The 57,671-nt window shown below is 63.1% G+C and carries 51 protein-coding genes (2 of these 51 cut by a window edge); 26 read left to right on the forward strand and 25 right to left on the reverse strand.

What is annotated here, in order from left to right:
• From JJ896_11985 to JJ896_12000, 4 genes are all read right to left on the reverse strand, one after another.
• Positions 1-714 carry the 5' portion of a TonB-dependent receptor gene (locus JJ896_11985; GenBank protein ID MBO6780363.1) on the reverse strand. Its footprint begins 1,755 nt before the window's first position, so 714 of the gene's 2,469 nt are visible here — the first part of the coding sequence; it begins with the start codon at positions 712-714; its stop codon lies beyond the left edge, outside the window.
• 72 nt (positions 715-786) lie between these two features.
• Positions 787-1,401 carry a hypothetical protein gene (locus tag JJ896_11990; GenBank protein ID MBO6780364.1) on the reverse strand — a complete coding sequence of 205 codons (615 nt, stop codon included), beginning with the start codon at positions 1,399-1,401 and terminating at the stop codon, positions 787-789.
• Between the two features lie 46 nt (positions 1,402-1,447).
• A complete protein-coding gene (locus JJ896_11995; protein ID MBO6780365.1) occupies positions 1,448-2,917 on the reverse strand; it encodes a proline--tRNA ligase in 1,470 nt (489 codons plus the stop codon).
• A 757-nt stretch (positions 2,918-3,674) separates the two neighbouring features.
• The gene (locus JJ896_12000) at positions 3,675-4,586 is read right to left on the reverse strand and encodes a hypothetical protein (GenBank protein MBO6780366.1); all 912 of its coding nucleotides are present in this window, start codon (positions 4,584-4,586) and stop codon (positions 3,675-3,677) included.
• On the opposite strand from JJ896_12000, the gene JJ896_12005 reads away from it, so the two are divergent.
• From JJ896_12005 to JJ896_12015, 3 genes are all read left to right on the forward strand, one after another.
• Positions 4,585-6,099, forward strand: a complete 1,515-nt coding sequence (locus JJ896_12005; protein ID MBO6780367.1) for an outer membrane protein transport protein — start codon at positions 4,585-4,587, stop codon at positions 6,097-6,099. The two genes, JJ896_12000 and JJ896_12005, sit on opposite strands and share 2 nt — an antisense overlap.
• 70 nt (positions 6,100-6,169) lie before the next feature.
• Positions 6,170-6,805: a hypothetical protein gene (locus JJ896_12010; protein MBO6780368.1), complete on the forward strand. Its 636-nt coding sequence runs from the start codon at positions 6,170-6,172 to the stop codon at positions 6,803-6,805.
• A 57-nt stretch (positions 6,806-6,862) separates the two neighbouring features.
• A complete protein-coding gene (locus tag JJ896_12015; protein MBO6780369.1) occupies positions 6,863-7,093 on the forward strand; it encodes a hypothetical protein in 231 nt (76 codons plus the stop codon).
• Positions 7,094-7,173: 80 nt separating this feature from the next.
• Here JJ896_12015 and JJ896_12020 read toward each other — a convergent pair whose 3' ends face one another.
• Genes JJ896_12020 through tsaD form a run of 5 tightly spaced genes read right to left on the reverse strand, consistent with a single transcriptional unit; the run spans position 7,174 to position 12,362 of the window.
• Positions 7,174-7,506, reverse strand: coding sequence for a YegP family protein (locus JJ896_12020; GenBank protein ID MBO6780370.1), 333 nt, complete (start codon positions 7,504-7,506; stop codon positions 7,174-7,176).
• 48 nt (positions 7,507-7,554) lie between these two features.
• A complete protein-coding gene (locus JJ896_12025; protein ID MBO6780371.1) occupies positions 7,555-9,873 on the reverse strand; it encodes a choice-of-anchor B family protein in 2,319 nt (772 codons plus the stop codon).
• A 56-nt stretch (positions 9,874-9,929) separates the two neighbouring features.
• Positions 9,930-10,994, reverse strand: a complete 1,065-nt coding sequence (gene mltG / locus JJ896_12030; protein ID MBO6780372.1) for an endolytic transglycosylase MltG — start codon at positions 10,992-10,994, stop codon at positions 9,930-9,932.
• A 10-nt stretch (positions 10,995-11,004) separates the two neighbouring features.
• Positions 11,005-11,361: a chorismate mutase gene (locus tag JJ896_12035; protein MBO6780373.1), complete on the reverse strand. Its 357-nt coding sequence runs from the start codon at positions 11,359-11,361 to the stop codon at positions 11,005-11,007.
• Positions 11,358-12,362, reverse strand: coding sequence for a tRNA (adenosine(37)-N6)-threonylcarbamoyltransferase complex transferase subunit TsaD (gene tsaD / locus JJ896_12040; GenBank protein MBO6780374.1), 1,005 nt, complete (start codon positions 12,360-12,362; stop codon positions 11,358-11,360). Before tsaD ends, JJ896_12035 begins: the two co-directional genes overlap by 4 nt.
• 137 nt (positions 12,363-12,499) lie before the next feature.
• Here tsaD and JJ896_12045 point away from each other — a divergent pair, with 137 nt between their 5' ends.
• The 5 genes from JJ896_12045 (at position 12,500) to JJ896_12065 (ending at position 15,367) form a co-directional block, all read left to right on the forward strand.
• Positions 12,500-13,051, forward strand: a complete 552-nt coding sequence (locus JJ896_12045) for a hypothetical protein (protein ID MBO6780375.1) — start codon at positions 12,500-12,502, stop codon at positions 13,049-13,051.
• A gap of 72 nt (positions 13,052-13,123) precedes the next feature.
• Entirely contained in the window at positions 13,124-13,603 is a 480-nt protein-coding gene (locus JJ896_12050; protein ID MBO6780376.1) for a LytR C-terminal domain-containing protein, read from the forward strand.
• A complete protein-coding gene (gene rsfS, locus JJ896_12055; protein ID MBO6780377.1) occupies positions 13,600-14,043 on the forward strand; it encodes a ribosome silencing factor in 444 nt (147 codons plus the stop codon). Before JJ896_12050 ends, rsfS begins: the two co-directional genes overlap by 4 nt.
• On the forward strand, positions 14,040-14,528 hold the full coding sequence (locus JJ896_12060; protein MBO6780378.1) for a hypothetical protein: 489 nt from the start codon (positions 14,040-14,042) through the stop codon (positions 14,526-14,528). Before rsfS ends, JJ896_12060 begins: the two co-directional genes overlap by 4 nt.
• Entirely contained in the window at positions 14,525-15,367 is an 843-nt protein-coding gene (locus tag JJ896_12065; protein MBO6780379.1) for a T9SS type A sorting domain-containing protein, read from the forward strand. Before JJ896_12060 ends, JJ896_12065 begins: the two co-directional genes overlap by 4 nt.
• A gap of 533 nt (positions 15,368-15,900) precedes the next feature.
• Here JJ896_12065 and JJ896_12070 read toward each other — a convergent pair.
• The 3 genes from JJ896_12070 to JJ896_12080 all read right to left on the reverse strand — a co-directional run bounded on the left by JJ896_12070 (position 15,901) and on the right by JJ896_12080 (position 20,982).
• The gene (locus JJ896_12070; GenBank protein ID MBO6780380.1) at positions 15,901-18,777 is read right to left on the reverse strand and encodes a DUF2723 domain-containing protein; all 2,877 of its coding nucleotides are present in this window, start codon (positions 18,775-18,777) and stop codon (positions 15,901-15,903) included.
• Between the two features lie 79 nt (positions 18,778-18,856).
• Positions 18,857-19,540, reverse strand: a complete 684-nt coding sequence (gene rsmI, locus JJ896_12075) for a 16S rRNA (cytidine(1402)-2'-O)-methyltransferase (GenBank protein MBO6780381.1) — start codon at positions 19,538-19,540, stop codon at positions 18,857-18,859.
• Positions 19,540-20,982 carry an LptF/LptG family permease gene (locus JJ896_12080; GenBank protein MBO6780382.1) on the reverse strand — a complete coding sequence of 481 codons (1,443 nt, stop codon included), beginning with the start codon at positions 20,980-20,982 and terminating at the stop codon, positions 19,540-19,542. The genes rsmI and JJ896_12080 overlap by 1 nt, the downstream gene beginning before the upstream one ends.
• 121 nt (positions 20,983-21,103) lie before the next feature.
• Between JJ896_12080 and JJ896_12085 the strand changes: the two genes are divergently transcribed.
• A complete protein-coding gene (locus JJ896_12085; GenBank protein MBO6780383.1) occupies positions 21,104-21,751 on the forward strand; it encodes an MBL fold metallo-hydrolase in 648 nt (215 codons plus the stop codon).
• Between the two features lie 65 nt (positions 21,752-21,816).
• Here JJ896_12085 and JJ896_12090 read toward each other — a convergent pair whose 3' ends face one another.
• Together JJ896_12090 and bshA are read right to left on the reverse strand one after the other, a co-directional pair.
• Positions 21,817-22,869 (reverse strand): hypothetical protein, encoded by a 1,053-nt coding sequence (locus JJ896_12090; protein ID MBO6780384.1) that lies wholly within the window; start codon positions 22,867-22,869, stop codon positions 21,817-21,819.
• A gap of 1 nt (position 22,870) precedes the next feature.
• Positions 22,871-24,154: an N-acetyl-alpha-D-glucosaminyl L-malate synthase BshA gene (bshA, locus tag JJ896_12095; GenBank protein ID MBO6780385.1), complete on the reverse strand. Its 1,284-nt coding sequence runs from the start codon at positions 24,152-24,154 to the stop codon at positions 22,871-22,873.
• Between bshA and JJ896_12100 the strand changes: the two genes are divergently transcribed.
• On the forward strand, positions 24,153-24,767 hold the full coding sequence (locus JJ896_12100) for a PorT family protein (protein ID MBO6780386.1): 615 nt from the start codon (positions 24,153-24,155) through the stop codon (positions 24,765-24,767). The two genes, bshA and JJ896_12100, sit on opposite strands and share 2 nt — an antisense overlap.
• A 193-nt stretch (positions 24,768-24,960) precedes the next feature.
• Here the strand turns inward: JJ896_12100 and JJ896_12105 are convergent, their stop codons facing one another.
• A complete protein-coding gene (locus JJ896_12105) occupies positions 24,961-25,608 on the reverse strand; it encodes a cell wall hydrolase (protein MBO6780387.1) in 648 nt (215 codons plus the stop codon).
• A 330-nt stretch (positions 25,609-25,938) separates the two neighbouring features.
• Between JJ896_12105 and JJ896_12110 the strand changes: the two genes are divergently transcribed.
• Positions 25,939-27,045 (forward strand): 4-phosphoerythronate dehydrogenase, encoded by a 1,107-nt coding sequence (locus JJ896_12110; GenBank protein ID MBO6780388.1) that lies wholly within the window; start codon positions 25,939-25,941, stop codon positions 27,043-27,045.
• A gap of 11 nt (positions 27,046-27,056) precedes the next feature.
• Here JJ896_12110 and era read toward each other — a convergent pair whose 3' ends face one another.
• Together era and JJ896_12120 are read right to left on the reverse strand one after the other, a co-directional pair.
• Positions 27,057-27,938, reverse strand: a complete 882-nt coding sequence (gene era, locus JJ896_12115; GenBank protein MBO6780389.1) for a GTPase Era — start codon at positions 27,936-27,938, stop codon at positions 27,057-27,059.
• Positions 27,935-28,657 (reverse strand): pyridoxine 5'-phosphate synthase, encoded by a 723-nt coding sequence (locus JJ896_12120; GenBank protein ID MBO6780390.1) that lies wholly within the window; start codon positions 28,655-28,657, stop codon positions 27,935-27,937. Before JJ896_12120 ends, era begins: the two co-directional genes overlap by 4 nt.
• A gap of 220 nt (positions 28,658-28,877) precedes the next feature.
• On the opposite strand from JJ896_12120, the gene JJ896_12125 reads away from it, so the two are divergent.
• The 10 genes from JJ896_12125 to JJ896_12170 all read left to right on the forward strand — a co-directional run bounded on the left by JJ896_12125 (position 28,878) and on the right by JJ896_12170 (position 38,161).
• On the forward strand, positions 28,878-29,339 hold the full coding sequence (locus JJ896_12125; GenBank protein MBO6780391.1) for a hypothetical protein: 462 nt from the start codon (positions 28,878-28,880) through the stop codon (positions 29,337-29,339).
• Positions 29,340-29,367: 28 nt separating this feature from the next.
• A complete protein-coding gene (locus tag JJ896_12130) occupies positions 29,368-30,246 on the forward strand; it encodes a hypothetical protein (GenBank protein ID MBO6780392.1) in 879 nt (292 codons plus the stop codon).
• 2 nt (positions 30,247-30,248) lie between these two features.
• On the forward strand, positions 30,249-30,794 hold the full coding sequence (gene rsmD, locus JJ896_12135) for a 16S rRNA (guanine(966)-N(2))-methyltransferase RsmD (protein MBO6780393.1): 546 nt from the start codon (positions 30,249-30,251) through the stop codon (positions 30,792-30,794).
• Between the two features lie 7 nt (positions 30,795-30,801).
• On the forward strand, positions 30,802-31,302 hold the full coding sequence (gene coaD / locus JJ896_12140; GenBank protein ID MBO6780394.1) for a pantetheine-phosphate adenylyltransferase: 501 nt from the start codon (positions 30,802-30,804) through the stop codon (positions 31,300-31,302).
• Positions 31,302-32,504, forward strand: a complete 1,203-nt coding sequence (locus JJ896_12145; protein MBO6780395.1) for a pyridoxal phosphate-dependent aminotransferase — start codon at positions 31,302-31,304, stop codon at positions 32,502-32,504. The genes coaD and JJ896_12145 overlap by 1 nt, the downstream gene beginning before the upstream one ends.
• Positions 32,505-33,752 (forward strand): site-2 protease family protein, encoded by a 1,248-nt coding sequence (locus JJ896_12150; protein ID MBO6780396.1) that lies wholly within the window; start codon positions 32,505-32,507, stop codon positions 33,750-33,752.
• A gap of 153 nt (positions 33,753-33,905) precedes the next feature.
• Positions 33,906-34,715 (forward strand): hypothetical protein, encoded by an 810-nt coding sequence (locus JJ896_12155; protein MBO6780397.1) that lies wholly within the window; start codon positions 33,906-33,908, stop codon positions 34,713-34,715.
• Positions 34,708-36,234, forward strand: a complete 1,527-nt coding sequence (locus JJ896_12160; GenBank protein MBO6780398.1) for a hypothetical protein — start codon at positions 34,708-34,710, stop codon at positions 36,232-36,234. Before JJ896_12155 ends, JJ896_12160 begins: the two co-directional genes overlap by 8 nt.
• Positions 36,231-37,241, forward strand: a complete 1,011-nt coding sequence (locus JJ896_12165; protein ID MBO6780399.1) for a hypothetical protein — start codon at positions 36,231-36,233, stop codon at positions 37,239-37,241. Before JJ896_12160 ends, JJ896_12165 begins: the two co-directional genes overlap by 4 nt.
• A gap of 2 nt (positions 37,242-37,243) precedes the next feature.
• Complete coding sequence (locus JJ896_12170) at positions 37,244-38,161, forward strand: PorV/PorQ family protein (protein ID MBO6780400.1); 918 nt, start codon at positions 37,244-37,246, stop codon at positions 38,159-38,161.
• A gap of 37 nt (positions 38,162-38,198) precedes the next feature.
• Here JJ896_12170 and JJ896_12175 read toward each other — a convergent pair whose 3' ends face one another.
• Together JJ896_12175 and lipA are read right to left on the reverse strand one after the other, a co-directional pair.
• Positions 38,199-38,972, reverse strand: a complete 774-nt coding sequence (locus JJ896_12175; protein MBO6780401.1) for a CPBP family intramembrane metalloprotease — start codon at positions 38,970-38,972, stop codon at positions 38,199-38,201.
• A 6-nt stretch (positions 38,973-38,978) separates the two neighbouring features.
• Entirely contained in the window at positions 38,979-39,875 is an 897-nt protein-coding gene (gene lipA, locus JJ896_12180; protein ID MBO6780402.1) for a lipoyl synthase, read from the reverse strand.
• A 329-nt stretch (positions 39,876-40,204) separates the two neighbouring features.
• On the opposite strand from lipA, the gene JJ896_12185 reads away from it, so the two are divergent.
• Complete coding sequence (locus tag JJ896_12185; GenBank protein ID MBO6780403.1) at positions 40,205-41,605, forward strand: L-lysine 6-transaminase; 1,401 nt, start codon at positions 40,205-40,207, stop codon at positions 41,603-41,605.
• 90 nt (positions 41,606-41,695) lie between these two features.
• Here JJ896_12185 and JJ896_12190 read toward each other — a convergent pair whose 3' ends face one another.
• The 6 genes from JJ896_12190 to gyrA form a co-directional block, all read right to left on the reverse strand.
• Positions 41,696-42,169, reverse strand: a complete 474-nt coding sequence (locus JJ896_12190; protein ID MBO6780404.1) for a fasciclin domain-containing protein — start codon at positions 42,167-42,169, stop codon at positions 41,696-41,698.
• Positions 42,170-42,306: 137 nt separating this feature from the next.
• Entirely contained in the window at positions 42,307-43,107 is an 801-nt protein-coding gene (locus JJ896_12195; GenBank protein MBO6780405.1) for a response regulator transcription factor, read from the reverse strand.
• The gene (locus JJ896_12200; GenBank protein MBO6780406.1) at positions 43,104-44,246 is read right to left on the reverse strand and encodes a sensor histidine kinase; all 1,143 of its coding nucleotides are present in this window, start codon (positions 44,244-44,246) and stop codon (positions 43,104-43,106) included. The genes JJ896_12195 and JJ896_12200 overlap by 4 nt, the downstream gene beginning before the upstream one ends.
• A 74-nt stretch (positions 44,247-44,320) precedes the next feature.
• Positions 44,321-45,118 carry a fasciclin domain-containing protein gene (locus tag JJ896_12205; GenBank protein MBO6780407.1) on the reverse strand — a complete coding sequence of 266 codons (798 nt, stop codon included), beginning with the start codon at positions 45,116-45,118 and terminating at the stop codon, positions 44,321-44,323.
• Between the two features lie 174 nt (positions 45,119-45,292).
• The gene (locus tag JJ896_12210; protein ID MBO6780408.1) at positions 45,293-46,033 is read right to left on the reverse strand and encodes a hypothetical protein; all 741 of its coding nucleotides are present in this window, start codon (positions 46,031-46,033) and stop codon (positions 45,293-45,295) included.
• A 207-nt stretch (positions 46,034-46,240) separates the two neighbouring features.
• A complete protein-coding gene (gene gyrA, locus JJ896_12215; GenBank protein ID MBO6780409.1) occupies positions 46,241-48,946 on the reverse strand; it encodes a DNA gyrase subunit A in 2,706 nt (901 codons plus the stop codon).
• A gap of 237 nt (positions 48,947-49,183) precedes the next feature.
• Between gyrA and JJ896_12220 the strand changes: the two genes are divergently transcribed.
• The 4 genes from JJ896_12220 to JJ896_12235 all read left to right on the forward strand — a co-directional run.
• On the forward strand, positions 49,184-50,101 hold the full coding sequence (locus JJ896_12220; protein ID MBO6780410.1) for a hypothetical protein: 918 nt from the start codon (positions 49,184-49,186) through the stop codon (positions 50,099-50,101).
• A 145-nt stretch (positions 50,102-50,246) separates the two neighbouring features.
• Complete coding sequence (locus tag JJ896_12225) at positions 50,247-52,493, forward strand: TonB-dependent receptor (GenBank protein ID MBO6780411.1); 2,247 nt, start codon at positions 50,247-50,249, stop codon at positions 52,491-52,493.
• Positions 52,493-53,431 (forward strand): DUF4249 family protein, encoded by a 939-nt coding sequence (locus JJ896_12230; protein MBO6780412.1) that lies wholly within the window; start codon positions 52,493-52,495, stop codon positions 53,429-53,431. Before JJ896_12225 ends, JJ896_12230 begins: the two co-directional genes overlap by 1 nt.
• Before the next feature lie 125 nt (positions 53,432-53,556).
• Positions 53,557-57,671: the 5' portion of a carboxypeptidase regulatory-like domain-containing protein gene (locus JJ896_12235; GenBank protein ID MBO6780413.1), read on the forward strand. 2,944 nt of this gene lie beyond the right edge of the window; 4,115 of the gene's 7,059 nt are visible here — the first part of the coding sequence; it begins with the start codon at positions 53,557-53,559; its stop codon lies off the right edge, out of view.

Below are 57,671 nucleotides of genomic sequence, written 5' to 3' on the forward strand. Positions count from 1 at the left end.
GGGCTGGGTGCTTTCGGATTCGGTGTTGCGGTAGCTCACCTCGACGGCGCTGGCCAGTTTGCCACCGTAGCGGGCCGGGAAGCCGCCGGAGTAGAAGGTGATGCCGTCCGCGAGCTCGGCATTCATCAGGCTGAGTCCTTCCTGTTCGCCCTGCCGGGGTCGGAACGGAAGGAAAATTTCAAAGCCGTTGATGAAGTAGAGATTCTCGTTGAACCCGCCACCACGCACCGAGACCTGGTTCGACATCTCATTATTGGTGGCCACTCCGGGCAGCACCTTGAGCACGCGAGCCACGTCACGAACCGGGGTGGGAATGTCCCTGGCGGCCTCCGGGGTGACCGTGAACACACCGGCCTCGACCGTCTGTCGGTCTTCCTCAACTACCACACCTTCCAGGTCCACCGTGGCTGCCCGCAGGGTCACATTCAGTTCCGAGATGCGCCCGGTCCGGATGAAGATGGAGTCCGTGCGGGCCTCGAAGCCCACTGCCGAAAACCTGAGCGCGTAGCGGCCGGCCGGCATGCGGAGCGACCACGTGCCGGCGCTTGTCGAGGCGGTGCCGAAGTTGGTGCCCGTGACCACGACCGTCACGCCGGGAAGCGGCTCACGGGTGTCGGCTTCGCGAATGGTGCCCACTGCCTCGCCCCATTGCTGGGCGCTGGCCAGGGGCACAATGCCCATCGCACAGAAGAAAAACGCAGCCAGTCGGCGCATAAAACCGGAGTCAGTCAGAAGTACTGTATCGGTCGTGCCGGGGCGTGGTGTAGTTCGTGCGTGAGGCAGGGGTCAGGAGAGAACCAGCCATCCAACACGTGTGAACAGCCAGAGTTCGAGCGCCGGGACGATAAAGCCAAATGCGGCGCCGAGCATCACCTGATTCCGCGAATGGGCGTCATCCCGGACCCGGGCCCACATAAGGACAGGGGTGAACAGGGCTGCGGCTACGGGATAGGCAGCCGGGAGGTCAGCGCCGAAGACCATCCAGAGGCCCATGGCGGCGGTCGCGGCCACCGATGCCACATGCACGGAGATCTTGGTGCGGAGGTTGATCAGGAGCAGGAGCGTGGAGTTGATCGGGAAGACGGCAAACAGCGCTGGTAGCAGGTTGGTGGTGGGCCATTCCCCGGCAGACGCAGCCCAGACGGCTCCTATTCCGAAGAGCACCGACACCGCGAAAGCGGGCAGGCGTTTCTTGCGATCGCGCACTTCGAGCGTGCGCGCCTCACCACTCACCACCAGCCAGAGCACCAGCGTCAGAGGGGCCACCCCGAGAAACAGTACCGCGATGCCGACGGCTTTCCAGGCGTCCTCAACCGGCCAGGAGAGGGCCCAGGTCAGCCAGCCGAAAAACGCGGCCGGCAGCACCATGGGGTTCACCACATAGCCGACCACCCAGGCCATCCGCGTGAGCGGATCGCGGCGGGGGCGATCCGGCGTGAGCGACATCTCAGTAGGCGCGGGCGTAGATCACGCGGCCTTTGGACGGCCGGCCGCTGACCGGGTCGGTACCCGGATTCTCGTAGCCTTCCTGAGGAATGCAGCGGATGGTAGCCTTGGTCTCTTCCTTGATCTTGGCTTCGGTTTCTCCTGTGCCGTCCCAGTGCATGCGGATGAACCCGCCCTTCTCGTCCAGCACTTCCTTGAACTCGCCGTAGGAGTCGACCGTCGTCGTGTTTTCCTCCCGGAACGAGAGCGCACGATCAAACAGGCCCTGCTGAACCTCATCCAGCGTGGTTTTGACGGTCTGGACCAGGGTATCGACAGGCACGGAGGCCTTTTCGCGGTTGTCACGACGCGCCATTTCGACAACGCCGTTCGCTACATCGCGCGGGCCGATGGCGATGCGCACCGGCACGCCCTGCACCTCGTACTCGTTGAATTTCCAGCCGGGGCGCTGGCCCTCGCGGTCATCCAGATACACACGAACGCCGGCGTCTCGCAGCTTCGCTTCCACATCGCGTGCGGAGGCCAGCACGTTCAGCTTGTCCTCCTCCTTGCGATAGATGGGCACGATCACCGCTTGGCGTGGCGCGAGCTTCGGAGGCAGAATCAGGCCCTGGTCATCCGAGTGGGTCATGATCAGCGCGCCGATGAGCCGGGTGGAGACGCCCCAGGAGGTGCCCCACACGTATTCCAGTTCGTTGTCGCGATTCTGGAACTGGCAGTTGAATGCCTTGCCGAAGTTCTGCCCCAGGAAATGCGACGTGCCGGCCTGTAGCGCCTTGCCGTCCTGCATGAGCGCCTCGATACAGAAGGTCTCGTCGGCACCGGCAAAGCGCTCGGCCTCCGTCTTGACGCCCTTGATGACCGGCACGGCCATGTAATCCTCGGCGAACGTGGCGTACACATCGAGGATCTTCAGCGTTTCCTCCATGGCCTCCTCGCGCGTGGCGTGGGCGGTGTGCCCTTCCTGCCACAGGAATTCCATGGTGCGCAGGAACAGCCGGGTGCGCATCTCCCAGCGCACCACGTTGGCCCACTGGTTGATGAGGATCGGCAGGTCCCGCCAGGACTGCACCCACTTGGAATAGGTATCCCAAATGATCGTCTCGCTGGTCGGGCGCACGATCAGGTTCTCCTCAAGCTTGGACGCCGGGTCGGCAATCAGGTCATCGCCCTCCACCTTGAGGCGCGAGTGCGTCACGACCGCACATTCCTTGGCAAAGCCCTCTACGTGGGCGGCTTCCCGCGCCAGGAACGACTGCGGAATGAAGATGGGGAAGTAGGCGTTCTGGTGCCCCGTGGCCTTGAACATGCCGTCCAGTCCGGCCTGCATGTTCTCCCAGAGTGCGTACCCGTTCGGACGCACGATCATGCAGCCGCGAACCGGCGAATAATCCGCCAGCTTGGCATGCCGGACCACATCCAGATACCACTGGGAGTAGTCCTTTTCGCGGGGGGTAATTGCGTCAGCCATTGTATACAGTGGTGAACGGTAAAGAGTACAGCCTCGGGCGGAGCGGGGCTATATACGCGCCTCCTGAGGCCTTCCCCGCGAATGGCCGGGTCTTTGCCGTATTTTCAATGCGATGCTGAAATGCCCCACACACCGGTTTTCAGGCTCTTTTTCGGGCGATGGATGCTGCGGTGCCTCAGGCACCGGCAATTACCCCATCGTCCGGGGGAATCCGGTAACATTTTGGTATGTGCACGAGTAGCAAACTCCTACCCTGACGCACCCCGGCCATGCTGACCAAGCGCTTCTCTCCGATTGCACTGCCACTCCTGGCGGTCTTCCTGCTTACCGGCTGCTACACGCAGTTCGCCACCATCGAGGAGGGCTTTGTCGATGAGCCCGATGTCGAGATCATTGAGGAGTACGACGAGGACGGCAACCGAGTCCGCAGCGAAGTCTACTACGACGATGACGACTATTGGTACCGTCGGCCGGGGTACTACACCCGGTATTTCGGGCGGTACTACGATCCCATGTATCGGGATTGCTGGGACTACATGTGGTGTGACTACCCGACCTCCTACGTCTCGATCGGGTTCGGCTTTGGGTATGGCGGCCGGTACAGCCCGTGGGGTTGGGGAAGGGGCTACGGCTCGTACGGATTCGGTAGCTACTGGCCGTACTACACGTACAATCCCTATTCCTACTACGGCTACGGGTACGGCTATGGTGGGTACCGTGGCTACGGGTTTGGCGGGTACGGATACCCGTATGGCGGCTACACCGTCGGCGGCGTGACGCTCGCCGGAACACGCGGCACGTATCGTCCTCGGGGGGCGACCATGGGGCGCGGCGGACTGACATCCAATCCGCGCGGCACCCGTGGCATGACGCGTGGCGGCCGGGACGAGTCTGGTTTCACCGGAACACGGTCCATCGTGCGGTCCGACGGTGCCTCGAGCGGCAAGCGCAGCACTACGCGCTCAACCCGCGGCACGGTGCGCAGCGACGATGCGCGTACCAGGGGCACGTCGCGTTCGACATTCGGCTCGCGGTCCAACGGCTCGACGCGGTCGGGCTCAGCGGTGACGCGCGGCTCGACGCGCTCGGGTAGCAGCAGCCGCGGAGTGACGCGGAGCACCACCCGGTCTTCGAGCAGCCGCGGGGTTACGCGGAGTACGTCCCGCTCGTCCAGCAGTCGCGGAGTGAGCCGGAGCAGTTCTCGTTCGTCCAGCAGCCGCGGGGTGAGCCGGAGCAGCTCGCGCTCCTCGAGCAGCCGTGGGGTGAGCCGCAGTTCCAGTCGGTCATCCAGCCGCGGAACGAGCACGCGCTCATCGTCCAGCCGGTCATCCAGTCGGGGTACCAGCACCCGCTCGTCGAGCAGCCGCTCGTCCAGTCGGGGGACCGTCAGCCGCAGCAGTGGCTCGAGTTCACGTTCCAGCGGAAGCAGCGCCCGCCGCAGCAGCGGATCGAGTTCCCGGTCCAGCGGAAGCGTGAGCCGCAGCAGTGGGTCCAGCTCCCGGTCCAGCGGAAGCGTCAGCCGGAGTTCAGGCTCCAGCTCCCGCTCCAGCGGCTCTTCCAGCCGTCGGGGCTCCCGCGGCGGAACGCAGTAAAGAGACCCCAAAGTTTTGATTTCAAACCCTACCATGGGTGAGGTGCGTCCAGACACCATGCCTTTTGACAAGATCATGAAGCAACTCGTTTTCGCGATCGCGCTTGTTTTTTCCGCCGCGCCCGCCCTTGCGCAGACCGGCGACGACGCGTTTCGCTTTGCCCAGCGCACGCCGCTTTCCTCCCCCGAACTGATCGGTAGTGCCGGAGTCGGCGCCGCGGGGCGCGGCGATCTCGGCGACCTTTTTGGCAACCCGGCCGGGCTGGGTTGGATGAAGCGCGGCGCCTTCTCGATCAGCCTGAACTCATCCAGCGCCGAGAGCGAAGCGGTGTATTCGCTGCCTGGACTGTCCAGCGCGCGCACATCAGACCTGGCCGATTCCCAGCTCGGTGGACTGGCCTATCTCTACAAGGCACCGACCACGCAGGGCTCGCTCGTTTTTGGCGCCGGCGTCAGCCAGGTTGCCAGCTTCAACCGGGTGCTTTCCTTTGAGGGCGAGAACGGGCTGAACTCATTCACCGACTTCCTGATGCCGTTGTCCAACGAGTTCGAGCTCGTGGACGACAACGGCGACGTCTTTCCCGAATTCAGTCGGACCCTGTCGTTCATTGGATATGAGACATTTGCCATCGACCTGAATCAGGCGGCCGCACAGGCAGGCGATCCGGTGCCGTTTGACCCTGCCGTTTCTTTCGGCACGGTGCTGCAAACGGGCCGTGTTGAGGAAACAGGCCAGCAGTCCGAGTTCACGATCGGAGGTGGCTGGGAAGCCTCCGAAGATGTGATGGTCGGCCTGAGCCTCAACGTGCCGTTCGGCAAGTACGAGTTCAACCGCGTCCTTGACGAGGATGACATCTTTGACGAGAACAACGGTGCCGACGGCACGACCGACTTCAGCTACCTGACCTTCACCGAAGGCTTCGAGTCGCGCATGGTGGGACTGAACCTGAGGGCCGGTCTCTCGGCCAAGGTGAGCTCGAACCTCCGTGTCGGCGCGGTTCTGGAAACGCCGACGTGGTACACCGTTCAGGAAGACTACGACACCGCGCTCTTCACGGCCTTCGACAATGGAGATCAGTTTGAGTACGGCGACGATTTCGATGAGGATGCCGGTCGTGGTTCGTTCGACTACAATGTGCGCACGCCCTGGAAGCTCGGCGTCGGGTTGACCTACACGGCAGGCAAGCTGGATCTGTCCGGCGACCTTGAACTGGTGGACTGGTCGCAGCTCGAGCTGGATTCGGGCTCGTTCTCTTTCGCGGATCAGAATCAGGCGATCCGGGAGAACTTCGAGTCGGTGGCCAACATCCGGCTGGGCGCTCAGTATCGCATGGACAAGGTGCACCTGCGCGCCGGCCTGGCGGGCATCACCGATCCGCGCACCAACAATGATTCGGTGGACAGGGACCGGGGATTGGTATCACTCGGGGTTAGCTACCTGATCAATGACCAGTTCGCGCTCGATCTGGCGTTCATGGGTGAGGCCTTCGGGGATCGCTACGCTCCGTACACGGAGGTGGCGGATGCGCCGATCGTGAATGAGGACGTCACGCGTGGTTTTGTAACGCTCGGCGTGCGCGTGGGCCTCTGAAAGTTCACACCGGTTGAACAGGAACAACGGCCGTCGATAGTGTTCGACGGCCGTTTTTCTTTTTCACCCCATGAGACACACTCTTCTCCTCGTCGCGGCCTTGCTGCTTGCGACTCCGGCCGCTGGACAGTTCAGCCTTCGGGCAGAACGCGACCTCGCAGGCACATACACATCGTCCGGACAGGTACCCGCCACCGGATCGGCGCGATCGATTGACGAGTCCACTTCGATCGAAGGTGGATTCTCAGTGCGCGCAGAGGTGCTTGCCGGAGACCCCTGGACGGCGGGGCTCGGCCTGGAATTGGCATCTGGACGTTCACTGCAGGGACACGAGGGCAGTTTTTCAACGCGCGCGGCGTATGCCCGTCTTGGCTATCGAAGCGCTCTGCCCTGGAATCCCTCTTTCACGTTGCGCGGCGGCCCCTCACTGCTGGGTGGCGACGAGACGTATGAGGACCGCTCCTACTCTGGCGTCGGCTACAACGGCCTCCGGCAGAACGTGCCCGTGCAGTTTCCTGCGGGTTATCACGTGGGCATTGACGTCGGGGCAGAGTGGAAGCAGGCGCGATTCGGCATCTTCTGGGTGCAGCATCACCACATCCGGCGCTACCGTGAAAATGCAGAGACCGCATCGCAGGTAAACCGTCTCATTGACCTCGATACCGTGATCACCCGGTTCGGGGTGTCGGTGGGCGTAGGACTCTAGGCACCGGGTGTCGCACCCGGGAGGGGTTTCCCGTTTCTCCGGGTGAGGACCCCTCTTATGCGCATCTACCAAATGGACGGTGTCATTTGCTTTGACACCGACGATCTAAACGAAGCCCGCCTGCTTGACGATTACGCTGCGCTGTGCGCGGAAATCGGTGAGGCCCGCGCTGCAGCGCGCATCGCTCAGTGGCTTTCCCCACGTGACGACGCCTATGGCACGGCCACGCTGGTGGATGTCTGTGACCTCTCCCGCCGCATCGAGGCCGGAGAGTGGCGGTCGGTCTGAGAAGACTCAAACTCAACCATAAAAAAGAAGCCCTCACCGGACGCTCGGCGAGGGCTCTTTCAGAGGGGGCGTGGTGACAATCAGCCGGAGTAGCCGTTGCGCTCGGCGTTGGCCTTGGCGTTGGCTTTGCTGCTGTAACCTTCGGACGAGGAGCCGACAATGTTGCCGTTGGTAGCCGTGCGGCGCCAGCGATGCTCACCAGACTTGTCGGTATAGAATTCCCAGTTGTCGCTGCCACCCAGGCCGTTCGGGTTTCCGTTGTAGCCGTGCCGCTCCGCGTTCTTCACGGCATCGGACTTGGACTTGTACCCTTCGGTAGCGGCACCCACAATGTTCTTGTTGGTTGCCCGGCGACGCCAGCGATGCTCGCCGGCCTTGTCGACGTAGAATTCCCAGCTGTCTGAGTTGCTCATGGAGAGTGCTGTTTGATTTGGCCAGATGCGCAGGGAGTATAGCGAATATCAGGTGTCGATGGTCTTTCGCTTGAGGAAGAACACGCCTTCGCGCCCCGACGTCACGACGATGACACCACTCTTGAAATAGGGATAGTTCGACCACGCGCCGAGCACCGGGGCGGAGTCATTGGGGCCATAGGGCACGGTGTCGAAATAGCCGACTTCCACAGGACGCTCGCGGTCGGAGATATCGACGATGCGCAGACCAGCCTGATAGTTGGTCTGATACATGATGTCCCCCTTCACGTAGAGGTTGTGGTCGATGGAGCTGGTCTCGGCCAGATACTCTCCGGCCAGCACGGGGTCCTCGAGGTCGGTGAGGTCGAAGATCAGCGTGCGGGTAAAGTCGACGAGTCCGGATACTTCGTCACCCTCGTCATTCAGGTAGAAGTAGCGGTGCTCATCGTCGAACCATCCCTGGTGGGTGTACGCCACGTTGGGGTAGTCAGCCATCGAGATCGCCGTCGGATTCGACTTGTCGGTTACATCGGCGATGGACAAGGCGGTCCCATTGGAGGACAGACAGATCTCGCGCCCCTGGTAGTCGACATCAGGCCCACGATAGTTCACGCACTGCGCGTCATGGGTCGCTCCCGAGCCGCCACGGCCGGTGCGGCGATCGGCAAAGCAGCCCGCGAATTCCGGGTTGGCCGGATCACTCAGGTCGATCATGTGGAGGGCACCGCCGCAGGATTCGCCGCCTGAGTCGCTGCCGACGGCGTAGGCGAACCCTGATTCCTCATTGATGACGATGTTGTGCGAGCTGAAGACCCCCTTGTAAATGTTCGTCTCCGTAAAGGTGACGGGCACCTGCGAGCGGTCGAGATCGCGGAGTTGCGTGAGGTCCAGAATCTGCATGTGGTGTGCACCGGCACCATCCGCAACGACGTAGGCGTGGTCCCGGTACACCTTGATGTCACGCCACAGGCTCTGATTGGCCGTGGACGTAAGCGGCAGATCGCCGAGGTAGACCGGGTTGTACGGGTCGGTCAGGTCGACGATGCTGGTCCCGTCCGTGCGGCCGATCAGCGCGTATTCACTGCCTGTTTCCGGGTCCTCCCAGCCCCAGACATCACTCATCTGGATTCCGCGCCTGGCGCCGACATCCTCCCGTGTGAGGAAGCTCAGCATGTCCACCTCGGAGCACGCGAATCCCCCTGCCGTGTCGTCCTCACATTCGTTGGCCTCGCCCGTGACGGTTGCAAACTTCCCGGAGTCGTACCAGACCATCTGCGGCTGGGACCAGGCGGCACCTGAGACGGAGTAGATGAATGCGGCTCCCTCGAAGTTGTCCTGGCCGTTGGCTCCGACGGCGAGGACCGACTCGTTGCCGGCAAGGGCGGCTCCGAAGCCGGATCGGAATTGAAGGGCATCCGGCTGCAGCAGTTTGGCCCCCGCGGCCGTGAAGCGATGCACGGCACCTTCGCGGGCGCCTGTGCCCGGCGCTCCAGCGACGAAATGATCGCCTGCCATGGCAATAGAGGTGCCGAAGCCCGGGCTGCCGTCCGATACGAAAGGCCGCATTGTGCTCTCCAGAACCCACTCGGAGCCGTCGCGGCTCCACGAAGTGACTTCACCCGAGCGCACGCTCCGCCCCGGGGCACCGATCCCGATTCGGCCATCAGCAATCATCAGAGAAGCACCAAAGCTGTCTCCGCTGCCGCCTGCAGGGTGCCGAATGGCCATCGGCTCGCTCCAGCTTCCGGATTCCCGGCGCGCGCTGAACACGGCACCGGCCCGCTCGTCGATTCCTGGCGCGCCGATGGCGAGCAAATCGCCCGAAATGGCGAGCGCACCACCAAACCGATCATTCGGGGCAGGCTCGGGAGCTTGCCAGCGACCGGTCTCAGTCCAGGTGACCCCGTCCCCAGAATGGAAGGCGAATGCCTGGCCGGACTCGCCGCGCTCACCGGGAGCCCCGACGAGGAGGTGGCCGTCCGAATATGCCACGGCAGCACCGAATCCCGGCACGTCTGACTCAATGGTTCCGATGTGCTCCCAGAGGGGTCCCATCCCGCGGCGATGCACGTAGACCCGCATGGCCTGCGGCGCGCCGACCACCAGGGTTTCGTCATCGGCCGCCAACGCTCGACCGTACCCATCGGCCGTCTCGGTGTTGGCGGAGATCCGAGCCGAGAGTTCGTAGGTGCCGTCCGCTGCCGGACTGAACACGTACGCCGTGCCCGGCAGAAGCAGATTACGTCCTTCGCCGACGATGACGTCATCGCCCGAAACCGCTACGGAAGCGCCAAACTGCAGCGCGTATTGCGCGGACGCGGCCGGAGCGATGAGGACCGCGAGAAAGAGGAGGGAGAGTCGTTTCATGACCGTGGTGGGTTGGCAACCCCCAACGGTACGCGGCCCCGCTCAGGCCGTCAAGGTCAGTTCGAGCCTTCTGCCTCTTCGGCAGCTGCAGCCGCAGCGCGGCGCTCCCTCATGAGGCGGAAGAAGGCCTGCGCATTGCGGCGGTGCTCTCCGAGTGTGCGACTGAATATGTGCCCGCCGTCTCCGCGCGCGACAAAGAAGTAGTAGCCGTGCGACTCGGGCCGCAGCACGCCTTCAATGGAGGACCGGGAGGGATTGGTTACAGGCCCAGGGGGAAGGCCCCGGTACTGGTAGGTGTTGTAGGGATGGTCGATGCGGTAGTCCCGGTTGAACAGACGCCGCTTGCTTCCTTCCAGCTCAATCAGGGCATACTGGATGGTCGGGTCGGCCTGCAGCGGCCACCGGTCACGCAGTCGATTCATGTAGACCCCGGCGATGGTGGCCTTCTCTTCGACGAGCCCCGACTCCCACTCGACAATGGCGGCCATGCTCATGACCTCTTCCTTGTCCAGCGTCAGGCCCGGCAACCCCGGCGCGCCGTCGGCGGCCTGATCATAGAACCGGTCGAACGTCTCCTTGATTTCCCTGATGACGGTCTGAGGCGACGACTCCCAATAGAAGAAGTACGTGTCGGGTAGCATGTAGCTGAAGAGGTGCAGCGTGTCCGTACCCAGGCTTTCGGCGAACTCCTGATCGGAGAGCGCTGTCAGGAATTCGTGCTCGGTGAAGGCCATGCTCCGGGCTACGCGGCGGGCCATGAAGTCTCGCCGTGTGCCTTCGATGATGGTTACCCGCACGGGTGTTTCCAGCCCGGCCCGAAGCGTGGAAAGCAGATCGATGTTGGACTGCCCCTGCTGGAATTCGTAGTGCCCCGACTTGATCTGATCTCCCCAGCCCGACGCCCTCGCGATGAAGTCGAAGGTCCACCTGCGGTCGAGAATGCCGGCCGCAACAAGCGAATCCTGCACGGTTTCGAGCGAGGAGCCGGCCGGAAGCTTTACCGAACGGGCGTCGTCGTAGGCAGGTGTGTTGGGAGCAAAAGCCATCCAGGACACCACGCCGACGGCAGTCGCGCCCAGAACCAGGAATCCGATGAAAACCTTCAGGAGTGTGCTGCGCATGGAAAGCCGTCTAGTCGCCGGGCGAACGCCCTTGGTCCGCGTCCGGTTCGTCCTGATAATGACGACGTTCCAGGGACCGGATTTCGTCTATGATGCGCTCAAAGAGGTGCTGCACGGCGCGGTCCGGCAGCGGGCCTTCATTGGAGGCGAGCACGTTGTCGATGACCTGTTGCTCCCGGCTGGGCACATACACAGGGAGGCCCGACGCCTTCTTGATCCGACCAATTTCGTTGGCGCTGATGGCTCGGTCATTCAGCAGTGCCAGGATGAGTCGGTCCACAAGGTCGATGCGCTCGCGCCAGGTGCCCAGCGTGCGCTCCTCCGGCGGCTCCGGAAGGATGGACTTCAGCGTTTCTCGGCTGCTCACAGGCGCAAGGCGGGCTCGGCGGTCAGGGAAAGGGGGTCGGTACGTCCGGCGCTCAGCTTGGCATGCCCGGCCATGGCGATCATGGCCGCGTTGTCCATGCAGTACCGCAGCTCGGGCACGTGCACGCTCAGGCGCTCACGTTCGGCGAGACGGTCCAACTGCGCACGCAGTCCGGAGTTTGCTGAAACACCACCCGCCAGCGCAATTCGGCGGATTCCGGTCTGTTTGATCGCACGCGCGACGCCTCGCACCAGCATCTCGACCACGGCGGCCTGAAAACTGGCGCAGAGGTCGTTGAGGTGCTGAGCCAGGTGCGCCCGTCGGGCCTCTTCGTCAAACCCGTTCAGGTAGTAGAGAACGGCTGTTTTGATCCCACTGAATGAGAAGTCCACCCCCTTGAGGTGCGTGCGGGGAAAGCGCACGAACTCAGGATTGCCGAGTGCCGCCCGCCTGTCCACCTCCGGACCGCCGGGATAGGGCAGGCCAAGCAGTTTGCCGACCTTGTCAAACGCTTCTCCCGCGGCGTCGTCCCGGGTGCGCCCGAGCGTCGTGTAGCTGAAGTCGTCGTCCACACGAACCACCTGCGTGTGCCCTCCGGACACAATCAGGCAAAGAAAGGGCGTTTGAGGCGCATCCGGTCCCAGAAACAGGGAGAAGAGGTGACCTTCCAGATGATTGACTCCGATCAGAGGCTGGTCCAACGCCCAGGCGAGTCCCTTGGCAAAGCTCAATCCGACGAGCAGGGAGCCTGCCAGTCCGGGGCCGTGGGTCACGGCGATGCCGTCCAGGTCGGCATAGGTCGCATCGCCCGTCTCCAGCGCCTCCCGGACTACCGGCACGATCAGGCGCTGGTGATCGCGTGAAGCGAGCTCCGGAACCACGCCCCCGTAGCGCCGGTGCACCGGCTGCGAGGAAACGATGCTCGATGCCAGCTGCCCGTCACGCACCACGGCGGCAGCCGTGTCGTCACACGAAGTCTCGATGCCCAGAATGACCGCCACGGTTCCCGCGAAATGCCCTGCCGACCTGCCGGCACAGACGAACTAATTGCCACCTTTCCACGTTATTGACAGGCGGCCCAAACGCCGTCTATTATACGATCTGGCCGGATTTGGCCCACCATTTAGCTGAAACCTCCATGCGAAGCGCACTTTTCGTCGCAGCCATACTTCTGCTGGTTTTCTCGGCCAGTCCTGCTTCGGCCCAGTTGAAGACTGAAGCCACCCAGATTGATGCGCCGGTTCGGCTTTATGATGCCGGCGGGACAGGGATTTCGTTGAACCGGTATTTCAGCCCGCAGCACTTCCGGATGGGCCACAGTTTTGAGCTTTCGTCCGGTTATGGCGGCAGCATGGGGATGTACACGAACTCCATGATGTGGCAGTTCTCCAGCAAGCTGGCGGCGCGGGTTGACGTGGCCATGGCCTATATGCCGGACGGAGGGTCCTCCACCGGGATGCTGTCCAACCAGTCACTGGGCGGGCAGAACGGGAGACTGTTTCTGAGGAACGCGGAGATCGCGTATCGCCCGCGGGAGAACATGGAATTCCACTTCCAGGTGCGCCAGAGCCCGTATGGCCGCTACATGTCGCCGTACGGATATGACCGCTATGGATCGGGTTTCCAGGGGCGGTTTGGCTACAACGACTACGCGCAGGGCCGCCTGTTCTGGAACAGCGACTCGAATTAGGTGAGGTCCCCGCGGGGATCACGCCCTCCAGCGGCGCGTCGAACAGGCGTTCGATGACCAACTGCCTACTGGATGGGATTGCTGACTGAGCGCATGCGCAATATGGGCCTGAATGCAGGCCTGGTTGTGGCTGGTGTGGCCGCGCTCGCCCTCCTGTATGCGTTGGTGGTTCGGTGGACGGGTCCTGATCCGGCACCGCTGGGGCGCGCCGTAGGAGACATCGGGGACATCATCCAGGTCGATGTGCGCAACGGTTGCGGCGTCAGCGGTCTGGCTGATCGCATGACCGACTATCTGCGGGACCACGGATTCGATGTCGTCGAGGCGGGCAACCATTCGTCGTACGATGAGTCGTCGACGTACGTGCTGGACCGCATCGGCAATCCACGCGCCGCCGAAGCGCTGGCGAGGGCCGTCGGTCTGCCGGCAGACCGGGTGCGTGAGGATATTCAGCCCGACTACTTCCTGGATGCAACCATTGTAATCGGTGCCGATTACGCAGCCATCCACCCTTTTTCTGAAACCGATGGGGCAACGGCCCCGTGCCAATGACTTCGCTACCCAAACAACTTCAGCGCTCGGAAGAACCACCTGCCCGCCAGAGTCCGACGCCTGTACGGGTTCTGGCCGGCACTGCGGTGGACGCGGTGCTGGACAAGAAGGGGTTGGACGTGGTGGTCATGGACATGACCGGCATCTCCGGTGTGGCGGACGTGTTCGTATTGGCTACGGGCGAGTCGGATCTGCAGATCAAGGCCATGGCCGATGCGGTAGTCGCCTCCATTCGCGAGGAGCACGGAGAGCGACCCTGGCACAAGGAGGGCTATGAGCATCGTCAGTGGATCCTGCTGGACTACGTGGATCTTGTCGTGCACGTGTTCAATGGGGAGCGCCGCGAGTTTTATGCCCTTGAGCGCCTCTGGGGAGATGCCCCGCGCGAGGAGGTGAACCCGGACGGGACTGCCTCGGACGTGAAACTGCTTCAGGCATGACCAGACGAGTACTGCCGATTGTATTGTCCTGCTTTCTGGCCGGGTGCGTGAGTACCGCCGGCAATGAGCCCATGGATCCCGACAAACAATTCGGACACCGAGAAACGGACACGAACGATGGGCGCGTAACCACGGTCATCGGTCCGGAGGACGGTAGTCAAACGTATCGGTATGCGCGGGCTCAGGTTGAGGAGGTGCACGTGCGACCCGGTCCCAGGTCCGGCGATCCGGTACCGGTCGAGATCCTCGTGAAGGGCGCGTTCCCGGACTCCTGCACCGAGCTGCATGAGGCGGAGCAGGTGCGCAGCGGTAACATTGTAGAGGTCACGCTGACTACCAGGCGGCCACAGGGTGCATTGTGTGCGGCGGTCATCCGCCCGTACCGGTTCTATCTGCTGCTGAGTGGGCAGTATGCCGCCGGTCCGTATACGATCAAGGTCAACGAAGCTGCATTTCCATTTGAAATAAGGTCCTCCCAGTCATGAAACATGCTCTACTGCTTGCCTCCGCGCTCCTTCTGGTAATCGCCCTTCCGTGGGAGGCCAGAACCAATAGTTCGGGGGCGCCGGCAGGGAGGAGCGGAGGACCACCAGAGAACGGAAACACCTGCAACAGCTCCGGATGTCATTTCGGAAGTGCGGTAAACTCTGGCGGCGGGTCGATCACAGTGACCGGGCCCAAGACGTACTCGCCAGGTCAGGCCGTTGCGCTTCAGATCACAGTGGCCCAGGAAGGTGCGCAGCGCATCGGTTTTGAAGTCAGCGCCGTGGAGGACGCCGGTGGCACGCATGCCGGATCCTGGAATCTGGTGGATTCCGGGACCCGCTTTGCCAGCAACAACCCCGCCTACGTGACGCACGCCGGAGCGCCTCCCGGCATGTCCTCCCGGACCTTCAACGTGGAGTGGGTTCCTCCGTCTTCATCCGTCGGTACCGTGCTCCTTTACATCGCCGGGAATGCAGCCAACGGAAACGGCGGCGCCACTGGCGACAATATCTACACCGCCACCTACCCGCTGGCGGAGTCGGGCACGAGCATCGACCAGGATCCGGTCCCAAGCCACTTTGCGTTGACAGGCCTGTTTCCCAATCCGGCCCGCCAGCAGACCTCTGTGAGCGTGCACCTGCCTGAGGCAGCCGCCGTGCGTGTGCGTGTGCTGGACATGCTGGGGCGCGAGGTGAAGGCGCTCGCAACGGGATCGCTTTCCGCGGGGGCGCATGACATCGCGCTCGCCGTGGGTGCGCTGCCGGCCGGTACGTACCTCGTCAGCGCCGAGACGGCGCGTGGAAAGTTGGCGACGCGCACGTTGCTGGTGGCGCGGTAGGCGCGGGGCACCGGGGTCAGTCCCCGGCCGGCACTACCGTCCCGGGGCACCGGGCGCTGGCTCAGGGCGTTGGGCGCGGGGGCGCGGGGGCGCGGGGGCGCGCGGGGCGCTGGCAGCGCGGGGCCGCGCGGCTATGCGGCGTGCGGCTTGGCGCGACGTGGACTACGGAGGCCCGATTCCATAGCTGAGCGCTCAGATTTTGGCGCAAAGGTGGATTTCGGGGCCGTATTACACCTCGGCCTGCCGAAATCGGGGTCGGAGGCGGAATAGCGGGGCCCTATTCCACATCGGCGGCAAATCGGCGTCGGCCTCGGGGCGATTCCGCGGCGGTCGCGCACCTCGAGCGGGCGCCATCCCCGGCCGCCGCAGCGGCTACGCCCCCGGTGACGGCAGCTGCCAATCGAGACGGCGAGAGCCCCCCCGCCCGGCGGCAGCGCTCCTACCGGCAACTAAGACCTCCGCGGCGGTCGCGCCCCCAGCGGCCAAGTCCGGCGCCCCCCAAGCGGCCAAGACCGCCGTCGCCCCGCCCGTCTCTACTGACCGGCGTCAGCGGAGTCGGCTTCGAAGGCTTCCATCGTGTCCCGATACAACGCTTCGAATTCCTCGGCCGTCTGGGCGTAGGTGGGGTCGCCGATCAGGTCTGCGATTCTGGTGGAGAAGTCCGCAGCGGCCTGGAAGTCCTGACCGTCCAAATACGCAAGGCGGATCAGCTCGATGAAACGGGCGGCAAGCTGGATGTCGCGATCGCCAGCGGCGTATTCGAGCCGGTGAAGAACGATGGGCTCCGCGCGCTTCATGAGGGCGAGCGAGGTCCCGAGGTCGCCGATGGCGCGGTACGCCTCCGACATGAACAGGTAAGAGCGCTCGTCACCTGGTATGGTTTCGAAGGGCACCTTCTCACTGAAGTCGTCGAGGATCTCCGCAGCCTGCTGGATCTGCCCCTGACGAGCCATCGTGGCGATGGTATGGGAGAAGATGTTGCGGTAGTTGTCGACCATCTTGCGGATGTTCTCGTCGAAATAGACATCCGGGTCGTTGAGCCCGCGGAAGCGGAATTGCTGCAGGCGTTCAGGAGTAATGCCCGGCACCACGCGGCCCAGCTGCTCGTTGTGCGGAATGGGCACTACGCGATACGCCTGGCCCTCCAACTGGAAGTAGTCCTGCAAGCCCAGCTGCCCGTCCGGGCTGACCGTCACGGCGAAGTAGATGGGTCGCTGCCAGTCCTGCTGAGCGTTGGTCATGATCATGTTGAGCACGACCTGGTCCACCCCGTACAGCAGGTTGATGTTGGGGTCGAGGGGGTAGGGTCTACCATCCAGTTGCCAGCGCATGGGCGACTGCACCAGGCTCGAGTCGTAGTCGGCAAGGGCGGCCGTCTCGCCGCCAAAGAGCCGCTCCTTGGGCACCGGCAGGGAGAGTTCCTGGGGCTGCCAGGGGGCTATGCCGAGATCGCGGATCTGATCGTCCGGCAACGAGATGGGCAGCGGCTCCGAATCCCGCGAGTACTGGTTCTTGAGCTGCCGCACGTACCACGGGGTGTTCATCAGCGACAGGTTGGCCACGCGCACGTCCTGGCGCACGCCCTCCACCTCCTGCGCATACCAAAGCGGGAAGGTGTCGTTGTCCCCGTTGGTCATGAGCACGGCATTCTCCTCGACGCTCATGAGCATGTTGTAGGCGTAGTCGCCGGCCACGTAACGGCCCGACCGGTCATGGTCGTCGTAGTTGATCAGCATCATGAGCAGCGGCACGGCGGCAAACAGCACCGCCGCGGTGCCTATCGCCACGGTCCGGCCCGCCTTGTCGCTTTGAACACGGGGGCGGAGCGCATCGCCAATCAATTGGATCACTCCTGACGCCCCGATGCCTACCCACAGGCTGAATGCGAAGAAGCTGGCCACATAGGAGTAGTCCCGCTCCCGCGGTTGCATGGGCGTCTGGTTCAGGTACAGGATGATGCCTATTCCCGTCACCGCGAACAGCACCCCGACCGCCATGCCGCGGCGCCAATCTCGCATGAAGTGGAACGCGGCGCCTATCAATCCCAGAAGCAGTGGAAGGCCGTAGTACGCGTTTCGGGACGCCTCCTCGCTCGGGGTCTGGTACAGGTACCGCTCCGTCTCCACCTCCGAGAAGCCGGTTATGGCCGGGGCGTCCTGCACATCGCTGGCTCGCCCGACAAAATTCCACAGGAAGTACCGCAGGTACATGTGCCCCACCTGGTACTGCCAGAAGTACTCACCGTCGGAATCATACTGGGCGTAGACCCGCATGTGGTTCGGGTCGGGCGAATGCCGACGGGGGAACCAGACCTCGCGGCGGTCATCCAATTGAGACAGCCTGTTGTCGAACGTATTGCCCTTGAGAATGGGCGTTTCGCCGTACTGCTCCCGCTTCAGGTAGGAGACGATCGCCTCCACGGTCTCCGGATCGTTTTCGTCGATGGGCGGGTTGGCCGCACTGCGGATGAAGATCAGGGCGTACGTGGAGTAGCCGATCAGGACCATCGCAATGCAGAGGGCGATGAGGTTTGCTGCCTGCATGCGGCGGGAATGCGTGTACGCCACCGCAAACACCACGGCGCCCAGGAACAGCGCCGTCACAAAAAGCGGACTTCCGGAGTCTCCGACAAAACCGGGCAGCCATTGAATGATGCCCGGATACACCACCAGGAAGGCTGCCGACGACACCGCGCCGGTTGCCACCAGACCGGTCAGGCGCTCCCGCGTGCCCCATTCCGCCTTGTCGAACTCCGTGTAGAAGAAGATCAGGGCGATGAAGAAGATGGCCAGCAGGTTCAGCAGGTGCACACCGATGGCCAGGCCGAACAGATAGGCAATCAGCACGAGGTAGCGGTTGGCCTGCAGGCCGAACGGGTGCGCGCCGGACCCGCGCAGAGCGGCTTCCTCGATCACGGCCAGCTCGCGCCATTTCAGGATCAACCAAACCACGGCGGCCGTGAAGAACATGGACAGGGCGTAGACCTCTGCCTCCACGGCATTGAACCAGAAGGAGTCGGTAACGGCAAACGTGCACGCCCCGATCACACCGCCGGCCAGGGCCGTGATGCGATCAACACTGCTCCATCCGGACGGGTCACCCTGCCATTCCCGCACAAGGCGCACAATGATCAGGTGGGTCAGCAGAATGGTCAGCGCGCTGGCGAACACCGAAACCAGGTTCACAGCGAGGGCCACGTACGCCGTGGGCACAAACATGCTGAACAGCCGGCCGACCAGCATGTAGAACGGAGCACCCGGCGGGTGGGACACCTGCAGCCGGTTGGCGATGGCGATAAACTCCCCCGAATCCCAGAATGAGGTGGCCGGAGCCACGGTGAGGATGTAGAGGACCAGGGCGTAGAAAAAGACCGCTCCAGCGGTGATACGCTCGGCCAGGCGCCAATTCATGTCTGAGAAGCTTGGAATTCCGATGGGAGGGGGGGCGATCGATGGGCCCGGCGGTGAACGCGGCCTGTGGCGGTTGGATTCAGCCGTCTGACCCGCCTACCACCACAACGAGTTCGCCCTTCACTTTCGTGCGCTCAGACAGCAGTGAATGCAACTCCGAGAGCGTGCCGCGCAGATACTCCTCGAACTGCTTCGAGATCTCCCTGGCCACACAGGCCGGCCGGTCGGCACCAAAATGGGTGGCAAGGTCGCGCATTGTGCGCACGATGCGGTGTGGTGATTCGTAGAGCACGACCGTGCGAGGGTCTGCGGCCAATTCCTCAAGCCGAGTCTTGCGGCCCTTCTTTGGTGGAAGGAAGCCCTCGAAGACAAAGCGATCGCAGGGCAACCCGCTCGCCGCGAGCGCCGGCACAAATGCCGTCGGACCGGGCAGGCACTCCACGCGAATCCCGGCAGCGGCGGCGGCACGCACCAGCAGGAATCCCGGGTCGGAGATGCCCGGGGTGCCGGCATCGGTGACGAGGGCCAGCCGGAGCCCATCGTTCATCTGCTCCACCAGACGGGGCGTCTTGGCGTGTTCGTTGTGTATGTGGAAGCTGGTCCGGGGTGTGTCGATGCCGTAATGGGACGTAAGCACCCCGGTGGTGCGGGTGTCCTCACAGGCGATAAGGTCGGCGGCACGCAGAGCCTCCACGGCGCGGAAGGTCATGTCGCCCAGGTTGCCGACGGGGGTGGGCACCAGCACCAGCTGTCCTTCTGCCATCAGGCTTGTCCGGCCGGCCGCCGGTTGAGGAATGGAATCGAAAAGCCCGAGCCGCGGTCCAGCGTGACCACATAGGCCAGCCAGCCCCCGAGGAGGCCCATCACGATGTTGGCGGCCCACATCCCCAGCCACGGCACGATATATCCGCGGTCGGCGAATTTCTCGCCGTTGACCAAGGTCACCCAATAGAACATGAAAATGCCCAGCGCCAGCAGGGCAGCCGTGGCCAACCCGCCGCGGCGGATGCGCAGTCCCAGCGGGATGCCCACCAGCATGAATATCAGGCAGGCCAGGGCAATCGAATACTTCTTGTGGATCTCGACGCGGTACCGGTCCGCGCTGTCCGCAGTCGTTGAAATGATACGCCGTGAGCGCTCCAGCCGGGTATGCGTGGTGCGCGCGTCCTGCAGCGCGAACTGGACGACACTTTCCATGGTCTCGGCGTCCAGACCCCGCAACGCGCGATAGGGCGAGGCTCGCGAAGGTGAGACATCGTCCGCGTCGGTGGCCAGCATCTGGACCGGTGCCCGCACAGGATCATTCGGGTCCGGGGGCCGGCTGCCGAGGTTGGTGATCAGGGTTTCGATGGCCTGGCGGGCCTCCTCACCGTCCACAACCAGCGAATCCACAAGCGCCTGCATGTCCGCGGTGCGCATGGTCCTGTCGGTGCGCCGTCCCTCGGTGGGGTCGGATCGCTCGAAGGACAGGTCATCGAGGGACATCAGCATGCGGTGCTGGCGGAACGCCAGGCGCTCGTAGCGATCGTCGTTCCCGCTTCCAGGCGGCCGAAGTCGGTGGATTTCGCCCTCGTTCAGCAGGATTTCGAGCATCTGACCGCCGGCAACCGTCTGCAACCGGCCGCGCTGGGCCTTGATGTCCACCCGGTATCGCGGACCCTCCGTGTAGTCGAAAATCGTCACGTCAATCAGCTCGTTCGGGGACTCCGGCGGGATATCACGCACCAGGATCCGGTAGTCGTCCAGCCCATCGTAAAAGACGCCCGGTTTCAACTGGAACCCGGGCCGCGCCATGCGAATGTCCTGCCACAGGTTGCGCGCCCGGAAGTTTGCCTCCGGAAGCACGACGTTGTTGAAATAGCCCATGAACCCGGTGAGCAAGACGCCCACCAGCAGGACGGGCCAGACCAGCTGCAGGAACGACACACCTGCTCCCTTGATCACGGCGTAGCTGCCGGATTCGGCGAGGCGTCCGAAGCTCATCAGGCAGGCTATCAACACCGACATGGGCACCGCCAGCACCAGCATGTAGGCCAGGTTGTAGACGATGAGCTCCGTCACGGCGAGCACCGGCAGTCCCTTGCCTACCAGGTCCGGCAGGTACTTGATGAGAAACTGCATCACCAGCATGAACATGAGCATGCCGAGCCAGGCCACGATGGGCCCGGGCAGCATCTTCAGCACCATGCGGTGAAACTGGTTCACAGAGGGACGTTGCGCGGCAGGAGCGCCGGATGTACGTGGCAGCCCATCGGCGGTTCGGAAGTTCGTGTGAGCCGGGAGCCTGGCGCCACGGTTCGGGTTGGCGGCTTCAAAGCGCCTGCCCATGACCCTGAAGACGTTCACCTTCAACCCGTTCTCTACCAACTGCTTCGTCTGCCACGACGGGGAGGAGGTGGTTATTGTGGATCCGTCCTGCGAGAGCGAGCGGGAGATTCGACAGCTCCTCGCATACGTCGAATCGCTCGGACACCCGGTTCGGGAGATTCTGCTCACGCACGCCCACCTGGACCACATCTTCGGTTGCGCGGCGCTGGTGCGCGAACTCGGCTGCGGGTTGCGACTTCACCGGGATGAGATGCCCCTCTATAACGCGGCCTCTCTGCAGGCGCAGATGTTCGGGGTCGAACTGGAAGAGCCTCCGGAGCCGACAGGCTTCATCACCGACGGCGAGGTCATCGAGATTGGTGAGGTGCGCTGGCAGGCCCTTCTGACCCCGGGCCACTCACCGGCCAGCCTCTCGTTCTACGACAGCGAGGGCGGTTATGTGATTTCGGGCGATGTACTCTTTGCCGGATCCATCGGCCGCACCGATCTCATGGGCGCGTCCCTTCCGGAGCTGATGCGCTCCATCTACCAGGTACTGCTGCCGCTTGGGGACCGGGTGCGGGTGCTGCCGGGGCACGGGCCGGAGACGACCATCGGGAAGGAGCGCATGAACAATCCGTTCCTGCACGAGATTTCCCGGATCTGACCCCAGGGGCGGACCGCCTCGGGGGCGCTCCGGCCGGGGCCGCAGAGCCGGCCCGGCCCGGCTTGTCAGCGGCGAGACGGCATCGCCCGAACCGGCTGCGCCAACAGGTTGATGGAGTGCCAGACCAGATCACCCATGGTCTGGCAATTCAGGAATGACTCGGTGTGGTAGTGGGCGGCGAGTCCGGCAGCGAGGCGCTGCACATGGTCGTCCGGAGCGACGAGGTCTTCCCGCATGACCTCCATCAGCGCGTCATATCGACCGTGTGAGACCCGAACCCGGGAGGCGATCAGGGCGCGTTCCTCGGTCTGGTACTGAATGACGTTCTCGGGTGCCAGGTGCTGCATGGTCACCTTGACGAACGGCGCGTTCTGGGGGAAATACTGCGGCAAATAGACTTCCTTCCGCCAGTGATGGCTCTGCTGGTCGAAGTCGATGGGATGCATGCGGAAATGCCACTTTTCGAAGTCCCGCGTCAGTTCGATCACAAAGTTGCCGGAGTGCATGTCGCCCAGAAGACACACAAAACAGCGCTCGTTGAACTTGACGAACTCCTTGGCCAGCCGCACCCGGTCGAAGTCGGTGAGCGGCATCCCTTCGCGAACAAATGCGTCGGCCGGCACGCCGATGACATGCTCCTCAATGATGGTATCGCCGTAGAGGAAGTAGTTCAGCCGGTTGGGAGACAGGATGTGCTCCAACTCCAGGCCATACACCCGGCTGGCGTCCACGCGCTTGACGTAGAAGTAGTCAAAGTTCTCGTTGATGCGGTTGATCACCCGCACGCGGAACGGCAGGGTATTGCCGTAGACACACAGATCCACCCGGTCGATGGACAGGTTGCGCGTGATCGACATGTCGCCCTGCGCCTTGAGAATGGCGTAGGCTGTGAGCAGGAGCTCCTGGATCTCAGCCGTCTCTCCGTGCGGGTAGAGCACGGTGGACCAGAGTGTGTCGTCGCCGTCCTCGTCGTAGACCGGCACGGCGTTGGTGTACCGCAGCAGGTCTGAATACTTGATGCCCGATGGGCTCAGGCGACCGTAGCGTTCCAGGTAGGACTGGAAGTAGTCGCTGATCGTGTAGACCGGCTTCTTGTGGCTGATCAGGTGGCCGGCCACCTCAGACAGGCATGGCCATGCGTTCGATGACCTCCCGGTAGTAGTCCTCGTAGATCGGGATCACCCGGTCCGCGTCAAAATGGTCGACCGCGCGCGCCCGCGCGGCGGCGGCCATGCGCTGATGCAGGGCGTCATCGGTCAGAATGGCCCGCACCCGATCCGTCATCGCCTCCACATCGCCCAGATCACACAGGAAACCGGATTCGCCTTCCTCCACGAGCTCCGGCAGGCCCCCGATGTTGGTCGCTACCACCGGCACGTCGCACGCCATGGCTTCCAGCGCTGCCAGGCCGAACGTCTCCGATCCGGATGGCATCAGGAAGCAGTCCGCGATGGAGAGAATCTCTTCCACAGGTTCTTGCTTGCCGAGGAAGCGAATGTCGTCGATGACGCCCAGCTCGCGGGCCAGATGCTCCGCCGGCATGCGGTCGGGGCCGTCGCCCACGAGAAGCAGTTTGACCGGCAGGTTGTCGTCCCTGAGGCGTTTGAAGACCTCCACGACTTCGGTGGCGCGCTTGACCGGCCGGAAGTTGGAGACGTGCACGAGCACTTTCTCGCCATTCGGGCACAGCGCTGCCTTGAAGTAGTCCTTCATCTGACGGCGGAAGCGCGTCGTGTCGATGAAGTTGGGAATCACCCGAATGTCCTTGCAGACCTGGCAGGTGTTCTCGGTTTCGCGCTTCAGGAAGTCGGAAACTGCCGTTACGCCGTCAGACTGGTTGATGGAGTAGGCCACCACGGGCGCAAACGATGGATCCTGGCCAACGATGGTGACGTCCGTGCCGTGCAGGGTGGTCACCACCGGCACGTGGATGCCGTCCTGCGCTAGGATCTGGCGCGCGAGAACCGCACTTGTAGCGTGCGGAATGGCGTAGTGCATGTGGAGCACATCCAGCTTTTCGTACCGCACCACGTCTACAATCTTGCTGGTCAGGTTCAGCGTGTAGGGCGGGTATTCAAAGAGGGGGTACGCGTTGACGTTGACCTCATGAAAGGACACGTTCTCCCGGATGGTACCCAGTCGGAACGGCATCGAGTACGCGATGAAATGGATCTCGTGACCCCGTGAGGCAAGTGCCTTGCCGAGTTCAGTGGCCACAACACCACTGCCGCCATAGACGGGATAGCACGTAATCCCTATGCGCATAAGCCGATTCTGGTTGGATGCGGCTGTCGTACCCGTGATGCCACGGGTGGTTGCAGGGGTATGATCGTGCCTCGGCGAAACCACGGACCCGCGAATCGGGTTGCTGGCGAACCCAATCACCATTTGAGATCTCTCCATGCGTGGATCGATTGCTGCGATTGCAGCCGCAACCCTGATGATTCTGGCTGTGCCGACGGCGCAGGCGCAGCTTGGCGTCGCGGCCGGCCTGAACTTTGAGTCCGTCTCGGACCTGCGCAGCCAGAGTCTGGAATCCACATACGGGAATGCCACCGGCTACCACGCGGGTGTCTTCCTGGACGTGGGGGCCGGGGCAGTGGCACTGCGCCTGGGCGCGTTTTATCGCGAACTCGGCGAGTTCGACGTGACGGTGCAGAATGTCCGCTCAACGGTGGATGTATCAGCGCTGGATTTTCCTGTAGACCTGAGGTTTCAGGTCCTGCCGACGCCGGTCGTCAGTCCGTATATCCTGGGCGGACCGGTCTTCAGCATTCCGCGCTCCACGGATGAGGACTACGACGAGTCGCTGGAGAGCATCTCCGTGTCCGGCAACGTCGGCTTTGGGCTCGAGGTCAGCGCCGGAGGACTGACGTTGCTACCAGAGTTCCGGTATGCGATTGGGGTTTCGCCCTTCATCAAGGACCAGTTCACGGTCGGCGGACGCACCTTCGTGGCCGAGAAGAATGACCAGCGCTCCAATAGCGTGATGTTGCGGCTCGGGCTGAAGTTCTAGGATCCGGCGGCTTGCCGCTCGCGAGCCGGGACCCCGAGCCGCCCCGGCCTTGTGCCCGGAGCCGGCTGGCTCGCCGCCCGCGAGCCGGGACCCAAGCCGCCCAGGCCTCGTGCCCGGAGCCGCGACCTGGGCAAAAAGAAAACGGGGCGCCCTCGCTGGAGGACGCCCCGTTTTTATGTATTGGCAGGTTGGATCAGGTGATACCGGCAAAGAACCGGAATCGACGCTCGTCCACCTTGAATGGTCTGTTGTGCTTCACCGGGCTTCGGCCGTCCGCCCATCTGGGCGCACGTCCGTTCACCATGGAGCGCTCACTGTAGAAGTGGCGGGTCTCCAGGGAGAAGGGCCTCTCGACGGCTTCGCTCTTGCGGACATGGTCCGCAATGTTCAAAGCCGTCTTCCAGCCCGGCACCGCTGAATGCGGCGTCAGGCTCCCGTAGAAGCTTCGGGTTTTCTTTCCGGGCAGAAACGCGCTGAACTGGTACGGATCAAGAACTACACCCTGGTAGCTGGCCCGTCCCCGGTAGCGAGTCTCCACCCGATTTCGAATCACCCAGGCTACCAGCAGCTGCTCTTCGGGACGCTTGGTCTCGGAAAAGATGGCGCGGGCAAGCCAGAGCGTTTCGGAATCGATCTTCTCAGGCGGAAGAGGAGTCATGCGCCGGGGGCGCAGAAGAGCCTCTTCATATGGGTTCATGCGATCAATCTCCGTGCGGTTCTCCATCAACTCCGTAAAGTCAATGGGAGCCGGCGTGTGCTGATCGCGCTCACCCGAAAGCGCGAAGACGCCTGTAAAGCTCAGAAAGCAAGCAGCGTATAGTGCTACTGGCTTCTGGATCATGGCTTCTTGCGGTTGGTTTGACATACTAAGCGCCGATCTACCGCGACAGGGGCCACGGGGGATCGGGTCCGAAGGACGGAGTCCGTCAATCGGACGCCCCTCAACCCAAGGGTCAGGGACAGGTTTCGGCTGCCTACGGGGCGCAATAACATGTGTTACATGGAGTTACGGGCGGTCTCGTCGTATTCATCCGGCGTTCTCGCATCGTTCACTCCTGGTTCATTGCATGTTGGTCATTCCTCCCTACAAGGTTCGTGCCCGCTATACAAAGCGCTTCCGATAAATGAAGCAGAACCAGCAGTTTGTGCCGTCTCGCCAACGGGGTGATTCATGCTGAAAAGTGCTGTTATTGCAGCTGATTCCGGGATTCCAGGTGCTGAAGCCGCGTTTTCAGATTTTGGCGAGGTTCGGCTCCTTCATGCGTCGGAAATGCACGCTGACAGCCTGTCAGACACCGACATTCTGGTGGTCCGATCTGTCCGTGAAGTCGGAAAAGCGTTGCTGCAGGGCACCGGAATCAGGCTCGTTTGCAGCGCCACAGCGGGCCTGGACCACGTCGATCGCACCTGGCTGGACGAACACGGCATCGAATTCCGCCACGCCCCGGGGGCGAATGCCGATAGCGTAGCGGACTACGTCATGGCCGTGCTGCTGCGGTTCGCAGAGATGGACGGGATGCCGACCTCGATGGGTGTCGTAGGCTGTGGGCAGGTGGGCACGCGGGTGGCGCGCCGCGCCGAGGCACTGGGCCTGCTGGTCCTCAAGAACGATCCGCCGCGGGCTCGGCACGAAGGCGGTGATGGGTTCCATGCACTGGAGGAGCTCCTGGCGACGTGCGATGTGGTGACCCTGCACACCCCGCTGATCCGCAGCGGACCTGATACGACGCTCCGGTTGATCGATGCGCATCGTCTGGCCAGCTTTCGCGGTTGGCTCTTCAACACGTCCCGAGGTCCGGTGGTGGATGGCGGGGCGCTCTCCAAAGCGCTGCAGCGAGGAACTGGTCCTTCCCGGGTGGCGCTCGACGTCTGGGAGGCAGAGCCAGACCCCGACCCGACACTGATCGATCGCGTCGACGTGGCCACGCCCCACATCGCCGGTTACGCCGCCGAATCCAAGTGGAACGCGACCCGCATGGTGACTGTGGCCATCGCGGAATTCCTGGGGGCCCCGGTTCCGGAGCCGCACCCTGGACTCGTGCAGCCAGACGCGGTCAGCGGGAATGGAGAAACCCCCGCGAACATCGCCGAGCGCATCGTTCGCCTGAATCGGGACGACCGATTCCTCCGAGGGATGTCGTCGGGGGGCAGCACCTTTGAAGACTACCGTGCGAACTACCCGGGCAAGCGGTTGGGCTCATCCTGTGCCGTTTCAGGCGTGGATGCAGCGGTGGCAAGCACGTTGACTGCGGCGCTTGGATGCAGGGTTCAGTCCTGAGGCCCGGCGGCTCAGTCCCGATAGCCGTAGGATTTCAGGAAGGTGTCGGAGTTGCGCCAGTCGCCGCGCACCTTCACAAACAGTCTCAGGAACACGGGTCGCTCCAGGAAAGCTTCGATGTCCGCGCGAGCGGCGGTTCCGACAGCTTTCAGGGCCTGTCCGCCTTTGCCGATCAGGATGCCTTTCTGCGTATCGCGTTCAACCACGATCTCGGCGTCGATGACGTCTTTCTGGCCTTCTTCCTCCCGGTAGTCCACGATGTTTACCTGGGTGGCGTAGGGCACCTCCTGACGATATCGCTCAAAGATCTTCTCGCGAATGATCTCGGCCACGAAGAAGCGTTCCGGCTGCTCGCTGAGCATGTCCTCCGGGTACAGTGGCGGGCCGGGGGGCAGGTGTTCCAGGATCACCGACATGAGCGTGTCGACGTTGTCGCCCTTGAGCGCGGAGACCGGCACTACGTCGGCAAACTCACGGAGGGCGCCGTACGCTTCCACCAGGGGAAGGGCCTCTTCTTTGGCGATGCGGTCCATCTTGTTGAGGACCAGAATCACCGGTTTGCCTCCGGTGTACTCCAGGGAGAGGGTATCCGGGGTGTCGTAGGTGACGTCGGCAAGGAAGAGCACAACGTCCGCATCCCGAACGGCGCCCTCTACGGCCCGCATCATAGATGACTGCAGGCCATAGCTGGGTTTGATGACGCCCGGCGTGTCCAGCAGAATGAGCTGGTGTCCCGGCTCGGACACGATTCCCAGCACTCGCGTGCGCGTGGTCTGGGGCTTGCGCGTCACGATGGAAATTTTCTGGCCCACCAGACGGTTGACCAGCGTGCTCTTGCCGACGTTGGGCCGCCCGAGCAGTGCCGCGTAGCCGGTGCGATGCAGTTCCGTCATGCTTTCACCAGGCTTGCCATGTCCCGTACGGCCTGCTCCAGGCCGACGAACACGGAGCGGGCGACAATCGCAAAACCGATGGACACTTCGTCAAGGTGGGGCATCTCCATCCTGAAATCGCTGTAGTTCTCGTAATCGAGGCCGTGCCCGGCGTGCAGGGCCAGTCCCAGTTCGTGAGCCAGCTCGCCTGCCTCGGCGAGTCTCAGTAGCACATCCTGGCGGTCTGCCCCCCGCGAGGTGGCGTATTCCCCGGTGTGAAGTTCGACAGCGTTGGCGCCCACATCGGCGGCCGCACGAATCTGGTCCAGGTCAGGATCCACAAACAGCGCCACTTCAGGGATGCCGGCGTCAAGCAAACGGGGGATGACTTCTTCGAGACGCGTTCGGGTCCCCAGGACGTCCAGGCCGCCTTCGGTGGTAACCTCCTCTCTCCGTTCCGGTACCAGCGTCGCCAGGTCAGGCGCCGTGTCGCAGCAGATCGCAACGATTTCCTCGGCCGTCGAGAGCTCGAAATCCAGCTTGCTTCGCACGGTTTCCTTGAGCAGCCGAACGTCGCGGTCGGTGATGTGACGACGGTCTTCCCGGAGATGAAAAACGATCCCGTCGGCTCCACCCATCGCGCACAACACCGCCGCCTGGACGGGGTCCGGAAATCGCTCCCTGCGCGCGTTACGCAGTGTGGCGATGTGGTCAATGTTGATCAGCAGCCTGGTGGACATAAGCAACTACGGCAGGGGGAGCGTGTCTTTGAAGCGAGTGATACCCCCGCGAGTGAGCGGAGTTTTGAAGCGATTTTGAGTTTACGTGGCACACCTTTGTATTTAGAGGGGTGCCCGTATATTCTGATTTGATGCGGTAGGCAGTGATTCCTGCGGCCGCATTCGAGCTTCCCCTCGAGATCCCCTCTCTCTGGCCCACCACCTCACCCAACGACGCATAATGGCCGCCAGCAGCCAGGCCCTGAACAAGGCCATCCAGTTCATCCTCGCGATTGTCATCGTGGGTCTTGGATACTTCCTGTACGTCTCCATCACGGAGCCCTATGAGGCCGTCGAGCGTCAGCAGGAAATCACGCAGGACACACGCGGCCGAATGATCCAGGTCCGTACGGCCCTGACCAACTACCGGTCCGAGAACGGCCGCTACCCCTATTCGCTGGACTCCCTCCAGATGTACATCCGCCAGGACTCGATTTTGTCGGTCAAGGGGGACTCCGTCTTTGGTCCCGGCTTTGATGTGGACTCGTTGATCTTCTCGCCACGCACCGGAAATGCGTTCGAGTATGCCATCAACGACACCTCTCAGGTCCTCATCTACCTGCTCAAGGATCCCGATACCAACGACCAGATTGGCTCGCTCATTCCGGACGTGACGCTGCTGAACGCGGCAAACTGGGAGTAAGCACCCCGTTCCGGGGCACGCCCCGCTTATGGCCGCACCTACAAGCGCCGGCATAGCGTTTTACGACCGATCGCTTCGATACGCGGAGGTTCAGGAGACGGAGCGCGGCTTCAGGTTGCTCAGACTCGGGCAGTGCGATTTCGACTTCGATCTGAATCGCACGCTGTCTGATCACGGCGCCGATCAGGAGCGGGACATCATTTCTGAGGCCCTGGTGGAGGCATTGGGCACTTCCGAGTCGCGCAGGCTGCGCGCCGCCCTCCATCCGCCGCTCTGCCGATCCTTTTTCTCAGCCCATGACGGGGCGGATCCGGTATCTGCGGTGAGCTTCGAGGCCGGCCTGTTGGGCTTTGCGGCCGACAATTCCGGCGGCGGAATAGGTGCAGATGCGGCAGCGAGAGGTGAAGACAGCGAGTTGCTTCATGTGACGGCCATTCGTCCTGTCGTGCTGGAGCACCTCGGGGCCACGGTGGCCAACCTGAAGGCGGAGGACGCGCAGGCCGTCTCGGCACTCAGAGCATCCGCGGAAGTGGTACGGTTGGGCGGCGTCAACCTCGCCGGTGGCGTTTGTGTCGTCGCGCTCGGCTACTTCGACAATCTCTTCGAACTCGCCATTCTGGACGAATCCGGGTGGCGTTTTGCCACGCACGCGCGTGGATTGCCGACACCCGAAGACTCCATACACCACATCAGAGAGGCCCTCTCGCTCATGGGCTGGTCTGCCGATCACGTGGCTCGGGCTCTGGTCTTTGGCACCTTGCGCGTGCCGCCGGCCGTGGAGGCCCTGTTCCAGGGGCGGGTTCAGATCATGAATCCGCTGGCCCTGCTTGAGTTGGATCCGGACAGCCTCGACCCGGAATACTCGTCGGCCGAATTCGTGCCTTCCGTCGGGGCGGCGCTGCTCTGAGCATGCGCATTATCGCCGGCTCGTTGCGGCGCAGAACCATTCGGGTGCCTCAGGGCGCCGAGGTTCGACCGACCACCGATCGTGTGCGTGAGGCCATGTTCAACTGGTTGGCGGCTCGGCTGGATTTTGAGGGTGCGCAGGTCTTGGACCTGTTTGCCGGAAGCGGGGCGATCGGTCTGGAAGCCGTCAGTCGCGGAGCGGCGTCCTGTACGTTTGTAGAACAGAACCGCAAGGTGGCCGAGACCATCCGGGAGAACGCGACGGCGCTCGGCGTTGTGGACAGATGCCGGATTCACACTGCGGACGCCCTGGCGTGGTGTCGACGATCGAACGACTCGTTCGACCTGATCGCGGCCGATCCGCCGTATGTGTACGACGACCAGCAGGAGCTGCTTGAAACCGCAGCAGAGCTGCTATCACCGGGCGGGATTCTGATGCTGGAGCACGGGAGGCGCTCCCCGGAGGTGCCGGCTGATCAACTGCTTGACCGGCGCACCTACGGAAGCACGGTTGTCACGTACCTTGCAGCCCCATCGCCCGCATCCTGAGGACGCAATGAGCAGCACTGAGGGCCGCCTGGGGTTGTACCCCGGATCCTTTGATCCCTTTACCTACGGCCACCTGGACATCGTTGACCGGGCAAGCCGGCTGTTCGACCGAATCGAGGTGACGGTGGCCATCAATTCCAGCAAGAAGCCGCTGCTCAGTGTGGATCAGCGATGCCGGCTGATCGAGGAATGCGTGACCGGCTACGCCAACGTCACCGTGGCACCCTTCGAGGGGCTGCTGGTGGATTATGCCCGGCAGCGCGATGCGGCGGCGCTGATCCGAGGGCTTCGTCAGGTCAGCGACTTCGACTTCGAGTTTCGCATGGCATTTGCGAACAGGCGCCTGCACGAAGGGTTGGAGACCGTCTTCCTGATGACCTCCGAGGAGCACGCACTGATAGCGGCCTCGGTGGTCCGGGAGATTCATCACTGGGGCGGAGACATTTCCAGTTTCGTTCCGGACCCGGTGTTGCGTGCACTCACCAACCCACCCGCTTCCCGAGCCTGATGCCCGTGGCGTCCTTTAACGATCGTGTTTCGGCCATGCAGCCGTCGGCCACGCTGGCCATGACGGCGCGTGCCAACCAGAAGAAATCCCAGGGGCACCCGGTGATCGGCCTCAGTGCCGGAGAGCCGGACTTTGACACCCCGGCGTTCATAGCCGAGGCTGCCGAACGGGCGATTCGGGAGGGGTTCACCCACTACACCAACAACAAGGGGTTGCCTGCCCTGCGCGAAGCCATCCGTGACAAGCTCGCGCAGCAGAACGGCATTCACGTGGGTGCAGACGATATCGTCTGTTCGAACGGGGCCAAGCAGTCCGTTGCCATGGCGATCAGCGTGCTCTGCGGGCCCGGCGATGAGGTACTGATCCCCGCCCCGTACTGGGTCAGCTACCCGGAAATGGCCCGGTTTGCCGGCGCGACTCCGGTCTCGGTTTCGACCACGGTCGACTCCGGGTACCGGCTCACCGCGGAGCAGCTCGAGGAGGCGATCACGCCCCGGACCAAGCTGCTGATCCTGTGTTCGCCCTCGAACCCGACAGGGGGCACCTACACGCCCGAGCAGATGGACGCGCTGGCAGCGGTTCTGCGCCGCCACCCGCAGGTATGGGTGCTCTCGGACGAGATCTACGAGCATATCCGCTACGAGGTGCCTCACGTGTCCATCGGGTCACTGGAAGGCATGGCCGATCGCACGGTGACGGTAAACGGATTCTCGAAGGCGTACGCCATGACCGGCTGGCGGCTGGGCTATCTGGCAGCGATCCCGGAGGTTGCAGCGGCGGTCAGCAAACTGCAGTCGCAGCTCACATCTGCACCCAGCAGTATTTCCCAAAAGGCAGGGCTGGCGGCCCTCGAGATGCCGCACTCGGTGGTGCAGGAGATGGTGGCGGCGTTCCAGGCCCGCCGCGACTATGTGCTCGCGCGGCTGGCTGCCCTGGACGGAGTGCAATGCCCACGGCCGGACGGCGCCTTCTACGTGTTTCCGAGTGTCAAGGCCTGCTACGGTCGCAAGGCGGGTGACGGCACGGTCGTCGATTCTGCCGAAACGCTCTGCTTCCATCTCCTGGATGCCCACAATCTGGCGTTGGTGCCCGGTCACGCCTTCGGAGACCCGGACGGATTGCGCATTTCGTATGCCGCTTCTATGGCCAATCTGGAGGAAGCCATGGATCGCTTCGAGACCGCGCTGGGGGCGCTGCACTAGGTGGATCGAGGGGCTCCCGAAAGCGGGGCGGACGTACCGGGGCAGTCCAGCGGGGGATGGCCGGTCCCGCCATCGCCCGAATACCGTGATCGATACGGACTGCACATCGTGCTCTTTCTGGCGACCCTTGCGTCCACGGTGTGGGCTGGCGGCTATATGGTGGGACGGTTCGACCACTATGCCGAAATGGATCGATGGATCACGTTGTGGGGCAGCAACAGGATCAACATCGACTTCCTGCTGGACGGACTGAGGTTTGGGGGCTCGCTGCTTCTGTTCCTGACGGTGCACGAATTCGGGCACTACCTGGCGGCGCGCGTACATCGGGTGCGCACATCGCTGCCGTACTACATCCCGTTTCCGTTCAACGGCATCGGAACGTTCGGTGCCGTGATCCGCATTCGGGATCAGGTGCCCAGCCTGCGCAAATTGTTTGACATCGGGGCTGCGGGACCGCTGGCGGGTTTTGTGGTCGCGCTGCTGGTGCTGGTGTATGGGCTGGCCACCCTCCCGGAACCCGACTATGTGCTGGGCCTGGAAGGGCATGAGAGCCTGAAGGCGCACGTGGAGGAGACCGGCCGGCTTCCGCACGGCATCCCCGAGACGCCGGACGACGGCACGATGCTGCTGGTCGTCGGGCAAACCCCGCTGTACTGGGTCATGACGCGTTTTGTGGAGAACGTGCCGCCGATGCATGAGATGTACCACTACCCATTTCTCTTCGCCGGCTGGCTCGGGTTGTTTTTCACGGCCCTGAACCTGTTGCCTGTCGGCCAATTGGATGGGGGCCACATTCTGTATGCGCTCGCCGGCCCGAAATGGCATGGCAGGCTTGCCCGGGGGTTCGTGCTGCTCCTGCTGGCCAGTGGCGCGCTGGGCTACGTGGATGCGATGGCCGATATCCGCGCGCAGTCCATGCTGAAGGAGGTCGGCACCTGGCTGGGGCTGGCACTCATTCTGTTTGTTTACCTGGCCCGCATGTTCGGCAGCGACGTGCGGAGGGTGGCGCCGTGGCTCTTGGCCATGGTTCTCTTCTCGGCGGTGGGTGCGGCGGTTGGGGAATCGATGCTTCGGTTCGGATACACGGGCTGGCTGGTTTGGTGTGCCTTGATCGTATTTCTCATCCGCGTGGATCATCCGCCTGTGCTGGTTCACGAACCCCTGACACGCGCACGCCGATGGGCCGCATGGCTCTCCGTCGTGATCTTCCTGCTCTGCTTCTCACTCAAGCCGCTGTACATCCTGTAGGCGCCGGCGTGCGGGCCGTTCACCAGATTTGCGTGTAGCCCGTGAAACCCCACGGCCTTCTCCGCCTATATGCCGCGCACGAGCCCTGCCCGTCATCACGAATCCACGGCCTGCCCCCGACTTTCGATACCGCACTGCATTCAATCGGACCGAATGACCGGTAAACGAAAGCTCCTGCTGCCCCTGCTGCTGCTCGCGGCGGGTTGCGATACGGCCCCCGGCCTTGACGATCCGGGTGCCCTGCCCCCGGAGATCACCGACCTCACGTTCTCGCCGACGGTCGTCCAGATTGACACGCTGCCGTCATCGGCCCGTCAGGGGGACGATGTGGTGGTCACCCTCGATATCGCCGCAGTCGTCACCGATCCGGACGACGACATTGCCGAGGTTGGCTTCGTGCTGCGTTTCCCGGTTGGCTCAGACGAACCCGTAGCTGCAGGACTACTGACCGGCGCTGCAGGAAATACATGGACTGCCCAGCCGGAAGTGCGTCTTCCTGTGGCATTGACGGGCGACTATGTGTTGGTCCTGTACGCCTCTGATTCGCGCGGCGTGCTCAGCAATGAAGCGCGAGGCACGCTTCAGCTGGCAGGGGGACTTGAGCCACCGGTGATTACCGAAATTGATATGCCGGACCGTGTGCAGCGGCCCGCAGCCGGGGGAGCTCCCGTACCGATTCCGCTGGTCGCCGTGGTTGAGGACCCGGACGGCCTGGCCAACATCGCCCGCGTGGAAGTGCGGTTTGACGGCGGCTCGCCGTTGCTGCTTTGCGACGACGGTGGGCAGGGTGCGTGCAATCCTGGATTCGGAAGTGGAGATGCCACAGCGGGAGACGGACGCTTTACGCTCACCATTCAGATCAACGAGAACAACTCGCCCGGGGAGCGCACGCTGACCTTTGTCGCGACGGACCGCTCCGGTTTGATGAGTGAACCAGTAACCCGGGTACTGACCATTGAATAGGCTGCTGACACTTCTGGCGTGTGCGGGTCTGGTGGCCGGTGCGCACGCGCAGGATGCGGGACTTGTGGAAAGTGAGTTCGGCATTCTGGCCAACTCGGTGGCCAACCTGCATGCCGAAGGCGACTCGTTGTGGATCGGGCCGTTTCTCAATCTGACCACCGACGGTGGGGGGCGCTGGCTGCGTGCCGAGGCGGATTCGGTAGGCCGCGGAGCCAATCGCGTGTTCAGCCTGGATGTAGAAGGCGATGTGCTCTGGGTCGGCCTCGGCCGGAGCGATCGCTCGAGTGGCGAGTCTGTGCAGACGGCGGCGGGTTTCCTGGTCTCGACCGACGGTGGGCGCTCGTTTGAATATCGCTTCCCGCAGCTGGATGACCCTGAAGACGAGACCATCGAGTACGGCGTCAACACGCTGAGTGCGCTGCCGGTGATCGTGCCACAGCAGAGCCCGCCGTTCGACATCGACTACCATCCCGCCACCGGCGACGTCTGGGTGGCGGGCTGGGCCAGTGGCATTCGCCGGTCCAGCGACGGTGGCCTGAACTGGGATCGCGTGGTGCTGCCTCCGGATGATTTCGACTACGTGCACCCCGACTCCAGCTACTCCTTCCGCGTAGAACCCCAGCGAGGGGGTACCGGGGAACTGAACCACATGGGTTTCGCGGTTCTGGTGGACGAGAGCGGCTTTGTGTGGGCCGGCACGCCGGCAGGGTTGAACCGCTCCGTGGACGGCGGCCTGTCGTGGCAGCGATTCTCCCACGACGGCACACCGGATTCGATGCCCGCCAACTGGGTGATTTCCATTGAGGAGCAGCCGCTGCCCGGCCGGAATCCCGTGTGGGTGGCCACCTGGAACTCGGGTGGCGGCGGCACCGCGCAGTTTGGCGCGGCCGTCACGCGCGACGGCGGCGAGACCTTCGAACCCACCCTGCAGGGAGAGAAGGTCTACGACTTCGCATTTCGCGGCGAGGTGGTGTATGCAGCGACGGACGCCGGGCTGTACACTTCCGACGACTTCGGAAAGACCTGGATCAACCAGCGCAGCTTCCGGGATGCGGCCCGGCCAGAACGATTTATCCGGCCGGGATCGTCGGTGTTCTCGGTGGCCACCACCTCAGATGCCCTCTGGGTAGGCACGGGCGATGGGCTTCTCAGGAGTCGCAACGGTGGCCAGACATGGAGCGTGATCCGTGCGGACATCCCGACCAACCCGGCCTCACCCACGGATGAGGTCCCGGCGGTGGACGCCTACGCGTACCCAAATCCGTTCTCTCCGGCCATCGACCGATTCATCCGGTTCAAGTACGATCTGCCGTCCACCGGCACCGTGCGCATCCGGGTGATGGACTACGGCATGGGTCTGGTCCGGGAGTGGACCGACGATCGTGTCGCCGGTCCAGGCGAGTCGGTCTGGGATGGTCGCGACGCACGCGGAATCCGGTTGGCTAACGGGCCCTATTTCTATACGATTACCGGCAGCGGGGGCTTCAGCGCCTCCGGAAAAATCCTGGTGGTCGAATGAGGGGTGCGATTCTTCTTCTGCTGGCCTTCCTGGCCGCGGCGCCGGTTCAGGCTCAGTCTGTTGCCGGATACAGTCGCATGGGCTTTGGCGCGCGCGGGGTCGGCATGGGCAATGCCCTCGCAGCCGACTCGACGGCATCGCCCTTCTACAATCCGGCGCTGGCACCCTTCGCCGAGCAGCAGAGCCTGACGGCCTCGGTTGGCATGCTCAGCATGGATCGCGACCTGCAGTTTGTGCAGCTGGCCTCGCCGCTTCAGCGAGCCGGCATCGCGATCGGTCTGACGCACGCCGTGGTGAGTGGCATTGACGGACGCAACAACGACGGCTACCACACCACCACGTACGAAACCAGCGATTTTGCGGGTTTTCTGGCGTTTGGACTGCGTTTCTCCAGCCGGGTCACTGCCGGGATCGGTCTGCAGCTGTTCCGGTCAGATCTGATCGATGGACTGGGTGCGGTAAACACGGTAGGTCTGGATTTCGGCGTCACCGCGAGGGTCACGGATGACCTTCGGCTCGCGTTTGTGGCGGATGATCTGCTGGCGCGGTTCACGTGGGATTCCTCCGGTCTATACAGCTCCGGCGGCAAGTCGACCACGGACAACTTCCCGCGCAGGCTGCGGTTGGCCGCGGCTCACGCCTTCATGGACGGGCAATTGCTTGCCGTGGCCGAGCTCGAATCACGGTTCACCACCGTCGAGACGCTCACCACCTCCGTGCGGCTGCTCGGTGACTCGCCGGTCCAGACGACCACGGCGGAGGAGCTGACCCTGCGGCAGGATCTCGTGCGTGCGGGGGTGCGCTATGCGGCCATGGAATACCTGGACGTCTTCGCCGGGCTCGACCGCACGGCAGGCGGCGCGGGCGGGGCATTCCGACCGGCGCTCGGCTTCAGCCTGACCCAACCGGTCGGTTCGCTGACCTCGCAGCTCGGGTATACGTTCGCGGCTGAACCGTACGGCATGGGCAGCGCCCACTATCTTTCGCTGCGACTCTACCTAGACTGACCATGCGCCGTCTGCTCCCCCTGGTACTTCTGCTCGCTGCGCTTCCCGCTCGGGGACAGTCCAGTGGACTCGCGTTTCTGGAGATCGGACCGGATGCAGCCGGCATGGCCCTGGGCGATGCGGGCGTGGCCCTCGCAACGGGGCCCTTCGTGGTGGAGCGCAATCCGGCCGGCCTGGCTGCAGAATCCGGCTCGGCGCTGGGCCTGACCCACCACCAGTGGATCGCGGACGTCAGCACCTACGGGGTGGCAGGCCGGTTCGATGCCGGTGGTCTTGGCTCGATGGGCCTGTTTGTAAGGGCCACGGGCACCACCGACCTGGAGTCCCGGCAGCGTCCGGGCCCCCGAGACGGCACGTTTGACGTGCAGTTTGTAAGCGCCGGAGCGGCACTTGCGCGAAACCTGGGGCCGGTGCGACTCGGCATTACGGGGCGCTACCTTTCAGAACGCATTTTCAGCGCCAGTGCTACCGGGTATGCAGCAGATTTCGGCGTGCAGCTGCCACTGGTGCGCGAGTCGGTGACGCTTGGTGCGGCGCTACTCAACGTCGGCTCGATGGAAGAGCTGGTAGACAGACCCACCGAGTTGCCGACGACGGTGCGGGTGGGCGCAGCCGTTGCACCCTTCCGCGTGCTGTCATTTGAAGACGGTGCCACACTGATCGATGCCGTCCTTACGGTTGAGTTCAGTCAAAACACGGTGACTGAGCAGAGTCGCCTGCACGTCGGCGCCGCGACCACGGTCCTGGAAACCGTGCAGGTGCGGCTGGGCTATGTCAGCAACGATGCGCTCCGTGACTTCTCCGCGGGCCTCGGATTTGAAGCCGGGGGGATTCGACTGGACTACGCCCTGCTGCCGTTTGAGGCGGGTTTTGGCGGCCCCGGTCACGTGTTCTCGCTGGTCTACGGGGGCTCGAAGTAGACGCCGGCTGCCCGGGAGGGCCATCGGCAGCGGACTCCTAGCCGCCTGAGAGCAGCTGACCCAGCGCGTCGAAGCCGACTCCGCGAACGCCGGTGCGAACCCGCATTGCACACCAGAAATCCAGGATCATCATCTGCGCCGCGTGGATGGGCACCGCAATCCAGAAGCTGCGGCAGCGCCAGACCAGCGCTCCCAGGGCTACGGCGCCTATGATGGACAGGAAGGCCTCAGCAAACGGTTTGGTGAAGTGCAGGACCGCGAACGGAAGGGCCTGCACAATGATGGCATGCACACCAAACGTGTGGCGGGTGCCGAACAGCACGTAACCCCGCCAGAGGTACTCCCAGCCTACCCAGTAGAGCAGGAAGAAGGCCTCGTAGATCAGGAATATCGTCCAGTCCCGTGCGGCCGGGGCGTGGTGTGGGTACTGGGCAAGAAACCCATCGCCCGCAGAGAGGAACCAGGTACCCACGACGACCAGGGGCAGATAGGCGGCCATGATGCCGAGGCCAAGCTTCCAGTCTCCCAGGCCAAGACCAACCTCGGAAGCCCGTCGTTTGAATACGCCGAGCAGTATCGCGACGGGGATGACGAAGCCCAGAATGCCCTGCATGCCGAACCACCAGGCCCACGGAAGGAGTTCGCGCAAGGGCGTTTCGAAAGCATCGGCGAAGTGCTCCCGGAAGATGTCCCGGTCCCCGAACTTGATCTGGACAATGACCAGGAGGGCGGCTGAGAGCAGCACCGTCGTGGTCTGCACATCCAGCCGGCCGGCGGCCCGACGGGCACGTTCGAACTCCCGTCTCAGCACGACCGCCTACAGGTGCTGCTCGGCGTGGTAGGAGGAGCGCACGAGCGGGCCGCTCTCCACATGTTCGATGCCTTTGGCCTCACCGATTTCCTTGTACCGGCGGAAGACGTCGGGGTGGATGAACTCCTCGACGGGCAGGTGCATGCGGGTGGGCTGCAGGTACTGGCCGATGGTCATGACGTCCACGCCGACTTCCACGAAGTCATCCATGAGTGTCAGGACTTCTTCCTCGGTCTCACCGAGGCCGACCATAATGCCGCTCTTGGTGCGCAGACCCTGCTCCTTGGAGATGCGTAACACGTCCAGCGAGCGCTGGTAGACCGCCTGTGGGCGCACGCGCTTGTAGAGCCGGGGCACGGTCTCCACATTGTGGTTCATGATCTCCGGGCGCGCATCGATAACCTGCTGCAAGGCGTCCCAAATCCCCCGGAAGTCGGGAATCAGGACTTCCACCGTGCAACCCGGGACCTGCTCGCGGATCAGGCGGATCGTCTCCGAAAAGATCGGTGCACCGCCGTCCTGGCGCTCATCGCGATTCACGCTGGTGATGACTGCGTGCTGAATGCCCATGATGCGCACCGCCTCGGCGACACGTCTTGGCTCGTCCCAGTCCAGTCCCTCGTCCGGCCTTCCCGTCATCACGGCACAGAAGCCGCAGCTTCGGGTGCAGACGTTGCCCAGAATCATGAACGTCGCCGTGCCGGCCGTCCAGCATTCGCCCATGTTGGGACAGCGCGCGCTCTGACACACGGTGTGCAGATTGAAGTCGTCCACGAGGTCGACGATCTGCTTGTACTTGTCGCCGTAGGGAAGCTTCACGCGCAGCCAGTCCGGCCGTTTGCCCCGCTCATTGAGCACGGGAGCGGGCTGGACGACGGGCAGTTCGATGACCGCATCGTCCACCGGCTGGCTGACCGACTTCAGCTTGACTTGTCCTGGTAGAAGGGGCGTACGGATGGCTTTCGGCTCCGTTCGTGGGCAGGGAGCGGCAAACCCGGGGCAGTCCGCAATTGATCCCCCGGCCGTCCGGGCCAGAGGTGAAGAATCCCGGCAGGCACGGGGCCTAGGCACGCTGGAACAGGAGTCTGAGTGGCCGATGGGCAGGTCGCGTTGATGCGGCGATGAAGAATCCGGAAGCGCATCCAGCCTGCGCCCGGATCGGCGTAACTTCCGTGCTGTCCGGGCGTTCAGGCCCGGTTCTCCCCCCAACCCCTGCACGCAATCGACAGAGTATGGAAGCGGTTTCAAGAGACCAGGTGACCCCGGATCGGGTAGCAGACATTTTCATGGCCCACACCAACGCTCGCGGCATGATGCCCATGGTGCTGGACATGGAGGAGAGTCGCGGCGTCAAGCTGGTCGACAGTGCCTCCGGGCGCACGTACCTGGATCTCTTTGGCTTCTACGCCTCGAGCGCCATCGGCATGAACCACCCCAAGATGGAGTCCGACAAGGATTTCCTGGAGCGGCTTCACCTCGCGGCGCTGAACAAGATCACGAACAGCGACATCCGCACCACGCTGATGGCGCGGTTCCTGGACACGTTTGCCCGGGTCGGCATTCCCGAGCATCTGCCGCACTCGTTTTACGTCGCGGGCGGGGCGCTGGCGGTCGAAAACGCGCTCAAGGCAGCCTTCGACTGGAAAGTGCGCAAGAACTTCCGCAAGGGATACCGGCGCGAGGTCGGCCATCAGGTCATGCACTTTGACCAGGCCTTCCATGGCCGCAGTGGCTACACGCTGTCTCTGACCAACACGTCGGACCCGCGGAAGACCATGTACTTCCCCAAGTTCGACTGGCCACGGGTGAGCAACCCCAAAATGGTGTTTCCCGTGGAGGATCACCTGGCCGACATCGAGGAGCGGGAGCAGGTGGCCCTCAATCAGGCGAAGCATTTCTTCCACGCGCGGAAGGACGACATCGCTGCGGTGATCATCGAGCCCATTCAGGGCGAAGGCGGTGACAACCACTTCCGGCGGGAATTCCTGCAGGCCCTCAAGGATCTGTGTCTGGAGAACGAGTGCCTGCTCGTGTTTGACGAGGTACAGACGGGCGTCGGTGCGACCGGCGAGTTCTGGGCGCATGAGGCCATCGGTGTCGAGCCTGACATCATCTCGTTCGGCAAGAAGACGCAGGTGTGTGGCATCCTGGCAGGCCGCCGCATCGAAGAGGTGGACGAGAACGTGTTCACCGTGGGCAGCCGGATCAACTCCACCTGGGGCGGCAATCTTGTAGACATGGTGCGCTTTGACCGGGTGCTGGAGATCATCGAGGAGGATGATCTGCTGGCCCACACGCGCGATACAGGTGCCTACCTGATGGACCAGCTGCACAGCATGCAGACGGATCTGGACTCGGTGAGCAATGTGCGTGGACGCGGGCTCTTCTGCGCGCTCGATCTGCCGTCGCGGGAGTTTCGCGATCGCCTGCTTCAGCGAGCCTACGATGAGGGGGTAATCATTCTCGGTTGCGGCGTCAAGTCCGTGCGATTCCGCACGCCACTCACCGTTACGAGGGAGGAGCTGGACATGGGCGTCGAGGTGCTTCGCCACGGTATCCAGACCATCGAAAAGGAATACAGCCCGTATCGGGGTCAGTCCAGCTTGCGGGAGGCTCTCACCAGCGACGGCTAGATCGGCTCGAACGCGACCGTACAAAAAAAAGGGGCCCCGCCGTCGGCGGGGCCCCTTTTTACTTGGTTGCGGACCAGGTCCGCGGCTCATCTAGGGGATGAGCACGGTGTCGATCACATGAATCACTCCGTTCGAAGCGGCGATGTCGGCCGCGACGACATTCGCATCACCAACGCGGAGACCAATCGCTGCGCTCGCACCATTTACCGTTTTGGCGGAGGTGGTGGAGAGCAGATCACCCGACATGATCTTGCCCGGCACGACGTGGTACGTCAGGATGGAGACAAGCTTGTCTTTGTTCTCCGGCTTCAGCAGATCCTCGACAGTGCCGGCCGGCAGCTTGGCGAACGCCTCGTCAGTCGGGGCGAAGACCGTGAACGGACCATCGCCCTTCAAGGTGTCTACCAGTCCGGCGGCGGTCAGGGCTGCTGCGAGCGTGTTGAACTGACCGGCGTCGACGGCTACTTCGACAATGTCTTTATCGGTGGTGGTTGCGGGGGTGAAGGCAGCGGTGAACATTACCGCCATTGCCACGAGAAGTGAGGGAAAAAAACGGAGCTTCATGGTCCTGAGATGAGGATATAAGTGAAGAAGTAAGGCCACGTCGGGTGGCTTTGGAATCCTCTACGGGTGCTCCACTCGCCGGATCGGCAGGCATAGAGCAGTCGCGGCCCGCCGCGACAAGCGGCGGGCCGCGAAGTTCATCGAACGGCGTTGAACTGTTCTTCCACGTGGGGCCAGTATCGTCGGCTGAGTCTGAGCTCCTTGCCGTCGTTCATGTAGACCATGTAGTCTCCATGGAAGTAAGGGCGCACTTCGCGGACGACGTCCATGTTCACGATGGTGGACCGATGGATCCGGGCAAACCGGTCACGAGGCAACCGCTTGGTCATCCCGGTCATGGTGGCACGGATCAGGTGACGCTTGTTGTCGGTGTGCAGCACTACATAGTCTCCCGCTGCCTCGATCCAGTTGATCTCGTCGATGCTGACAAACCGGATGCGATCGCGGTCACGTACCAGAATGCGATTGGCAGTGGACGTGCCGTCCGGATCACTGGACTCGCCGCCGCCCGAACCGCGGCCTGCAAGGAGACTTTCCAGGCGATCGGTGAGATCGTCCACCCGGTCCTGCTTCAGACGCGTGCGCGCGCGATCGAGTGCCTGCTCGAAGAGATCATCATCAAACGGTTTCAGCAGGTAGTCCAGCGCGTTGGCGCGAAATGCCTTCAGGGCGTACTCGTCGTAGGCGGTGGCAAAGATGACATAGGGCATGTTGCTGGCGCCGACCTCTTCTATGACGTCGAAACCGCCCATGCCGGGCATCTGGATATCCAGGAAGACCAGGTCAGGGTTGTGCTCTGCAATCTTCTCGACGGCGACCGCGCCATTGGGCGCCTCGTCTACCAGGTCGATATCCTCGATGTCCTCCAGCAGCATGCGCAGGGTGTCGCGCGCCAGAGGCTCGTCATCAACAATCAGAACTTTGATGGGGGCACTCATATCGGTTGCTCAATGGATGGCTCAAAAATGGGTTCGGTCACCGCGGGCAGTTCAACATCCACGATGGCCCCGCCCTCGGGGGCGGCAGAAAGGCTGATGGCGTAGGCGTCTCCATAAAGACGCTCAAGCCGCTTGCGAGAAGTCGACAGTCCGACACCGGTGCCTTTCTTGCCGGTCGAGTTGCCTGGGCCGGGGCCGTTGTCCTGCACGCGCAGGTACAGGCGGTCGTTGTCCAGGCAGGACGTCACCCGAATCACCCCGGGCTTGTCGGACTGCGCGATGCCGTGATGCACGGCGTTCTCAACAATGGGTTGGAGCAGCATATTGGGCACGAACAAATGCTCCGTACCCGGCTCCAGATTCACTTCGATTTTCAGTCGGTCTCCAAACCGCACCTGCTCAATGGCCAGGTAGCGCTGGGCAAACTCCATCTCCTGGCGAAGACCCACCTCGTAAAGGCCTCGATTCTCAAGCGCCAGCCTCAGGAAGTCGCTGAGCTTCACCGTCATGCGCACAGCCTTGCGGTTCTCTTCCTTGCGAATGAGCGCCGTGATGGAATTCAGCGTATTGAACAGGAAATGCGGGTTGAGCTGCATCTTCAGCGCACGCAAGTGCGCCTGGGCGAGCTCTACCTGCATCACAGCCGCTTCCGCATCACGCCGGCGCAGCTTGCGGAATGTGGTGACGGCCTGGTACACGCCGAGAACCGTCCAATAGGCCAGCACATTCGCGTGGATACGCGTGGTAATGTGCACTTCATACAGGGCGAGGTTTACCGTGTCATGCAGACCCACGCCCCTGAATAGAAGCAGGTTGGCCAGGGAGTGAACCAGGATGAGAAGAATCATCGCCGGCAGGTGCACCAGAAAAACGTTTCGCTTCCAGTTGGTCTGGTCGATGGGATAGCGATGCGCCACCGCCATCACGGCGGGTGTAAGCAGTGCCCAGAAATACCAGTTCGGCAGCGTTGCCACCATGCCGAAATCCCAGTCCACGGGCTGTCCGGTCACGATCTGGTTCAGGTAGTAGAACGAGAGCGCGGCGAGGGCCGGTACGGTCCAGAGCCCGAAGATCAGGGCCCAACGGCGAGACCGGGACCAGACGGGAGAGGGGGCAGGAAGGCTTAGTGCGTTCGACATGGGTATTCAGGCTGCGAGCAAATCTCCGCCGGCGAGTCCCGGCGGAGATTTAAGGTAACTGCTCGCCGGTGCAATCAGTGGCCTGCGGACTCCGACATCATGCGCCGGGCAAGTGCGGAGTACGCCTCGTCGAGGCCCTCACGGAGACGCCAGGCCTTGTCGTCGGCCGTTCGAGCCCGGTCTGCGCGCTCGAGTCCACGCTCGAGGGCCATGCGGGCACGCCGGTCCAGGTCGGCTCCTTCGAGCAGGGACGTAGCTGCAATGGAATAGATGGCGGCACAGGCAGCCGCGTTGCCTGCATTGTAAAGGGGCGCCCCGCGTTCGATGGCGTATTCAATGACGGAGCGAGCTTCCCGAGCAGAAGACCGATCGCTCGTCAGTGGCGGCAACTCAGGAATCAGCACGGCGTCGATTACATGCACGATGCCGTTCTCCGCTTCGATGTCTGTTTCAATAATGCGGGCTCCTTCGATGGACAGACCAATCGGCAGGTGCTCGCCGGACGCCGTGCGCGCATTCATGGTAGAGAGCAGATCGCCTGCCGCCACACGTCCCGGAATCACGTGAAACGTCAAGACGGCTTGCAGGGACTCGCGATTCTCAGGACGGAGCAGCGCCTCCAGTGTGCCGGAGGGCAATGCGCGGAATGCGCGATTGGTCGGAGCGAAGACGGTAAACGGACCGTCTCCCGAGAGCACGTCTGCGAGGCCGGCAGCCCCGAGAGCAGCCTCAAGCGTAGAAAATCTGGAGTCCGACTGCACGATTTGAGTAATGGTGTGCGCAGGCGGATTGGGGTCTGCCTTGAGGCTGTCGGCGGAAAAAACGAACAGCGCCGCCAGCGCAGTGAAGGAGAGAAATCTGGAACGGATCATGGCGAAAGAAGGAATGATTTCCTCCCTCGCTACGCCGCTTGTCGCACCCCGATTTCGGGGGTGCGACAAGCGGCGTAAAACCGTGCTGGAAGGGTCTGGGGCACGATTTGCGGAAACAGAAAGGGGCCGGCTCCATGTGGAGCCGGCCCCTGAACACCTCAAATGAGGCTGAAATCAGTCGCTGCCCTTGGCGAGCTCGGCGATTTTCTCAGCAGTCAGATCGATGTTGGTGTGGAACTCGGTCATCGCAATCGTCTGCTTGCCCATCGCTCCCATCTGACCCTCCTGGATGAAGGCCATCTTCAGGCCGTCATAGTCCTGGTACTCGGTCACATTCATGCGCACCGCACCCATGGGGCTGGTCGCCTCGGTGGCGAGGAGCAGGCCGGTCTCCACATCGTAGAAGCGCTTGGTAGTAACCGGTCCGTTAATGGTGAGCACGTGGGCCATCTTGCCGTTGACCTCTTCCTGAGCCGAAACCTCAATGGTGTCCAACTGCTCGAGGAGCTCGACTTCCTGAACAGGGTGGTTCAGATTCGGCATGTTGCCGCCCAGCGCGGCCGCCATGTTCTCCGAAATGTCCTGGCGGCCCTGGAAGTTGTCTACCCAGGCCTCGTCCGGCGAGACGAAAACGGTGGAAGAGATGTCCGGGATGCCCTCGGGTGCGGACACCAGGTTCTGCATGGCGAGGAAGTGGCCGGGGTAGACCTGGTAGGCCTCTACATCGAGCACGATAACACCCTGAGGCAGCTCGACAGACACCGACATCTTGGTGTGGCTGTTTTCAACTTTTGCCCAGGCGTCGGCGCCGCCCACGGCTTCGATGTGGGCATTCAGAATGTCTTCTGCTGACTGTGCCGCGGCCACGGAAACCATGGCAAGGGCCAGAAGACCGGTAGAAAGAAATCGCTTCATGGAAGGGATGGAGTATTGGAGGGTTTGTGCGTTTTGCACGCACGGCGTGGTACGGGCGGGGAGGACCCGGGTTACATGCCGGTCGCCGCAGGGAGGCGGCGGAACGCATGTCTGGCGACCGGCCATTCCCGGCCGAGCCGAACGGCCAATGGTTTGCGCCGCAGCGAGTTCCGGATCGGTCCGGCACCCGGAACGCCAGCCCCGGATCTATGCCTGATCTTCTCCGCCGTCCCCGGATTCAGGAGTATCGCCGGCCGCACCGTTGTCGCCGTCCTCCTGCACAGCGCCGTCGCCTCCGGCCGCACCGTTGTCGCCGTCCTCCTGCACAGCGCCGTCGCCTCCGGCCACGCCGTTCGTCGCCTGGACCGCGTGATCGCCGTCCTCCTCGTCATCCTCGATGATGACTCGGGTGACGTCGGCGATCTCGTCTCCGTCGCGCAGATTGATCAGGCGCACGCCCTGGGTATTGCGTCCCATGGTGCGGATCGAGTCGACCTGCATGCGAATCATGATGCCCTGGGTAGTGGAGATCATGAGGTCATCGTCTTCCAGGACCCCCTTGATCGCGACCAGTTCGCCCGTCTTGGAGGTCGCCTTCATGGTGATAATGCCCTTGCCACCACGGGACTGAAGGCGGTAATCGTCAACCGAAGAGCGCTTGCCGTAGCCGTTGGCCGAGATCGCCAGCAGTTCGCGCTCACTGCCCTCTTCCAGGACCACCATGCCGACCACCGACTGTCCGGTGCCGAGCGCCTGACCACGCACGCCGCGGCTCTTTCGGCCCATCGAGCGCACATCCGACTCATTGAAGCGAATCGAAAGTCCCGCTGAAGAGGCCAGCACCACCTGCGAGTTGCCGGTCGTCAGGTGCGCCTCGATCAGGCGGTCACCTTCTTCGATCACGATCGCAATGATGCCGTCCACCCGTGGCCGGCTGAACGCCTCCAGCGCCGTCTTCTTGACCACGCCGTTCTGCGTAGCCATCAGCACGAAGTGATTGTCCAGGAATTCCTGGTCCCGGAAGTCCTGCTTGGTCACAGACAGGACCGCCCTGACGCGGTCCTCCGGATCAATCTGCAGCAGATTCCTGATGGAGCGGCCCTTGGACGTGCGGCTGCCTTCCGGTATCTCGAACACCCGCAGCCAATAGCACTGGCCGTGATCGGTGAAGAAGAGCAGGTAGTCGTGGTTGTTCGAGACAAACAGGTGCTCGACAAAATCCTCGTCCCGCATGGTGAGGCCGCGGCTTCCGACGCCGCCCCGACCCTGCTGCCGGTATTCAGAGACGCTGGTCCGCTTGACCAGACCCTGGTGCGAAACCGTCACGACCACCTGATCTTCCTCGATCAGGTCCTCATAGATGATGTCTTCACCGCCGGCGTAGTCGATCTCCGTGCGCCGGTCGTCGCCGTACTTGTCGCGCATCTCGGAGAGTTCCTCCGTGATGATCTGCATCTGGAGCTCACGGCTGGCAAGGATCGACTTGAGCCGCTCGATCTCCTGCATGACGGCCCGGTACTCGTCCTCGATCTTCTGGCGCTCCAGGCCGGTCAGACGGTTCAGGCGAAGCTCGAGAATGGCTTTGGCCTGGGCCTCCGACAGGGAGAACATGGATCCGCCCCCGGTGGGCAGACCAAGCCGTTCCAGCTGAGCCGTGGTCAGCTTCTCCGGAAAAACGCCGGCCATCAGGTTCTCCCGCGCGCTCTCGGTGTCGGGCGAGTTCCTGATGATGGTGATGACGGCATCCAGATGGTCCAGCGCAATCGTCAGGCCTTCCAGAATGTGGGCCCGCTCCTCAGCCTTGCGAAGCTCGTAGTTGGTCCTCCGCACGATGACGTCGTGCCGGTGGTCCACGTAGTGCCGGATCAGGTCCTTCAGATTGAGCGTGCGGGGCCGTCCCGCCACCAGCGCCACAATGTTGACGCCGAAGGTCTGCTGGAGCTGGGTGTATTTGTACAGCTGATTCTGCACCACCGCGGGCATGGCATCGCGCTTCAGCTCGATGACTACGCGCATGCCGTCGCGGTCGCTCTCGTCGCGCAGGTCCGAGATACCGTCGATGCGCTTGTCACGGACCAGGGCTGCGATTTTTTCGAGCAGACTCGACTTGTTGACCTGGTACGGAATCTCCGTGGCAATCAGGGCCAGACGGCCGGGCCGGATCTCCTCTTCGTGGATGCGCGCACGCATGACCACCCGGCCGCGACCGGTGTGGTAGGCGAGCTTCACACCCTGATGCCCGTAGATGATGCCGCCCGTGGGGAAGTCGGGGGCCGGAAGGTGCTCAATCAGCCCATCGATCGAGATATCCGGATCCTCGATGTAGGCGATCGTGGCGTTGATCACCTCCGTGATGTTGTGCGGAGGGATCTTGGTGGCCATACCCACGGCGATGCCGTCCGAGCCGTTGATCAACAGGCCCGGGACCGCCGCCGGAAGCACCTCAGGCTCTTCCAGGGAGCCATCAAAGTTCTCCTGGAAGTCGACCGTGTCCTTGCCCAGGTCCCGCATCATCTCCTCTGCGAGACGGGTCATGCGGGCCTCGGTGTATCGCATGGCCGCGGCCGAGTCGCCATCGACCGAACCGAAGTTGCCCTGACCGTCTACAAGCGGATAGCGCATGGAGAAGTCCTGCGCCATGCGGACCATGGTGTCGTACACCGCAGAGTCTCCGTGCGGGTGGTACTTACCCAGGACCTCACCGACGATACGAGCGCTCTTCTTGTACGCCGCCCCGGCTGTCATGCCGAGGTCGCTCATCCCGTACAGCACCCTTCTGTGCACCGGCTTCAGTCCGTCCCGGACGTCCGGCAGGGCTCGACTCACGATGACGGACATCGAGTAGTCGATGTACGAGGACTTCATTTCGTCCTCGATGTTGATCGGAATTATGCGACTGTTATCCTGTTCCATGTAGGAGCGAACACGGTGTGTTCGCGGACCGTTCGGGGGTAGCTTGGGAGCGCGCCGGAGACCGCGAGATGCGACGGCCTCCCGGGTTCAACTTTCCAGCCTCGAAATTTACGGATTTCAGGCCCCGATAGCCAGCGATAGGGGGGTGTGGCGCAGTGAGCGTAAATGCATACAAAACAGAAACGTATATCCACTGTTGATAAGTCCTTGCAGGCCCTTCACAATAGGATTTCCGGCATGGATTGCTGTCTGGCGTTGCGGCGGCTTCCGACCCTTGCCATTTTGGCCGTGTACCTAGTCCTCCCGAGCCCGGTGACCGCACAGCAGAAGACCTACGATTTCGACCTTCAGGGACACCGCGGCGCGCGCGGTCTGCTTCCTGAAAACACCATCGCCGCGTTCGATCGCGCCCTGGAACTGGGCGTGCACACGCTGGAACTGGACGTCGTGATTTCGGCCGATGGGCAGGTGGTCGTATCGCATGACCCCGTGATGTCTACCACCATCTGCTCCGATCCCGCGGGCCGTCCGGTTACCGAGGAGGTGCGCCTCTACGATCTGACCTACGAGGAGATCTCGCGCTACGATTGCGGCCTGCGCGGCAATCCCAGGTTTCCGGAGCAACGCGCCATGGCGGCGGCCAAGCCGTTGCTGGCGGAGGTCATAGCCTTCGAGCGGGAACGCTCCGAGGCGCTCGGCCGCGAGCCCGCGCTCTGGAACATCGAGACCAAGTCAAGACCGGACGGCGACGGGGTCATGCATCCGGGACCGGAGCGCTTTGCACGTGCGCTCTATGAGGTGGTACGGTCCGGAGGCATCCTGGAACGCACCACATTCCAGAGCTTCGACCCCAGGACGCTGCAGGCGCTACGCGCCCGCGACCCGGACGCCACGCTGTCGTTGCTGGTGGACAGACCTCGCGTTGCGCTCGTCGAGGAAAACCTCGAGGTGCTGGGATTCGTCCCGGATATCTATTCACCCCACCACATTCCCCTGACTGCAGACATTGTCGCCGAGGTGAAGAGCCGGGGGATGCTTGTGTTGCCCTGGACCGTGAATCAGGTTTCCAGAATGCGCGACCTGCTGGAGATGGGGGTGCAGGGCATCATCACGGACTACCCGGATCGAGCGCTGTCGTTACTTGACGGCCGGTAGCCGCGGCCACCAGGTCGGCTCGGTCTCGCCGAAGCCGTTGAACCGCACGGCTACGCCACTTGTCGACCGCCATTGACTGACGGCGCAGGAAACGATCCGTGCGCCGGGCGCATGCGTTAATACGGCGCTTCACATCCCCTGATTTATGCATCGAGTAGTTCTTTTTCTGGCCGCCATTTTTTTGGCTGGAGACGTCATGGCGCAGCGCGGAGGAAGCATCAGTGGCTTCGTGCGTGACTCCGCGACTGGTGAGACATTGATTCTGGCCAACGTCCTGTTGTCCGGCACCACGTTCGGCGCGGCGACGAATACCAGCGGCTACTACGCCGTCGCGGGCGTGCCGGCCGGGACGTACACTCTGGTGGCGTCGTATCTCGGGTATGAGGATCGCACCATGGAGGTGCAGGTTGCCGAGGGTGAGCAGCTTCGACTCGACCTTGAACTGGCTCCCCAGGCGCTCCTTGTCGAAGAACTGATCGTGTCCGCCGAACGCGAACTGGCCGAGGACGACCGCCGGATTGGTGTGGCGAAGATGTCGACTGCAACCATCCGTGCGCTGCCAACGATTCTGGAGCCCGACGTCTTCCGGTCGCTCCAGCTCTTGCCCGGGGTGAAGGCGGCCTCGGACTATTCCAGCGGGCTCTACATCCGCGGCGGAAGCCCGGATCAGACTCTCATTCTTCTGGACCACACGACGGTCTACAATCCCACGCATCTGTTCGGCTTCTTCTCAACCTTCAACCCGGATGCCGTCAAGGACGTGCGCCTCTACAAGGGTGGATTCCCTGCGGAGTACGGGGGGCGCATCGGATCCGTGGTTGACGTCTACAACAAGGAAGGCAACCGGCGGGAGTACGCGGGCAGGGCTTCCGTCGGCCTCCTGGCAAGCCGAGCGATGGCCGAAGGACCGTTGCCGTTTGGCAGCTTCATGCTGGCAGTCCGGCGATCCACGTTGGAGCCGGTTCTTGCTGCGCTGAGAAAGCGCGATGTCGAAGGCATTCCCAACCGGTTCTACTTCTATGACGTCAACGGCAAGATCAACGTGGATTTGGGGCGCGACGACAAGCTGACGTTTGCGGGATACGCTGGCAGGGACGATGTCGGCGTGGAGCCCATCGCCCTCACCGAGATCGAACTGGCGTACGGCAACCGGACGGGCAGCATCAACTGGACCCACCTGTTTTCGGATGTGCTGTTTTCCAACTTCACCCTGACCGGATCACGCTACTCCAGTCAGCCGGATCTGGTGATCGGGGGCACCCGCATATCGCGCAACAATACCGTGCATGACTTTTCGCTGCGCGGGGATTTCGAGTACGTGCCCGGAGACCGGACCGGAGTGAAAGCAGGCTTCTGGGCCGGCATGTTCACCATGCGACTGCGGGACATTTTCGATGGGCAGGAGGCCCTGAACCAGCGCATCCAGGCGCCCTATCTGGCGGCCTATGTGCAGCAGCGCTTCCGGCCGGGGAGCCGCACGGAACTGACCGGCGGGATCAGGCTGTCGTATTTCGGCGAGGGCAGCTATTTGCGTCTGGAGCCGCGGCTCTCCATTGAGCACCGGCCCCGGGCCAACCTGCGCCTGCAGGCCGCTTACGGACGCTACTCCCAGTACCTCACACTCATCAGCAACGAGGTGTTCACCGGACTGGATGTGTGGCTGACCACGGACGATGGGGTGCCACCGTCGTTTGGGGATCAGTTCGTGACGGGAGTCAAGGCTGATCTGGGTGCAGGGTGGGACGTCGAACTCGAGGGTTACTACCGCACCATGCGCAGCCTTTTCCAGTTGAATCCCTTCCTGCTTGATGCTGCCGGCCTCGACTACGCGGAGCTGTTCCACTTTGGATCGGGGGATGCGTCGGGAGTGGAGATGCTGGTGCGGAAAACCCGAGGCGGGGTCACCGGGCAGGTTGGCTACACGCTCGGCGAGACCAGCCGAACCTTCCCGACCCTCAACAACGGGGAGGCGTACGCGCCCAAGTATGACCGGCTGCACGATATCAATGCGATCGGCACCGTTGAGCTTGGCCGGTCCTGGACCATGACATCTGCGTTTGTCTACGGCACCGGTCAGGCCTACACTCAGCCGGTGTCCTACTACCGCCTGGTCGATTCACCCCTGGACAACGATATCCAGACGGCTCAGGTGGCACGCTTCCAGGCAGCCCGTCTGCCGGCCTACCATCGGCTCGATGCGGGCTTCAGCCGGACCGGTGGGTTCTTCGGGGTCGGCGACTACGAATTGCAGCTGCAGGTGCTGAACGTCTATGCCCGCAAGAACGTGTGGTTCAGATTCTTCGAGTTCGAGGAGGACGGCACGGTCACTGAAACCACGGTGCCGCAAATCCCGGTTCCGGTGCCCAACATCGCCTTTACCCTGACATTCTGATGCGACGACTGTTTGCCATATTGCTGGCCGCCGCGTTGACCGGCTGTGATCTCGGAGATCCTGGCGTGCATTCGCCGGAACCGGTTGTTGAGGCGTGGCTGATTGCCGGAGAGGAATTTCCCCCCATCCGCCTGACCTGGACGCAAAGCGTGGAGGTGTCCTACGGTTCGGTTCCCGTGGGTATCGAGGGAGCGAACGTGTCCGTGTCCCTGCTGGATGGCACAGGTCAACCGGCGCGCACAGTGGCCTACATGCATGGCGGGGGAGAGGACGGCTGGTACGTACCCGACATCAGCCCGATGGAGAGTCTCGCGAACTTCGTAGTGCCAGGCGCAACCTATGTGCTGGAGGCCGTCGTGCCAGGATTCAACGAGCCGGTGCGGGCCACGACCGTGGTGCCGGGCGACTTTGACGTGCGGGGCGTGCCCAATGAGACGGTGGTTTACCAGTCCACCAATCAGGTGGAGATCGACGTGACCCAAAGCTTCTATCCGGAGCGGGACGCCGTGTACGTGATCACCATGGAGGCCAAGGAGCCTTCATTCGACAATCTGACCCCCTTCATTCGTGATGCGCTCTACGGGCTGTCGGAGGGGGAAGCGTTCGACCCCGACGAAATCGACTTCACCGAGCTTGAGGACAACATTCGCGTCTCGTCTCCACCCCTGAATGAGGCGAACTGGGAAGTCAATCTCGATGGCAGCCTGAAGCTGCGCCTGCCCTGGTTCTTCGTTTCGTTCTACGGCGTGAATGAAGTCACGGTAGCCGCCATTGACGACAACATCTGGAACTTCCTGCTCGGCGTGAATGCCCAGGAGGGTAACGGCGGTCTGGCGCCCGGAGAAATTCCGGCCGTGGACGCCGGAGTGACGGGAGGACAAGGGCTTTTCGGATCGCTCACCCGCGAGGTTCGCCGGGTAACCGTCACCGAGGAATAATTCGCTGACCGGCCCGCGGGGGACCGGGTGGGGAGTGCCCTGGTTCATCCTGTGGTGACGGGCCAGCCTCGCGCAGCCTGCTCGCCTTACGTACGGACTGATTCGGTCGATCCTGACTGGGTAGGGTGAACCCTGTCAAGATCATATCGACCAAGGCCGCAATGTTGGCCGTGCTGGCACTGACCGGTACGGCGACATCCACTCATGCCCAGAACGTATCCGTGGACACGCCACGGCTTGTCGTCGGCAGCAGCACCTTCCCCTCAGCCCTGTTCAGGCCGGACGAGACCATTCGCATCGGCTGGTCCCCGGCTGCGCCAGGCATGCAGCTGAAGATCGGAGACTTCCCCGGGCAGTACGGCCGCGTGAGTCTTGACGTCTCCGGATTGACTACCCGTGAGTTTACGCCCTCGGGACTGGGGTTGCCCGTCGGAGTCTATCACGCGTCGCTGACGACCTCTGCGGCGACGACACAGGCCGGAATTCGGGCCGAGGCTGCTACCGATCCCACTGTGAGGTTCTCCAAGGACTTCCAGCTCGTTGTCGAGTCTCCTGTGGCCCCGACGATTCTGGGCCCACGAGGAACCATCTTCCGATCGACGCCCACGTTCGAGTGGGAGGCGGTTCCGGGTGTTCCCGCATACGTGCTTGCCGTCTCCAGCACGCCGTTTCAGATCCGGACCAACCCGGTCACCAATGACCCCGTTGTCGAAGGGCTCACGCCGGTATGGGGTGCCCTGACCACCGAGACCTCGGCCCAGTACGGGCAGTCCTCTCCAGACAGTCCGTTTCCCGATCTGCCCGCGCCGCCTCTGGTCCCGGGTCAGGAGTACTACTTCACGGTCGTGAACACGTACAGCAAGACCGACGCATCGCTGGTTAGTGAAGCCTTCGGAGGGGTCGTGGCTTTCACCTACGAGGCGTTTTCAGGGCTCTCCGAACCCCAGTTGGCCGTGCCGCAGCAGGACGCGGAATTTGTCGATTCACGCACGATCCGTTTCGAGTGGGAGCACGTTCGCGGCGCGGCGTCATACACCTTTACGCTGACCGAGCGCCAGACAATCGGCAGCAGCGTCGGCAATGTGCCGGTGTTTACCACAACGACGCCGGTGACCAGGATCACGCTGGACGCGTTCCGCCTCCTGCGCCGAGGAGCGTACACCTGGACTGTCATTCCGAATGAACCTGATGGTTCGGCGGGACTCAGCAGCTCGCGGAGATTCCGCTTTGACACCTCCATGGGAGCGTTCCGCTTTCGTCCGCGCTCAACCGCCGACGACACCCCGGTGCTGGGCGTGCGCGTCACGGTGACGAACCTGGATGGACGATATGCGCCAGTGGTGCCGTTTGTAAACACCGCCGAGTCGTATGCCGACAGTCTGGTCAGCGGTCGCTACACCTTCACCGCGACGCATGAGCAGTTTGCGGATACCACGGTCACCGTTTCCATCGGCGTCGATGAGCGCACCGAGTTCATCCTGCCCATGACGCCCCTGCCGGCGCGTGTCTCCGGCATCGCCCAGGACTCCGACGGCGCTGCGCTGGACAACGTTCGTGTCGTCATGCAGTCCGGCGACCGGGTGGTGCGCACGGTGCTGACCGATTCAAGGGGGCGTTTCTCCTTCAGCGTGGCCCCCGGCCGGTACAGTGTGACGGGGTCTCTGGACGGCTATGCAGACGCCGTGCAGGAAATCGATGTCGAGCCGGGAGCGCAACTTCAACTGTCGGCCCTTGTGCTGGAGCCCGTCGCCGCGTTCGTCACGGGCCGTGTCATCAACGAGTCCGGTCAATCGGTCCAGTTGGCGACGCTCAGAGCCGAAAGCGGCTCGATGTCGCAGGAGGTCACCACAGACGGTGACGGGGTGTTCAACCTTACCCTGGCGGCGGGGCGATGGGCACTCTCGGCGAGCAAGGAGGGCTTTCTCGGAGCCAATCCGGTTCAGGTGACCCTGCAACGGGGAGACCGGATCTCGGGAGTGCTGGTTGTACTTACCGAGCAGGCCAGCCAGGTCAGCGGCACCGTGTTCAGGGTCAGCACGATCGACGGCACCGTGACCAGAGGGGTTGCGGCGGGAGCTACCGTAGAAGCTATTCCTGCGTCCGGGGCGTTGCTCCAGACGCAAACTGACGCGTCCGGTCGATACGTGTTGTCGCTTGGCAGCGGCGCCTATCGAATCCGAGCTCGTGCCGCAGATGCGCTTGCATCAAATCCCGTGGCGTTCGAAATCGGATATGCGGAGTCTGTCGACGGCGTCGATCATGAGCTCAGAACGGCAGAGGCTGCCATCAGCGGTCAGGTGACCGATGCGGTCGGCGTGCCGTTGGAAGGCGTACGCATCTGGTCGGCCGTGGATGACGATCTGGCTCCGGCCACCACCACCGACGCGGAGGGTCGTTATACCCTGTCGGTTCGTGCGGGCTCACACACCATCACGGCAGCCAAGCGCGGATTCCTGACCAGGACCGACCAGATTGGCATTGGTCCGGGTGATGAACTGCGCGGTGTAGACTTTGCGCTTGGGGCTACGGCCGCCACCGTCTCCGGCCGGGTGTTCAGCGGCGGGGTTCCTGTTCCGTTTGCCCGGGTCGATGCGCGACGAGGGGAGACCACGGTGTCTGTCCGTGCCGGGTCCCACGGCTGCTTTGAGTTCGGCTTGTCCGGGGGATCCTGGACCTTTGTAGCCTCCCAGGCCGGCTATGCGACCGCATCAATTCCTTCACTGGTCCTGACGGCCGGGCACATTGTGGACGGGCTGGTCCTGGACCTGGAACCGCGCGGTGCCACCCTTCAGGGTTCGGTGACCAGCGAAGGGGCTCCGGTTTCCGGCGCGCGGATCGCCGTCTCGGGCACCCGGGACGCGACAACCGTTACCCGCACCGATGGACTCTTCGCCTTGCCCGTGACTCCGGACGAGGGGTTGATGGTTCAGGTCTCTCGCGAGGGCTTCGAGAGCAGGGAGTATGATGTTCCAGCTCTGAACGCGGGTTCGAGGCACACGTTGGCGGTCGACCTGAAGCCCGAGAGTGCATCCATTGCGGGGCAGGTCAGCGATGGCTCGGGGGCTGCCGTTCCGAACGCGCTTGTCGTGGCGACACAAGGTGGGCTCGTGCACCGCACTCGAACCCGATTCGACGGATCCTATTCCCTGGCGTTGTCCGCCGGCATGCACACCATTCGAGTCTCCGCTGCCGGGATGGCCAGTCAGCAGCGCGAATTGACGCTCGCGATCGGTGAGCGCAGGAGCGCGGTTGACTTTCGATTGGATGAGACCACGGGAACGCTGCTGGTACAGGTTTTTTCATCTGAAGGCCCGGTTCAAGCACGGATTGATGCCGCCGCTCAGCTCGGAGAGGGGCGCGTCGCGTTTGCAGACGGATCGGGACTTGCGCGGATCGACAATCTGTCGGCAGGCATCTACGAGTTGGTCGTGTCGGCGCCGAGATTCCTTGTGGACTCCCTGTCGGGCATCGTGGTATCGCCGGGCGAAAATGTGAGGGCCTCGTCCGAACTGGTTCCGGCATCAGCGGCCGTGACCGGCAGGCTGGTTTCATCCGGGCTACCGGTTCCCCAGGCGCTGGTTGCCCTCACCGCAGAAGGTGCATTGAGGCAGGCCACATCGCAGTCGGACGGATCGTTCCGCATCGGCGGCCTGCCGGCCGGCGTGGCGACCATCCAGGTCGAGGCGGCCGGATTCGAGTCGCTGCTGCTTCCGGCCGTCACGCTGGCAGAAGCGTCGGAGCGTGACCTGGGCCAGTTGGAGATGACTGCCCGGGCTGCTCGCGTCAGCGGCCTTGTGCGGGACTCGGAAGACCTGCCGGTGGCGGGCGTATTGGTGCGCGTGACGGGAGGTCTAGGCACCGCGTCCGTCAGGACCAACGGGGAAGGCGCTTTTCTGCTGACCGGTCTCGCCGCGGGCGACTACCAGGTCACGGCGTCGCGCGAGGGGTATCGGACTCTGGAGACGCAGGCCACCGCTCCGGAAGAGGGTCTGCTGCTGCGCATCGAAGCCGCAACGGGCAGAATTGAGGGCACGGTCGCGGATGGGAGCGGTGTGCCGCTCGGGTTTCCGGTCCGCGTGGTCGCCAGCTCCTCCGGGGAAACGCAGGCGGCAGTCACCGGCGAGGACGGCACGTTTGTCATCACCGGACTCGACCCGGACCGCGAATGGTCGGTTCGAACAGGAATCTCAAGGCCGGGGTATGGAAATGCGAGTCAGGTGGTCCGGTTCAACAGCGAAGG

It is taken from the genome of Rhodothermales bacterium (assembly GCA_017643395.1).
GTDB lineage: Bacteria > Bacteroidota > Rhodothermia > Rhodothermales > UBA10348 > JABDJZ01.

Bases quoted from the DNA above. Each gene is read 5' to 3' on its own strand.
- JJ896_11990 (MBO6780364.1), bottom strand. From the start codon at position 1,401: ATGGCCTGGGTGGTCGGCTATGTGGTGAACCCCATGGTGCTGCCGGCC.
- JJ896_11995 (MBO6780365.1), bottom strand. From the start codon at position 2,917: ATGGCTGACGCAATTACCCCCCGCGAAAAGGACTACTCCCAGTGGTAT.
- JJ896_12005 (MBO6780367.1), top strand. From the start codon at position 4,585: ATGAAGCAACTCGTTTTCGCGATCGCGCTTGTTTTTTCCGCCGCGCCC.
- JJ896_12000 (MBO6780366.1), bottom strand. From the start codon at position 4,586: ATGATCTTGTCAAAAGGCATGGTGTCTGGACGCACCTCACCCATGGTA.
- JJ896_12010 (MBO6780368.1), top strand. From the start codon at position 6,170: ATGAGACACACTCTTCTCCTCGTCGCGGCCTTGCTGCTTGCGACTCCG.
- JJ896_12015 (MBO6780369.1), top strand. From the start codon at position 6,863: ATGCGCATCTACCAAATGGACGGTGTCATTTGCTTTGACACCGACGAT.
- JJ896_12020 (MBO6780370.1), bottom strand. From the start codon at position 7,506: ATGAGCAACTCAGACAGCTGGGAATTCTACGTCGACAAGGCCGGCGAG.
- JJ896_12025 (MBO6780371.1), bottom strand. From the start codon at position 9,873: ATGAAACGACTCTCCCTCCTCTTTCTCGCGGTCCTCATCGCTCCGGCC.
- mltG (MBO6780372.1), bottom strand. From the start codon at position 10,994: ATGCGCAGCACACTCCTGAAGGTTTTCATCGGATTCCTGGTTCTGGGC.
- JJ896_12045 (MBO6780375.1), top strand. From the start codon at position 12,500: ATGCGAAGCGCACTTTTCGTCGCAGCCATACTTCTGCTGGTTTTCTCG.
- JJ896_12050 (MBO6780376.1), top strand. From the start codon at position 13,124: ATGGGATTGCTGACTGAGCGCATGCGCAATATGGGCCTGAATGCAGGC.
- rsfS (MBO6780377.1), top strand. From the start codon at position 13,600: ATGACTTCGCTACCCAAACAACTTCAGCGCTCGGAAGAACCACCTGCC.
- JJ896_12060 (MBO6780378.1), top strand. From the start codon at position 14,040: ATGACCAGACGAGTACTGCCGATTGTATTGTCCTGCTTTCTGGCCGGG.
- JJ896_12065 (MBO6780379.1), top strand. From the start codon at position 14,525: ATGAAACATGCTCTACTGCTTGCCTCCGCGCTCCTTCTGGTAATCGCC.
- JJ896_12070 (MBO6780380.1), bottom strand. From the start codon at position 18,777: ATGAATTGGCGCCTGGCCGAGCGTATCACCGCTGGAGCGGTCTTTTTC.
- rsmI (MBO6780381.1), bottom strand. From the start codon at position 19,540: ATGGCAGAAGGACAGCTGGTGCTGGTGCCCACCCCCGTCGGCAACCTG.
- JJ896_12085 (MBO6780383.1), top strand. From the start codon at position 21,104: ATGACCCTGAAGACGTTCACCTTCAACCCGTTCTCTACCAACTGCTTC.
- JJ896_12100 (MBO6780386.1), top strand. From the start codon at position 24,153: ATGCGTGGATCGATTGCTGCGATTGCAGCCGCAACCCTGATGATTCTG.
- bshA (MBO6780385.1), bottom strand. From the start codon at position 24,154: ATGGAGAGATCTCAAATGGTGATTGGGTTCGCCAGCAACCCGATTCGC.
- JJ896_12105 (MBO6780387.1), bottom strand. From the start codon at position 25,608: ATGATCCAGAAGCCAGTAGCACTATACGCTGCTTGCTTTCTGAGCTTT.
- JJ896_12110 (MBO6780388.1), top strand. From the start codon at position 25,939: ATGCTGAAAAGTGCTGTTATTGCAGCTGATTCCGGGATTCCAGGTGCT.
- era (MBO6780389.1), bottom strand. From the start codon at position 27,938: ATGACGGAACTGCATCGCACCGGCTACGCGGCACTGCTCGGGCGGCCC.
- JJ896_12120 (MBO6780390.1), bottom strand. From the start codon at position 28,657: ATGTCCACCAGGCTGCTGATCAACATTGACCACATCGCCACACTGCGT.
- JJ896_12125 (MBO6780391.1), top strand. From the start codon at position 28,878: ATGGCCGCCAGCAGCCAGGCCCTGAACAAGGCCATCCAGTTCATCCTC.
- JJ896_12130 (MBO6780392.1), top strand. From the start codon at position 29,368: ATGGCCGCACCTACAAGCGCCGGCATAGCGTTTTACGACCGATCGCTT.
- rsmD (MBO6780393.1), top strand. From the start codon at position 30,249: ATGCGCATTATCGCCGGCTCGTTGCGGCGCAGAACCATTCGGGTGCCT.
- coaD (MBO6780394.1), top strand. From the start codon at position 30,802: ATGAGCAGCACTGAGGGCCGCCTGGGGTTGTACCCCGGATCCTTTGAT.
- JJ896_12145 (MBO6780395.1), top strand. From the start codon at position 31,302: ATGCCCGTGGCGTCCTTTAACGATCGTGTTTCGGCCATGCAGCCGTCG.
- JJ896_12155 (MBO6780397.1), top strand. From the start codon at position 33,906: ATGACCGGTAAACGAAAGCTCCTGCTGCCCCTGCTGCTGCTCGCGGCG.
- JJ896_12165 (MBO6780399.1), top strand. From the start codon at position 36,231: ATGAGGGGTGCGATTCTTCTTCTGCTGGCCTTCCTGGCCGCGGCGCCG.
- JJ896_12170 (MBO6780400.1), top strand. From the start codon at position 37,244: ATGCGCCGTCTGCTCCCCCTGGTACTTCTGCTCGCTGCGCTTCCCGCT.
- JJ896_12185 (MBO6780403.1), top strand. From the start codon at position 40,205: ATGGAAGCGGTTTCAAGAGACCAGGTGACCCCGGATCGGGTAGCAGAC.
- JJ896_12190 (MBO6780404.1), bottom strand. From the start codon at position 42,169: ATGAAGCTCCGTTTTTTTCCCTCACTTCTCGTGGCAATGGCGGTAATG.
- JJ896_12195 (MBO6780405.1), bottom strand. From the start codon at position 43,107: ATGAGTGCCCCCATCAAAGTTCTGATTGTTGATGACGAGCCTCTGGCG.
- JJ896_12200 (MBO6780406.1), bottom strand. From the start codon at position 44,246: ATGTCGAACGCACTAAGCCTTCCTGCCCCCTCTCCCGTCTGGTCCCGG.
- JJ896_12205 (MBO6780407.1), bottom strand. From the start codon at position 45,118: ATGATCCGTTCCAGATTTCTCTCCTTCACTGCGCTGGCGGCGCTGTTC.
- JJ896_12210 (MBO6780408.1), bottom strand. From the start codon at position 46,033: ATGAAGCGATTTCTTTCTACCGGTCTTCTGGCCCTTGCCATGGTTTCC.
- gyrA (MBO6780409.1), bottom strand. From the start codon at position 48,946: ATGGAACAGGATAACAGTCGCATAATTCCGATCAACATCGAGGACGAA.
- JJ896_12220 (MBO6780410.1), top strand. From the start codon at position 49,184: ATGGATTGCTGTCTGGCGTTGCGGCGGCTTCCGACCCTTGCCATTTTG.
- JJ896_12225 (MBO6780411.1), top strand. From the start codon at position 50,247: ATGCATCGAGTAGTTCTTTTTCTGGCCGCCATTTTTTTGGCTGGAGAC.
- JJ896_12230 (MBO6780412.1), top strand. From the start codon at position 52,493: ATGCGACGACTGTTTGCCATATTGCTGGCCGCCGCGTTGACCGGCTGT.